General features: G+C 41.6%; 68 protein-coding genes (2 of these 68 only partly in view). 22 read left to right on the forward strand and 46 right to left on the reverse strand.

Annotated features, from left to right (window positions below):
- Positions 1–198, forward strand: partial view of a 30S ribosomal protein S10 gene (gene rpsJ / locus G7092_RS29435; RefSeq protein WP_022830652.1) — the 3' portion only. It extends 108 nt beyond the left edge of the window; only the last 198 of its 306 coding nucleotides appear in the window; its start codon lies beyond the left edge, outside the window; it ends in the stop codon at positions 196–198.
- Between the two features lie 357 nt (positions 199–555).
- Here rpsJ and G7092_RS29440 read toward each other — a convergent pair whose 3' ends face one another.
- Positions 556–966, reverse strand: a complete 411-nt coding sequence (locus G7092_RS29440) for a VOC family protein (RefSeq protein ID WP_166095807.1) — start codon at positions 964–966, stop codon at positions 556–558.
- 134 nt (positions 967–1,100) lie between these two features.
- Positions 1,101–1,835 carry a hypothetical protein gene (locus tag G7092_RS29445; protein ID WP_166095810.1) on the reverse strand — a complete coding sequence of 245 codons (735 nt, stop codon included), beginning with the start codon at positions 1,833–1,835 and terminating at the stop codon, positions 1,101–1,103.
- Between the two features lie 117 nt (positions 1,836–1,952).
- Between G7092_RS29445 and G7092_RS29450 the strand changes: the two genes are divergently transcribed.
- The 5 genes from G7092_RS29450 (at position 1,953) to can (ending at position 6,452) form a co-directional block, all read left to right on the forward strand.
- Complete coding sequence (locus G7092_RS29450; RefSeq protein ID WP_166095812.1) at positions 1,953–2,285, forward strand: hypothetical protein; 333 nt, start codon at positions 1,953–1,955, stop codon at positions 2,283–2,285.
- Positions 2,286–2,427: 142 nt separating this feature from the next.
- Positions 2,428–4,035, forward strand: a complete 1,608-nt coding sequence (locus G7092_RS29455) for a SulP family inorganic anion transporter (RefSeq protein WP_166095814.1) — start codon at positions 2,428–2,430, stop codon at positions 4,033–4,035.
- An 8-nt stretch (positions 4,036–4,043) separates the two neighbouring features.
- A complete protein-coding gene (locus G7092_RS29460) occupies positions 4,044–4,733 on the forward strand; it encodes a carbonic anhydrase (RefSeq protein ID WP_166095817.1) in 690 nt (229 codons plus the stop codon).
- Between the two features lie 282 nt (positions 4,734–5,015).
- Complete coding sequence (locus G7092_RS29465; protein WP_166095818.1) at positions 5,016–5,762, forward strand: YoaK family protein; 747 nt, start codon at positions 5,016–5,018, stop codon at positions 5,760–5,762.
- Positions 5,763–5,789: 27 nt separating this feature from the next.
- Entirely contained in the window at positions 5,790–6,452 is a 663-nt protein-coding gene (gene can, locus G7092_RS29470) for a carbonate dehydratase (RefSeq protein WP_166095821.1), read from the forward strand.
- 140 nt (positions 6,453–6,592) lie between these two features.
- Here can and pruA read toward each other — a convergent pair whose 3' ends face one another.
- Complete coding sequence (gene pruA / locus G7092_RS29475; RefSeq protein ID WP_166095824.1) at positions 6,593–8,230, reverse strand: L-glutamate gamma-semialdehyde dehydrogenase; 1,638 nt, start codon at positions 8,228–8,230, stop codon at positions 6,593–6,595.
- A gap of 164 nt (positions 8,231–8,394) precedes the next feature.
- On the opposite strand from pruA, the gene G7092_RS29480 reads away from it, so the two are divergent.
- The 3 genes from G7092_RS29480 to G7092_RS29490 are packed head-to-tail and all read left to right on the forward strand — an operon-like array spanning position 8,395 to position 10,170.
- Positions 8,395–9,303: an SRPBCC family protein gene (locus G7092_RS29480; protein WP_166095828.1), complete on the forward strand. Its 909-nt coding sequence runs from the start codon at positions 8,395–8,397 to the stop codon at positions 9,301–9,303.
- Between the two features lies 1 nt (position 9,304).
- Positions 9,305–9,745, forward strand: a complete 441-nt coding sequence (locus tag G7092_RS29485; protein WP_166095830.1) for a luciferase domain-containing protein — start codon at positions 9,305–9,307, stop codon at positions 9,743–9,745.
- Entirely contained in the window at positions 9,742–10,170 is a 429-nt protein-coding gene (locus G7092_RS29490; RefSeq protein ID WP_235953970.1) for a GNAT family N-acetyltransferase, read from the forward strand. Before G7092_RS29485 ends, G7092_RS29490 begins: the two co-directional genes overlap by 4 nt.
- On the opposite strand, the gene G7092_RS29495 is transcribed toward G7092_RS29490, so the two are convergent.
- A complete protein-coding gene (locus tag G7092_RS29495) occupies positions 10,160–11,026 on the reverse strand; it encodes a DUF6340 family protein (protein ID WP_166095832.1) in 867 nt (288 codons plus the stop codon). The two genes, G7092_RS29490 and G7092_RS29495, sit on opposite strands and share 11 nt — an antisense overlap.
- A gap of 279 nt (positions 11,027–11,305) precedes the next feature.
- On the opposite strand from G7092_RS29495, the gene G7092_RS29500 reads away from it, so the two are divergent.
- Positions 11,306–12,421 (forward strand): M42 family metallopeptidase, encoded by a 1,116-nt coding sequence (locus tag G7092_RS29500; RefSeq protein ID WP_166095835.1) that lies wholly within the window; start codon positions 11,306–11,308, stop codon positions 12,419–12,421.
- Between the two features lie 99 nt (positions 12,422–12,520).
- Entirely contained in the window at positions 12,521–13,423 is a 903-nt protein-coding gene (locus G7092_RS29505; RefSeq protein ID WP_166095837.1) for a nucleotidyltransferase family protein, read from the forward strand.
- A 219-nt stretch (positions 13,424–13,642) separates the two neighbouring features.
- On the opposite strand, the gene dnaK is transcribed toward G7092_RS29505, so the two are convergent.
- A complete protein-coding gene (dnaK, locus tag G7092_RS29510) occupies positions 13,643–15,553 on the reverse strand; it encodes a molecular chaperone DnaK (RefSeq protein WP_166095840.1) in 1,911 nt (636 codons plus the stop codon).
- Between the two features lie 418 nt (positions 15,554–15,971).
- Here dnaK and G7092_RS29515 point away from each other — a divergent pair, with 418 nt between their 5' ends.
- On the forward strand, positions 15,972–16,430 hold the full coding sequence (locus G7092_RS29515; protein WP_235953971.1) for a GNAT family N-acetyltransferase: 459 nt from the start codon (positions 15,972–15,974) through the stop codon (positions 16,428–16,430).
- 335 nt (positions 16,431–16,765) lie between these two features.
- Here the strand turns inward: G7092_RS29515 and rplQ are convergent, their stop codons facing one another.
- From rplQ to rplC, 29 genes are all read right to left on the reverse strand, one after another.
- Entirely contained in the window at positions 16,766–17,356 is a 591-nt protein-coding gene (gene rplQ / locus G7092_RS29520) for a 50S ribosomal protein L17 (protein ID WP_166095844.1), read from the reverse strand.
- Positions 17,357–17,493: 137 nt separating this feature from the next.
- The gene (locus G7092_RS29525) at positions 17,494–18,486 is read right to left on the reverse strand and encodes a DNA-directed RNA polymerase subunit alpha (RefSeq protein WP_166095847.1); all 993 of its coding nucleotides are present in this window, start codon (positions 18,484–18,486) and stop codon (positions 17,494–17,496) included.
- 95 nt (positions 18,487–18,581) lie between these two features.
- Positions 18,582–19,190 carry a 30S ribosomal protein S4 gene (gene rpsD / locus G7092_RS29530; RefSeq protein WP_076377381.1) on the reverse strand — a complete coding sequence of 203 codons (609 nt, stop codon included), beginning with the start codon at positions 19,188–19,190 and terminating at the stop codon, positions 18,582–18,584.
- Positions 19,191–19,257: 67 nt separating this feature from the next.
- Positions 19,258–19,647 (reverse strand): 30S ribosomal protein S11, encoded by a 390-nt coding sequence (gene rpsK / locus G7092_RS29535; RefSeq protein ID WP_166095849.1) that lies wholly within the window; start codon positions 19,645–19,647, stop codon positions 19,258–19,260.
- Positions 19,648–19,780: 133 nt separating this feature from the next.
- Positions 19,781–20,158 (reverse strand): 30S ribosomal protein S13, encoded by a 378-nt coding sequence (gene rpsM, locus G7092_RS29540; protein ID WP_166095852.1) that lies wholly within the window; start codon positions 20,156–20,158, stop codon positions 19,781–19,783.
- Between the two features lie 73 nt (positions 20,159–20,231).
- Complete coding sequence (gene rpmJ / locus G7092_RS29545) at positions 20,232–20,348, reverse strand: 50S ribosomal protein L36 (protein ID WP_074487407.1); 117 nt, start codon at positions 20,346–20,348, stop codon at positions 20,232–20,234.
- 8 nt (positions 20,349–20,356) lie between these two features.
- The gene (gene infA, locus G7092_RS29550; protein ID WP_022833270.1) at positions 20,357–20,575 is read right to left on the reverse strand and encodes a translation initiation factor IF-1; all 219 of its coding nucleotides are present in this window, start codon (positions 20,573–20,575) and stop codon (positions 20,357–20,359) included.
- 64 nt (positions 20,576–20,639) lie between these two features.
- Positions 20,640–21,431 (reverse strand): type I methionyl aminopeptidase, encoded by a 792-nt coding sequence (map, locus tag G7092_RS29555; protein ID WP_166095854.1) that lies wholly within the window; start codon positions 21,429–21,431, stop codon positions 20,640–20,642.
- Between the two features lie 8 nt (positions 21,432–21,439).
- On the reverse strand, positions 21,440–22,780 hold the full coding sequence (secY, locus tag G7092_RS29560) for a preprotein translocase subunit SecY (protein WP_166095856.1): 1,341 nt from the start codon (positions 22,778–22,780) through the stop codon (positions 21,440–21,442).
- A 6-nt stretch (positions 22,781–22,786) separates the two neighbouring features.
- Positions 22,787–23,233, reverse strand: a complete 447-nt coding sequence (gene rplO / locus G7092_RS29565; RefSeq protein ID WP_166095858.1) for a 50S ribosomal protein L15 — start codon at positions 23,231–23,233, stop codon at positions 22,787–22,789.
- 4 nt (positions 23,234–23,237) lie between these two features.
- Entirely contained in the window at positions 23,238–23,417 is a 180-nt protein-coding gene (gene rpmD / locus G7092_RS29570) for a 50S ribosomal protein L30 (RefSeq protein ID WP_166095860.1), read from the reverse strand.
- A 6-nt stretch (positions 23,418–23,423) separates the two neighbouring features.
- Positions 23,424–23,942: a 30S ribosomal protein S5 gene (gene rpsE / locus G7092_RS29575; RefSeq protein WP_076377395.1), complete on the reverse strand. Its 519-nt coding sequence runs from the start codon at positions 23,940–23,942 to the stop codon at positions 23,424–23,426.
- A gap of 12 nt (positions 23,943–23,954) precedes the next feature.
- Positions 23,955–24,305, reverse strand: coding sequence for a 50S ribosomal protein L18 (rplR, locus tag G7092_RS29580; RefSeq protein ID WP_166095862.1), 351 nt, complete (start codon positions 24,303–24,305; stop codon positions 23,955–23,957).
- 5 nt (positions 24,306–24,310) lie between these two features.
- Positions 24,311–24,868, reverse strand: coding sequence for a 50S ribosomal protein L6 (rplF, locus tag G7092_RS29585; RefSeq protein WP_166095865.1), 558 nt, complete (start codon positions 24,866–24,868; stop codon positions 24,311–24,313).
- Between the two features lie 16 nt (positions 24,869–24,884).
- The gene (gene rpsH / locus G7092_RS29590) at positions 24,885–25,283 is read right to left on the reverse strand and encodes a 30S ribosomal protein S8 (protein ID WP_166095868.1); all 399 of its coding nucleotides are present in this window, start codon (positions 25,281–25,283) and stop codon (positions 24,885–24,887) included.
- A gap of 149 nt (positions 25,284–25,432) precedes the next feature.
- The gene (gene rpsN, locus G7092_RS29595) at positions 25,433–25,702 is read right to left on the reverse strand and encodes a 30S ribosomal protein S14 (protein WP_166095871.1); all 270 of its coding nucleotides are present in this window, start codon (positions 25,700–25,702) and stop codon (positions 25,433–25,435) included.
- On the reverse strand, positions 25,695–26,258 hold the full coding sequence (rplE, locus tag G7092_RS29600) for a 50S ribosomal protein L5 (RefSeq protein WP_090462789.1): 564 nt from the start codon (positions 26,256–26,258) through the stop codon (positions 25,695–25,697). The genes rpsN and rplE overlap by 8 nt, the downstream gene beginning before the upstream one ends.
- The gene (gene rplX, locus G7092_RS29605; RefSeq protein ID WP_166095873.1) at positions 26,258–26,602 is read right to left on the reverse strand and encodes a 50S ribosomal protein L24; all 345 of its coding nucleotides are present in this window, start codon (positions 26,600–26,602) and stop codon (positions 26,258–26,260) included. Before rplX ends, rplE begins: the two co-directional genes overlap by 1 nt.
- 1 nt (position 26,603) lies before the next feature.
- Positions 26,604–26,972, reverse strand: a complete 369-nt coding sequence (gene rplN, locus G7092_RS29610) for a 50S ribosomal protein L14 (RefSeq protein WP_073405786.1) — start codon at positions 26,970–26,972, stop codon at positions 26,604–26,606.
- A gap of 1 nt (position 26,973) precedes the next feature.
- Positions 26,974–27,228 carry a 30S ribosomal protein S17 gene (gene rpsQ / locus G7092_RS29615; protein ID WP_090462782.1) on the reverse strand — a complete coding sequence of 85 codons (255 nt, stop codon included), beginning with the start codon at positions 27,226–27,228 and terminating at the stop codon, positions 26,974–26,976.
- A gap of 20 nt (positions 27,229–27,248) precedes the next feature.
- Positions 27,249–27,458, reverse strand: a complete 210-nt coding sequence (gene rpmC / locus G7092_RS29620; RefSeq protein ID WP_166095875.1) for a 50S ribosomal protein L29 — start codon at positions 27,456–27,458, stop codon at positions 27,249–27,251.
- Between the two features lie 120 nt (positions 27,459–27,578).
- On the reverse strand, positions 27,579–28,001 hold the full coding sequence (gene rplP / locus G7092_RS29625; RefSeq protein WP_076377413.1) for a 50S ribosomal protein L16: 423 nt from the start codon (positions 27,999–28,001) through the stop codon (positions 27,579–27,581).
- A gap of 47 nt (positions 28,002–28,048) precedes the next feature.
- On the reverse strand, positions 28,049–28,924 hold the full coding sequence (gene rpsC / locus G7092_RS29630) for a 30S ribosomal protein S3 (RefSeq protein ID WP_090462776.1): 876 nt from the start codon (positions 28,922–28,924) through the stop codon (positions 28,049–28,051).
- Positions 28,925–28,930: 6 nt separating this feature from the next.
- A complete protein-coding gene (gene rplV / locus G7092_RS29635) occupies positions 28,931–29,359 on the reverse strand; it encodes a 50S ribosomal protein L22 (RefSeq protein ID WP_166095877.1) in 429 nt (142 codons plus the stop codon).
- A gap of 6 nt (positions 29,360–29,365) precedes the next feature.
- Positions 29,366–29,632: a 30S ribosomal protein S19 gene (gene rpsS / locus G7092_RS29640; RefSeq protein ID WP_076377419.1), complete on the reverse strand. Its 267-nt coding sequence runs from the start codon at positions 29,630–29,632 to the stop codon at positions 29,366–29,368.
- Positions 29,632–30,459, reverse strand: a complete 828-nt coding sequence (gene rplB, locus G7092_RS29645; RefSeq protein WP_166095879.1) for a 50S ribosomal protein L2 — start codon at positions 30,457–30,459, stop codon at positions 29,632–29,634. The genes rpsS and rplB overlap by 1 nt, the downstream gene beginning before the upstream one ends.
- Before the next feature lie 7 nt (positions 30,460–30,466).
- The gene (gene rplW / locus G7092_RS29650) at positions 30,467–30,757 is read right to left on the reverse strand and encodes a 50S ribosomal protein L23 (RefSeq protein ID WP_166095882.1); all 291 of its coding nucleotides are present in this window, start codon (positions 30,755–30,757) and stop codon (positions 30,467–30,469) included.
- 2 nt (positions 30,758–30,759) lie between these two features.
- Complete coding sequence (gene rplD, locus G7092_RS29655; protein WP_166095884.1) at positions 30,760–31,392, reverse strand: 50S ribosomal protein L4; 633 nt, start codon at positions 31,390–31,392, stop codon at positions 30,760–30,762.
- Position 31,393: 1 nt separating this feature from the next.
- Positions 31,394–32,011 (reverse strand): 50S ribosomal protein L3, encoded by a 618-nt coding sequence (gene rplC / locus G7092_RS29660; RefSeq protein WP_166095886.1) that lies wholly within the window; start codon positions 32,009–32,011, stop codon positions 31,394–31,396.
- Between the two features lie 963 nt (positions 32,012–32,974).
- Between rplC and G7092_RS29665 the strand changes: the two genes are divergently transcribed.
- On the forward strand, positions 32,975–34,381 hold the full coding sequence (locus G7092_RS29665; RefSeq protein ID WP_166095889.1) for a C45 family autoproteolytic acyltransferase/hydrolase: 1,407 nt from the start codon (positions 32,975–32,977) through the stop codon (positions 34,379–34,381).
- A 661-nt stretch (positions 34,382–35,042) separates the two neighbouring features.
- Positions 35,043–36,350 carry a DUF3472 domain-containing protein gene (locus G7092_RS29670; protein ID WP_166095891.1) on the forward strand — a complete coding sequence of 436 codons (1,308 nt, stop codon included), beginning with the start codon at positions 35,043–35,045 and terminating at the stop codon, positions 36,348–36,350.
- A gap of 141 nt (positions 36,351–36,491) precedes the next feature.
- Here the strand turns inward: G7092_RS29670 and G7092_RS29675 are convergent, their stop codons facing one another.
- From G7092_RS29675 to G7092_RS29685, 3 genes are all read right to left on the reverse strand, one after another.
- Complete coding sequence (locus G7092_RS29675) at positions 36,492–36,887, reverse strand: hypothetical protein (RefSeq protein WP_166095893.1); 396 nt, start codon at positions 36,885–36,887, stop codon at positions 36,492–36,494.
- Between the two features lie 5 nt (positions 36,888–36,892).
- Positions 36,893–37,375: a hypothetical protein gene (locus G7092_RS29680; RefSeq protein ID WP_166095896.1), complete on the reverse strand. Its 483-nt coding sequence runs from the start codon at positions 37,373–37,375 to the stop codon at positions 36,893–36,895.
- A gap of 424 nt (positions 37,376–37,799) precedes the next feature.
- Complete coding sequence (locus tag G7092_RS29685) at positions 37,800–39,059, reverse strand: prephenate dehydrogenase (protein WP_166095898.1); 1,260 nt, start codon at positions 39,057–39,059, stop codon at positions 37,800–37,802.
- Between the two features lie 132 nt (positions 39,060–39,191).
- On the opposite strand from G7092_RS29685, the gene G7092_RS29690 reads away from it, so the two are divergent.
- Both G7092_RS29690 and G7092_RS29695 read left to right on the forward strand, forming a co-directional pair.
- Positions 39,192–39,923 carry a hypothetical protein gene (locus tag G7092_RS29690; protein ID WP_166095900.1) on the forward strand — a complete coding sequence of 244 codons (732 nt, stop codon included), beginning with the start codon at positions 39,192–39,194 and terminating at the stop codon, positions 39,921–39,923.
- Between the two features lie 210 nt (positions 39,924–40,133).
- Positions 40,134–40,757 carry an NUDIX hydrolase gene (locus G7092_RS29695; protein WP_166095903.1) on the forward strand — a complete coding sequence of 208 codons (624 nt, stop codon included), beginning with the start codon at positions 40,134–40,136 and terminating at the stop codon, positions 40,755–40,757.
- Between the two features lie 78 nt (positions 40,758–40,835).
- On the opposite strand, the gene G7092_RS29700 is transcribed toward G7092_RS29695, so the two are convergent.
- From G7092_RS29700 to G7092_RS29715, 4 genes are all read right to left on the reverse strand, one after another.
- Positions 40,836–41,540 (reverse strand): carboxypeptidase-like regulatory domain-containing protein, encoded by a 705-nt coding sequence (locus G7092_RS29700; RefSeq protein ID WP_166095905.1) that lies wholly within the window; start codon positions 41,538–41,540, stop codon positions 40,836–40,838.
- Between the two features lie 626 nt (positions 41,541–42,166).
- A complete protein-coding gene (locus G7092_RS29705; protein ID WP_166095908.1) occupies positions 42,167–43,174 on the reverse strand; it encodes a toast rack family protein in 1,008 nt (335 codons plus the stop codon).
- Between the two features lie 81 nt (positions 43,175–43,255).
- Positions 43,256–43,858 (reverse strand): PspC domain-containing protein, encoded by a 603-nt coding sequence (locus tag G7092_RS29710; RefSeq protein ID WP_166095910.1) that lies wholly within the window; start codon positions 43,856–43,858, stop codon positions 43,256–43,258.
- 308 nt (positions 43,859–44,166) lie between these two features.
- Positions 44,167–44,871: an SDR family oxidoreductase gene (locus tag G7092_RS29715; protein WP_166095912.1), complete on the reverse strand. Its 705-nt coding sequence runs from the start codon at positions 44,869–44,871 to the stop codon at positions 44,167–44,169.
- A 217-nt stretch (positions 44,872–45,088) separates the two neighbouring features.
- Between G7092_RS29715 and G7092_RS29720 the strand changes: the two genes are divergently transcribed.
- From G7092_RS29720 to G7092_RS29745, 6 genes are all read left to right on the forward strand, one after another.
- Complete coding sequence (locus tag G7092_RS29720; RefSeq protein WP_166095914.1) at positions 45,089–45,820, forward strand: MlaE family ABC transporter permease; 732 nt, start codon at positions 45,089–45,091, stop codon at positions 45,818–45,820.
- A complete protein-coding gene (locus tag G7092_RS29725) occupies positions 45,817–46,569 on the forward strand; it encodes an ABC transporter ATP-binding protein (RefSeq protein ID WP_166095916.1) in 753 nt (250 codons plus the stop codon). The genes G7092_RS29720 and G7092_RS29725 overlap by 4 nt, the downstream gene beginning before the upstream one ends.
- Before the next feature lie 195 nt (positions 46,570–46,764).
- The gene (locus G7092_RS29730) at positions 46,765–47,652 is read left to right on the forward strand and encodes a class I SAM-dependent methyltransferase (RefSeq protein WP_166095919.1); all 888 of its coding nucleotides are present in this window, start codon (positions 46,765–46,767) and stop codon (positions 47,650–47,652) included.
- 8 nt (positions 47,653–47,660) lie between these two features.
- Positions 47,661–49,244, forward strand: coding sequence for an N-acyl-D-amino-acid deacylase family protein (locus G7092_RS29735; protein WP_166095921.1), 1,584 nt, complete (start codon positions 47,661–47,663; stop codon positions 49,242–49,244).
- Positions 49,245–49,316: 72 nt separating this feature from the next.
- A complete protein-coding gene (locus G7092_RS29740) occupies positions 49,317–50,375 on the forward strand; it encodes a hypothetical protein (protein WP_166095923.1) in 1,059 nt (352 codons plus the stop codon).
- Between the two features lie 127 nt (positions 50,376–50,502).
- On the forward strand, positions 50,503–51,468 hold the full coding sequence (locus G7092_RS29745; protein ID WP_166095925.1) for a Gfo/Idh/MocA family protein: 966 nt from the start codon (positions 50,503–50,505) through the stop codon (positions 51,466–51,468).
- Between the two features lie 43 nt (positions 51,469–51,511).
- On the opposite strand, the gene G7092_RS29750 is transcribed toward G7092_RS29745, so the two are convergent.
- The 5 genes from G7092_RS29750 to G7092_RS29770 form a co-directional block, all read right to left on the reverse strand.
- Entirely contained in the window at positions 51,512–52,360 is an 849-nt protein-coding gene (locus tag G7092_RS29750) for a metallophosphoesterase family protein (protein ID WP_166095927.1), read from the reverse strand.
- 76 nt (positions 52,361–52,436) lie between these two features.
- On the reverse strand, positions 52,437–53,255 hold the full coding sequence (locus G7092_RS29755) for a glycerophosphodiester phosphodiesterase family protein (RefSeq protein ID WP_166095930.1): 819 nt from the start codon (positions 53,253–53,255) through the stop codon (positions 52,437–52,439).
- A gap of 21 nt (positions 53,256–53,276) precedes the next feature.
- Positions 53,277–54,374 (reverse strand): alkaline phosphatase family protein, encoded by a 1,098-nt coding sequence (locus G7092_RS29760; RefSeq protein ID WP_166095933.1) that lies wholly within the window; start codon positions 54,372–54,374, stop codon positions 53,277–53,279.
- Between the two features lie 74 nt (positions 54,375–54,448).
- The gene (locus G7092_RS29765) at positions 54,449–56,056 is read right to left on the reverse strand and encodes a SusD/RagB family nutrient-binding outer membrane lipoprotein (protein WP_166095935.1); all 1,608 of its coding nucleotides are present in this window, start codon (positions 56,054–56,056) and stop codon (positions 54,449–54,451) included.
- Positions 56,057–56,073: 17 nt separating this feature from the next.
- Positions 56,074–56,770 carry the 3' portion of a carboxypeptidase-like regulatory domain-containing protein gene (locus G7092_RS29770; protein WP_166095937.1) on the reverse strand. Its footprint extends 2,600 nt past the window's final position, so the window shows 697 of its 3,297 coding nt (coding positions 2,601–3,297); the start codon falls outside the window, past its right edge; the stop codon is at positions 56,074–56,076.

Consider the following 56,770-nt stretch of genomic DNA (forward strand, 5'->3'; position numbering starts at 1 on the left):
GGACCACTTCCGTTACCAACCGAAAAGAAAATTTTCACCGTTTTACGTTCACCACACGTAAACAAAAAAGCACGTGAGCAATTTCAATTATGCTCATACAAGCGCTTATTAGACATTTACAGCTCTAACTCAAAAACTGTAGATGCCCTGATGAAGCTTGAATTGCCTAGCGGTGTTGAAGTTGAGATCAAAGTTTGATAGACGACCGGCCCGCTGAAAGGTGCGGGACAACATAAAAAAACACCATCCATAACCGGATGGTGTTTTTTTATGTTGTTTTTTACCATTGTCATCCAGAGGACCGAAGGATCTCCTCGCCAATGTTGGTGTTGTCACCAACATTCTACTGCCTGAGCTGTGATAATAAGTTGTTGGTGACAACACCAACAACGGCGCGAAAAAGCAATAATATAACGCGCTTCTAGACTTACGAAGTTTTTAAAACTTCGTAAGTCTAATCCCCCCTTGTCATCCTGAGGAACGAACGATCTATTTGTACGCCTTGCATATAGGCAATCAGATGCTTCACTCCGTTCAGCATGACAAGAATGTAAATTACTGCTGCTGCGGCATAGCGCTCATATCCATATAGGCAAATTCCCACAGGTGACCGTCAAGATCCTGAAAACCGTGCCCGTACATCCAGCCATAATCCTGCTTTTCGTTAGGTACAGTAGCACCGCCTGCCACGGCCTTGCGCACCATCTCATCAACCGCTTCCCGGCTATCTACCGAAATGCAATGGATGGCCTCGGCTACTTTAGTAGCATCAGCAATTTCTTTTTTAATAAATGATTTAAAGAAGGGCTCAGTCAGCAGCATAAAATATATATTGTCGCTGATAACCAACGATGCACCTTGCTCGTTGGTGAACTGAGGGTTAAAGCTATAACCCAGGCTGGTAAAAAATTCAATTGATCTGTTCAGGTCTTTAACCGGAAGGTTTATAAAAATTTGAGTCGCCATGATGTTTTAATATTTATTATTTTGTTTTGATTGTGTGATACAAACATACAGGCATTAAACAGATGTGATGAGGTGTAAAAACGACAAATTTGAGGTGAATCATGACAATCGAGGAAATATTCTGAGCTGGGTATCTACGAATTTATTTTTGTCTTAACCTCGGCCGTTACCTTATTTAAAGTATCACCAATCCGCTGCTCGATGTTATTTATTTCGCCATGAGCTATCAGATTACGAATCTTGTTCATTTCGCTTAACTCGCGTAACGAATCCCTGCTAATAACCCTTCTTTCATATAACGACCTGATGATCTGTCCCAGGGGCTGAAAGTCTCGAAAACGGCCAAAAGACTCCAACCTGTATTTTTTGGCCAGATCTCTTAGTAAGTTTTCCAGTTCGGCAAAACCTTCCAGAAATTTAGTGCTGGTTAAAGAATTGCCCTGCGCAGGTTCAAAAACACTTTCCTCCTCTTTAATCAATTTTTCGACGGTCTTTTTAACCTTATCGGGGTCAATAATAAAAATAACAAAAGTAATGGCCCATATAACAGTAACTATATTTACCACACCCACAATAATGGCTATTACTAAATTATAGATACCAAAATCATAACCATTTATAAAAACTACACCTAAGCTTAATAATATGGAGAAGCCGGTAAGTATAAATAATGCTTTTAATCTTTTAAAGTATTGGTTTTTGATATCAACATAAATTACTTCAAGAGTCTCATCTTTTTCTACTTGCTTATCCATCAAATCATAAGAAAAGAAGAAACCTGCTGCCAGAAACCCTATAAAGGCAGCAATTGCCTGAGCTGAAGAACTAAATAACCAATATACATTATCGGCTCCCTTATAAGCACTCATTATGTTTCACAATTCAGATTGTTCGTAATAACTTAAAAATAGTAATTAAATTGTAAGAGTTAGACTAAAACCATATTCATCACGTTCTAACATCTGTAATTTTGTATATTTGTAATAATGAGGATCAGGAATTTCAAAACGCTGATAGTAGTAATGTTTATGGGTGTCTTTATGATAAAGATGGCCATATCCCTTGCTCCTGTGTTTTTGCATCTTGATACTAAAACTGTAAGGGCAGTTATCCTTCAGCTTGAACAGGAATCCAAAACCGGAAAAGAAAATCCGGATAAGGATGCTTTTAAGGAGAAAAAAGCCTTTGATGAATATTATCTGTACAGTGTAGCGCATATTACATTTGTTACAGAAAGCAATATACTTCATAACCAGGAAGACCATCTGTACAAGCAGGCATACCATCCTGTTGTCCCCACGCCCCCTCCCAACGTTTAAATGATTAACCGGATACTTCCCTATCCGGATGTTAACGCTTTACAATTCATTTAAATTTTTATCAAAATAATTTATTAACGGTGATGAATTTATCATCCTGATCATATATCAGGACGATGGTTTCATTCAAATTATCGATCTTATGCAAGATAAGCAAGGTGGCTTTGCTGTGGGCAATCTCAACCTGAAAAAATATTTCTTACCCAAAAACTTAAAGAAAGACCTTCCGTCGAGTATTGTTGTATTCCTGGTAGCGTTACCTTTATGTTTAGGCATAGCCCTGGCATCCGGCGCTCCGCTGTTTGCCGGCGTATTAACAGGCATTATTGGCGGTATAGTTGTAGGTACATTCAGTGGCTCGCAACTTAGTGTGGCAGGTCCGGCAGCCGGTTTAACGGTTATTGTATTAAATGCCATCACTAAACTGGGCTCGTACGAAACCTTTTTGCTTGCTATTGTGCTGGCCGGTGTATTCCAGATGCTGTTGGGTATATTAAAAGCAGGTACTATAGCCAACTACTTCCCTTCGGCAGTAATTGAAGGGATGCTTGCAGCTATAGGTATCATCCTTATCATGAAGCAGTTTCCGCACGCTGTTGGATACGACGCCGACTTTGAAGGAGATGAACGCTTTAGCCAGGTAGACGAGCACAATACTTTTTCAGGTATACTGCGAGCTGTAGCCCGGATTAATTATGGTGCAGTAATCATTGCAGTTGTTTCCATCCTATTGCTTATTTATTGGCCCAGGTTTAAAAAACTGGCTATCATTCCGGCTCCCTTACTGGTTGTTTTAACAGGTATTGGACTTAGTGCCGCATTTGCCGGAACCGGATTTGCCTTGTTGAACAAGCAATTTGTACACATACCTATTGTAAACAGCAGCACCGAGTTTTTTGGTTTATTTAAATCGCCCAACTTTAGCGCCATTGGTAATAAAGAGGTTTGGATAACAGCCTTCACCATAGCCGTAGTAGCCAGTTTAGAAACCTTGCTTAGCCTGGAAGCCGTTGATAAGATCGACCCGATAAAACGTATATCACCCACTAACCGCGAGCTGGTTGCCCAGGGAATTGGCAACATCACCAGCGGTTTATTAGGCGGTATGCCCATGACAGCCGTAATCGTTCGCTCATCGGCCAACGTAAATGCCGGTGCACGTACCAAAATGAGCAGTATAACCCATGGTTTACTCCTGCTGGTATCGTTGCTTTGCATTCCGTTCCTGATCAATTTGATACCGTTATCGTGCCTGGCAGCTATACTGCTCATGACCGGTTATAAATTAACCCGCATCGGCCTGTTTAAGCATATGTGGCAGTTAGGGTTGAACCAATTTATCCCGTTTGTAGTCACTATAGTAGCAGTAGTATTAACCGATTTGCTCATAGGTGTAGGCATTGGTATGCTGGTGGGTGTATTTTATATCCTGCGTACCAATTTACGCAACCCATATTTTTACCAGATTGATCGCAATGGCGATAAAAAAGTGATCAGGATAAAACTTGCAGAGGAAGTATCCTTTTTAAATAAAGCTGCCATACAGGTAACCTTAACCAGTTTACCAAAAGGCACAGATGTGATCATCGACGGATCAAACTCCAGGTATATCGACCCGGATGTGATCGAAATCATCCACAATTACAAGCACAACGCCTATACCAAGGGCATCGTTGTGCAATTACATGACATAAAGGACAAGTACGATGTACCGCCTTTGAAAGAATTAATGTATAACCCCACTAACTAAGAAAAATCATGACCTCAATAGATAATAATTTCAAATTGGTTAACGACAACAGTTATAACGCTTTAATACGTGGCAACAGCCAATGGGTTGACCTGAAACTACAGGAAGATTCGGACTATTTTAAAAAACTGGCTAAAGGCCAAAGCCCGGAAGTATTATGGATAGGCTGTGCCGATAGCCGTGTACCAGCCAATGAAGTAACCGGCACCAAACCAGGCGAAGTATTTGTACACCGCAACATTGCCAACGTGGTAGTACATACCGATATGAATATGTTAAGCGTATTGGATTATGCCGTAAACGTGTTGAAAGTAAAACACGTTATTGTAGCCGGCCATTACGGCTGCGGCGGTGTAGCTGCTGCCATGAGCAACAAACAGTTTGGTGTTATTGATAACTGGTTACGCCATATAAAAGATGTTTACCGCTTACATGCCAAAGAACTGGATGCCATTGAAGATGTACAGGAACGCACCAACCGCCTGGTTGAACTTAACGTGAGCGAACAGGTATATAATGTGTGCAAAACATCCATCATTCAAAATGCCTGGATGGAACGTCACGATCTGGAAGTTCATGGTTGGGTAATTGACCTGGGTTCGGGCCTGATCAAGGACCTTAAAGTTTCCAGCAGCAGTCCGCATAACTTAGGTTATGTGTATGAGTTTGACAACGCTAATGCCGTTGCTCAACACTAAATAAGGCTGCTGCCCTTAAGCCTTCAAAGATTCTCCCCACGACCTGCAAAGGGAGAGGTTTATGTTTGGTTTGCCCCGGTTCATGGAAATGGCCGGGGTTCTTTTTTTACCATCACCGGTCATGCTGAACTTGTTTCAGCATCCCACAGGACAATTAAACCTGCATGATGTAAATTCATACATGTGGGATCCCGAAATAAATTCGGGATGACTCAGATTTTCATACCCAATCCTTCAATTTTTATCCTATTTTTATACTGAAGCAACAAGCAAGGATATTTTATGCTGAGGCAATCAAAAGAAACACGCACCTTAAAAGAAAATTTATTGCTGGCATCATCAACCGCTTTTGTATCGGGGGTAACCAATGTGGCGGGGATGATCGCTTTTTTAGCATTCACCTCCAACATTACCGGACATGTGGCCAACCTGGCCAAGCATGTAGTTGAACAAAACTGGAGCGAGATTGTGGTGTTTGTGATATGGCTGATGATGTTTTTTGCAGGTGCCTTTATATCTAACTTCATTGTACACTCACTGGAACATAAAAGCCGCTACCGGGCTCACTCTATCCCCATAGTTATCGAAATTATACTGCTGTTGTTTGTGGCTATTTATGGTCATAACTTTTACCGCGAAACAGAAACCGAGCGCGAAATAGTCATTGGGGTGATCATTTTTTGTATGGGTTTACAAAACAGCCTGGTGTCTACCATATCCGGTGGGCTAATCAAATCGACCCATTTAACCGGCCTGTTTACAGATCTTGGTGGCGATGTATCAGAATGGTTTCATCCCAATACTGCCAAAACTGAAACTACCCGGAATAAGATCTATATACGGCTTACCGTACTGGGCTTCTATTTTTTCGGGGGCATCATGGGCGGCTTCTTTTTTAATTTGTATGATTTTGCGATATTCTATTTCATTCCACTAATTTTGCTTACCATTTTATATTACGATCTTTCGCCGGTAGCTTTACATAAAATAAGCCGGGTATTCCGGATAGATAAAAGCAAATCGGTTTAGATCATTCACTTTTTAACATTTACATCTATGTGCGCCCAAACAAGTATTCACGACACCAGCCACATCACTTATGAAGGTTTGCTGGAAGGTAACAAGCAATTTATCGCCAACGCGTTAGATTCAGATCCAGACTTTTTCACCAAACTGGCCAACGGTCAAAATCCACCGGTACTCTGGATTGGCTGCGCTGATAGTCGGGTACCCGCTAATCAGATCACCAATACGGCCCCCGGCGAAATATTTGTACACCGTAATATCGCCAACATGGTTATCCACTCCGATATGAATATGCTGAGTGTGCTGGATTATGCGGTGAACGTATTGAAAGTAAAACATGTAATTGTAACCGGTCACTATGGTTGCGGCGGTGTGCTTGCCGCTATGAGCAATAAAGCCTTCGGATTGATTGATAACTGGCTGCGCCATATTAAGGATGTTTATCGCCTGCATGCCGACGAGCTTGATGCTATTACCGATGATACCGAACGCGGCAATCGCCTGGTAGAGCTTAACGTGAAAGAGAATGTATATAATCTTTGCAAAACCACCATCGTACAAAATGCATGGAAAAGCGGCCAGGAACTGAGCGTACACGGCTGGGTTTACAGCCTGAGCACCGGCCAGATAGCCGACATGAAGGTGAGCACCCACAACAACGATAATATGGAGAACGTGTTTAAGTTTAAGTAACAGATGTGCGGATGTGCAAATTTTAGATGATATCTATATAAAACACATCGTAAACCAAAACAAAGAAGCCGGGCAATAAGTCCGGCTTCTTTGTTTTTTATCATCTGCACATTTGCACATCCGCATATCTGCACATCTAACTACACTTCTTTTTCCAAAAACGGATATCTGTAATCCTTTGGCGGGTCAAAAGTTTCCTTAATGGTGCGTGGAGATACCCAGCGCAGCAGGTTGATCATGGAACCAGCTTTATCGTTAGTACCAGAACCTCTGGCACCACCGAACGGTTGCTGACCAACAACGGCACCTGTAGGTTTATCATTGATGTAAAAGTTACCCGCAGCATTGCGTAAATGATAGGTAGCCTTTTCAATGGCATACCTGTCCTGCGATATAATAGAGCCCGTAAGCGCGTAGATAGATGTTTTATCTACAATGTTAAGCACTTCATCAAATTTAGCGTCCTCGTACACGTAAATGGTCAATACGGGACCAAATAGCTCCTCGCACATGGTTACATAGTACGGATCATCTACTTTTAATACAGTAGGCTCTATAAACCAACCTGCGGTTTTGTCATAATTACCGCCGGCAACTACTTCAACACCTTTATCAGCTTTAGCCGCATCAATATATTTAGCCAGTTTATCAAACGATACTTCGGTGATTACGGCGTTGATGAAGTTTTCAAAATCCTCAACCGGACCCATTTTAAACGAAGTGATATCGCGCTGCATATTAGCTTTTACCGCCGGCCATAGCGAAGCTGGGATATAAGCACGTGAAGCGGCAGAACATTTTTGTCCCTGGTATTCAAACGCACCACGAACCAGGGCAGTACTTACTACATCGGCATTGGCGCTTGGATGGGCTAGTACAAAATCTTTACCACCGGTTTCACCTACAATGCGTGGGTAGGTTTTATATTTATGAATATTGGTACCGATAGTCTGCCAGATGTTCTGGAACACTTTGGTTGATCCTGTAAAGTGGATACCGGCAAAATCAGGATGGTTAAATATAACTTCACCTGCAACCGGGCCATCAACATAAATCAGGTTAATAACGCCGGCAGGTACGCCTGCTTCTTTAAACACCTTCATGATCACGTTGGCAGCATATATCTGAGTGTAGGCCGGTTTCCATACTACTACGTTCCCCATCATGGCCGCAGATGCAGGCAGGTTACCTGCGATAGCCGTAAAGTTAAATGGCGTTAAGGCAAACACAAAACCTTCCAGCGGACGTTGCTCCACACGGTTCCAAACACCTTTACCTGATACCGGTGGCTGTTGCTCGTAGATCTCGGTCATATATTCTACGTTAAAGCGCAGAAAGTCGATCAGCTCACAGGCCGAATCAATTTCAGCCTGGTAGGCATTTTTAGACTGACCCAACATCGTTGCCGCATTAATTTCGGCACGGTACGGACCGGCTATTAATTCAGCAGCTTTTAAAAATATAGCGGCACGTTGCTCCCAGGCTAAATTTTCCCAGTTGGCTTTGGCAGCCAGGGCTGCATCAATAGCAGCGGTAACGTGTTTGGCATCACCTTCAGAAAAAGTAGCCAGTAAATGTTTATGATCATGCGGCGGACGGATCTCGAGCTTAGTGCCCGTACGTACTTCTTTGTCGCCGATGTACATAGGTATATCCAGTTGTTGAGCGCGGGCTTCCTCTAAGGCGGCTTTAAGCGCTACACGTTCCAAACTGCGCGGGCCATAGTTTAAAACAGGCTCGTTTTGCGGCGGCGGAACATTAAAAAATCCTTTAAGCATAGATGGGTTATTTATGTTGCCGCAAAGATACGGATTTTGAGGTGAAGGGGGAATGTCAAAAATATCAGGAAACGGATGAATGCCTACAGCATTATAGTTGGCTTAACATTTAAAAAAAGAATATATTTAAAGCGGAGTTATATGATTTATCCCAGACCATCACAATGAATAAAATACAATCTGCCAAAGCCTGGGGTTATGCCGCCTCAAACCTGTTAGGCATGATCTTGATTGGATTAAATAAGCTGTTATTAGTTGGCAGCGGGTTGCTTGTTTTTTCGGAATTTGTGATCATACCTATTCTTATGGGTATTATCAATGCCTATTTTTTACGTAATCTTTATACATTAAAGACCCGCAAACTTATCGGGATCTCTTGTATAAATGGGATGATCGCTATTGTTTTAAGCTATATCTTTTTGAAAGAAGGAACCATCTGTCTTATTATAGTATCACCACTGCTGTTTTGCTTTATTTTCCTGGGGATATTAATGGGCCGGGGCATGTTTCATAGGGATAACGATACGCTTAACGTGAGCATTATTTCCTTACTCCTGCTCATATTTGTAGCCGATTCGGTTTCCATGCATCATTATGAAAATATGGTGAGTGATAAGATAGTAATCAATGCCCCTGTAACCGAAGTGTGGAAACATGTGGTGGCCTATAAACGGATAAAAGCCCCTGAAAAATTTTGGCTTTTTAAAATTGGGATGCCAAGCCCCGTTGAATCTACCGCCGACGGTTACTACTTAGGCGCCAAACGCAAATGTATCTTTAGCAATGGTTATGTGTTTGACGAAAAGATAGTAACCTATGATAAGGATAAAAATCTCACTTTCGATATTACCCATCAACCCCGTGATCCGGAAATAATGGGTCATATCGATATTTTGCGAGGACAGTTTTTATTGAAAGATAATGGCAACAACACCACTACCCTGGTGGGTAACAGTTGGTACAAGCTATATGTGTTTCCGGCCTGGTATTATGATATCTGGGCGCAAAGCATTACCCGGAATGTACATATGCGTGTTATGGAGCACATCAAACAACTCAGCGAGGAAAAGTAATATGTTTACCTTTATTATAAAATACTTTGGTTTCTTAAAGTTCATTCCAGGGCTGGCTATTGTATTTGATTGCCTGCTTAAAGTATTAACTTTTATAACAAAACCAACATTGCTTGATTGGATGGATGAAATTGAGACCGAAGTTTTAAACTGGGATGGTACATTTGTCAGTATGCATAAATACGGAGGGTTACAACTTAACTACTCCGGGAAAGAAATAGGTCACATACATGGGAACGGATTGTTAGATATGCTACTGAGCCGCGATCAAAAAAAGAGTCTTTTACAACATAACCGCATTATGGATCATCATTCTTTTAAAAATACCGGTTGGATCAGTTTCTACATTTGCACAAAAGACGATGCCCAATATGCACTGGAGCTATTAAAACTATCTTACAAAAAAATGAGTAGTGGCAATCATCTGCTAATTACACCATGACACAAACATCCATGATCCATATAGAACAAATACGCCCCGAACTCACCTGGCGCCTGCGCCGGCAGGTGCTTTATCCCGAACAAAAACTGCACGAAATGGAAATGGAAGAGGATAATCATGGCCTGCATTTTGCCGCTTTTCAAGATAATAACGTGGTGGGTGTTATATCTCTGTTTACTAAAGGCGATGATTACCAGTTCCGTAAATTCGCGGTCGACGGGGCTGTACAGGGTAAAGGTATCGGTACCCAAATGCTGGCATATATTACAGATTTTGCCCGCACCAACGGTGCTAAAAGATTATGGTGCAATGCACGGGTAACCGCCATCAGCTTTTACATCAACGCCGGGTTTCAGCACACCGGACAGTTGTTTGCCCGGCAAGGCTTTGAATACGAAATACTGGAAAAATATCTTACTCCTTAATCAGCGCTGCAATCAATGTGGTAGCATAATCATTTTGCTGTTTCTGGTTAGATAGCTTGGCCAGGTCAAGCGCCTCGTCAATATCACCTTGTGCCTCGTAAACTACAGCCAGGTTATAAGCGGCCCTGCTGGCTTGTTTAAGGTCGGATCCGTCAATAATGGGGTTAAGTATCTTAAAGGCCAAATCAAACCGTCCTGCCAGGATATAGCGTACAGACAGGGCCATCTGATCGCCCTGGTTATAAAGCGGCCGGTAGTTGGTAATGGTATAAGGCAAATAATCTTTTAATGCATCAAGCGCTGCATTTCGGGCCGCACCGTCAATAGAATAGCCAAACCTGCCGTCCTGTGGCTCCGTGGCTATACCCTTGAGCTTTTTAAAGAAAATACCATTACTTTCATGTAAAGTAAAAGTCACTGTAGCCTTGGTGCTGTAATAAGCTATCTGGGCATTGCCGTCATACTGTACATTATCCAGTATCAGGCCTGCATTAAAAGCATCAAGCGTTAAAACATAGTTGGCCTTGTATTTGGCCGCCAGGTGTTTTACAGAATCTTTATTAGCGCTAAATGATACAGAGTCTACAATACTGGAAATTTTAATACCTGGTAACAATTTCAGTTCTTTCTCGGCCCCGGTTACAGCGCTGTAGGCCGCGGCTTTGAGGGCCATGATCTTTCGCTTGTTGATGCGGGTTGAATCAAAAACAACATGGTTAACCACCAGGATGCGGGCAGTATCGGTTCTAAATACCAGCTTGGGGGCATAATCAACAGGCACAGTGGCATATTGCACCACATTACAAGAGGTTAGCCCTACTATAAATAATATACAAATTAGCTTAATCAGTTTCACGGCGTGGGGTAAATTATAGATGGATGTAAAATTAAGAAACTACAATGAATTTGAAATGAATATTAATGTGGCATTAATGTAAAACCTACAGTTAATCACAACTAATTAATCAAGTGGCTTAAATTTTACATATTTCAAAAAAAAACGCTAATGCTCTAACATTAGTATTAAATTAATAATAAAAACGTGTTTTTATTTCCATTGTGGCAGGCTATTTTAGGGCTTTAACATCTACTTTGCTATATTTGCTTATTACTAAAAAATAGTTTGCTAAAAAATATGGCTAAAAAAAAATCTGATGCCTCAACGCATACTCCCATCGTAAACGAAACCTCTCTTTCATTTTTTGAAAAATATATAAACAACCCTTCTCCTACCGGTTTTGAATGGAAAGGCCAGGAATTATGGCTCGATTATCTCAAACCGTATATCGATACCCATTATGTAGATAATTACGGTACCGCGGTAGGTGTTATCAATCCAAAGGCCGATTATAAAGTAGTTATAGAAGCCCATGCTGATGAAATATCCTGGTTTGTAAATTATATTACCAATGACGGATTAATCTATGTGATCCGCAACGGTGGTTCAGACCATCAGATAGCTCCTTCCAAAAGGGTGAACATACATACCGATAAAGGTGTAGTAAAAGCTGTTTTCGGCTGGCCGGCAATTCATACCCGTTTGGGCGGCGATAAAGAAGAAGCGCCAACCTTAAAAAACATTTTTCTTGATTGTGGATGCACATCGAAAGAAGAAGTAGAAAACCTGGGCATCCATGTAGGTTGCGTAATTACCTACGAGGATGAGTTTATGATCCTGAATGATCGTTATTATGTTGGTCGGGCCTTGGATAACCGAGCAGGCGGCTTTATGATAGCAGAGGTTGCCCGTTTATTAAAAGAAAATAAAGTAAAACTACCTTTCGGTTTATATATCGTAAATGCGGTACAGGAAGAAATAGGTTTACGCGGTGCTGAAATGATAGCCAGTAAAATAGAACCTGATGTAGCCATTGTAACCGATGTTACACATGATACACAAACGCCCATGATCAACAAAATAACCCAGGGTGATTTGGCTTGCGGTAAAGGTCCGGTGGTATCATATGCGCCTGCGATTCAAAACAATTTTAACAAGCTGCTCATTGAAACAGCCCAAAAAGCTAATATCCCTTTTCAGCGCCAGGCCTCATCACGTTCAACCGGCACCGATACCGATGCATTCGCTTATTCAAATGAAGGTGTACCTTCGGTATTAATATCTTTACCGCTAAGATACATGCATACCACTGTTGAAATGATCCATAAAGAAGACGTAGATAATGTGATACGCCTCATTTATGAATTATTATTGAATATCAAAGCCGGTCAGGATTTCAGATATATCAAATAATTAATGCTTTTTTTAAAACAATTTCATTAATAGATTGATTTCACTATAAAAATTTATGCAAGGGCATATAGTTATTTCAAAATACCCCAAAGTATATTTATGAAACCAACACTCCTTATTTTGGCCGCGGGAATGGCCAGCCGTTATGGCAGTATGAAACAAGTTGACGGCTTTGGCCCCAACGGAGAAACAATTATCGACTATTCCATCTATGATGCTATAAAAGCGGGTTTTGGGAAAGTTAGTTTCATTATCCGTGAAGAATTCGCCGATAATTTTAAGGCTATTTTTGAGCCCAAACTTAAAGGACGTATCGAAACTGATTATGTTTACCAAAGTTTTGATTTAACCCCTTTTGGTATCGATAAAACCATCGAACGCGCCAAACCATGGGGTACAGCCCACGCCGTACTTGCCGCACGTGATCAGATTCATGAGCCTTTTTGCGTGATCAATGCTGATGATTTTTATGGTTATGATTCATTTGAAAAAATGGCCAAATTTTTAACCACCGAAGTTTCTGATGATACCTATTCATTGATCGGTTACCAGATTGACCGGACCTTGTCTGACTATGGCTCGGTATCTCGCGGTGTTTGTAAGGTTGATGACGAAGGCAACATGGTGGAGATTAACGAGCGCACCGAGGTTTATTTTAAAGAAGACGGCAGCGTAGCTTACAAAGACACTACCGGAGAACACGCCTTATCAAACGACACCCGTGTATCTATGAACTTCTGGGGCTTTACACCAGCCATATTTAAGCAAAGCCTGCACATGTTTCAGGAGTTTGTGGAGGCTAATGAAAATAATCCCAAATCAGAATTCTTTATACCACTGGCAGCTGATGGATTGATCAAAAGCGGTGAGGCTTCATTCAAAGTTATCCCTACCGGTTCAAAATGGTTCGGTGTAACTTATAAAGAGGACAAACCTATTGTACAAAAAAGCATATCAGAACTGGTGAATAACGGTACCTATCCATCAACTCTTTGGGATTAATTACCCCTTTACCATATTTAAAAATCCCGCCCCGTGCGGGATTTTTTGTTTTTATATATGCCAATTTTTGTCATCCTGAACGCAGTGAAGGATCTGTTATGCAATAAGCAGGGCTGATTAGTAGATTCTTCGTTCCTCAGAATGACAAATAATAAATAGCAGAAAAGCCCGGTTCAGGAAAATCCTGACCGGGCTTTTTATTATTCAACAACACTTATTTTATTTAGTATCGTCTTTTACTTCTTCAAAGTCAACATCGGTTACGGTATCGCCTTGATCCTGTGGGCCTGCGCCTGGAGCACCTTCGGCACCTGGCTGGCCTGCTTCGGCAGAGGCTTTGTACATCTCTTCAGATGCAGTAGCCCATGCAGCATTCAGTTCGGTTTGAGCAGCTTCGATAGCGTCAAAGTTTTTAGAAGCATAAGCCTCTTTTAACTTGGTTAAACCAGCTTCGATAGGACCTTTTTTGTCGGCTGAAATTTTGTCACCGTATTCTTTCAGTTGTTTTTCTGTCGAGAAGATCAGGGCATCAGCAGCGTTCAGTTTTTCAACTTCTTCTTTTGCTTTTTTGTCAGCATCAGCGTTAGCTTCAGCTTCGTCCTTCATCTTTTTGATCTCGGCATCAGTTAAACCAGAAGAAGCTTCGATACGGATCTTTTGTTCTTTACCGGTTGCTTTATCTTTAGCAGATACGTGTAATATACCATTGGCGTCGATATCAAAAGTTACTTCGATCTGAGGCACACCGCGAGGTGCTGGTGGTATACCATCCAGGTGGAAACGACCTATAGTACGGTTACCCGCAGCCATTGGGCGCTCACCTTGTAATATGTGGATCTCAACAGATGGCTGGCTATCAGACGCAGTTGAGAATGTTTCAGATTTTTTAGTTGGGATAGTTGTGTTTGACTCAATCAATTTGGTCATTACACCACCCATAGTTTCAATACCTAATGAAAGCGGGGTAACATCTAACAGCAACACATCTTTAACCTCACCGGTTAATACACCACCTTGAATAGCAGCACCAATAGCTACAACCTCATCAGGGTTAACACCTTTTGAAGGTGCTTTGCCAAAGAATTTTTCAACAGCTTCCTGTATAGCAGGGATACGGGTTGAACCACCTACCAGGATAACTTCGTCGATATCTGAAGTACTTAAGCCAGCATTTTTCAAAGCTGATTTACATGGGTCGATAGTACGTTTGATCAGGCTATCTGCCAGTTGTTCAAATTTAGCACGGGTTAAAGTTTTAACTAAGTGCTTTGGCATACCATCAACAGCAGTGATGTATGGTAAGTTAATTTCTGTTTGTGCAGAGCTTGATAACTCAATTTTAGCTTTCTCGGCAGATTCTTTTAAACGTTGTAAAGCCATTGGATCTTTACGCAGATCAATACCTTCGTCGCTTTTAAATTCATCAGCCAACCAGTCGATAATTACCTGGTCAAAGTCATCACCACCTAAGTGAGTATCACCATCGGTTGATTTTACTTCGAATACACCGTCACCTAATTCCAGGATAGATACGTCATGTGTACCACCACCGCAGTCAAATACCGCGATTTTCATATCCTTGTGTGCTTTATCAAAGCCATAAGCTAAGGCAGCAGCAGTAGGTTCGTTAATGATACGACGTACTTTTAAACCTGCAATTTCGCCGGCTTCTTTAGTAGCCTGACGCTGAGCATCGTTAAAGTAAGCTGGTACGGTAATAACCGCTTCAGTTACTTCGGTACCCAAAAAGTCTTCAGCAGTTTTCTTCATTTTTTGAAGGATCATCGCTGAGATCTCTTGCGGAGTGTATTTACGGTCGCCAATTTCAACACGCGGAGTGTTGTTATCGCCTTTTACTACCTTGTAAGGTACGCGGGCTGCTTCACTTGTAACTTCGTTAAACTGGTTACCCATAAAGCGTTTGATTGACGATATGGTTTTTGTAGGGTTGGTGATGGCCTGACGTTTTGCAGGGTCGCCAACTTTACGCTCGCCGTTGTCAATAAAAGCTACTACGGACGGCGTAGTACGTTTTCCCTCGCTGTTAGCAATAACTACAGGCTCATTACCTTCCATTACAGCTACGCAGGAGTTTGTTGTTCCTAAGTCGATTCCAATTATTTTAGACATATGATTGTTTTACTTGATTTAATATTTTACTAACTACTGCTATTTATCAACGTTTGTGCCAATAGCTATTTGGCAGTATATATAGTCAGGATGACAAATATTGCGTCAGAAATGCTATACACATTGGTGACAGGTTGGCAGAAATTATAGCTAAAGGCAGAAGGTCCGAAGCCTAAAGCTGTTTTGAAATTAAATCCTATCTTTGTATCATTAAATAAACGCCTCTGTTACTTAACACATTCAACACGCACATTACGCTGCCTGGAATTGCATAACAAAAGCCTGGTATACCAGGTTTAGCCTTCACTTTAAAAAAGAGAACAGTTTTTCTATTGTTATTTAATTCCATCATTACATGTTTTTTATCGAATCTGAACGGTTACGATTGATACCGTTAACACACCATCAATTGCAATTAATGCATACTGACAGGCCGGCTATGGAACTATCCTTGGGCTTAAATCCATCTGCCATGTTGATAGATCCGCTTTATCAGCACGAAATAGATGACGCTATGATCAATTTCTGGCTCCCTAAAACGCTGGAATACCCGGAACAATATAAATGGTACACCAATTGGGAGATAGTGCTGAAGAATACGAATACTTCCATCGGTGGAATGGGATTTGGCGGCGAGCCCAACGAAAAAGGAGAAGTAGAAACTGGCTATATGATAGATGGCAACCATCACAACAAAGGTTACGCTACCGAGGCGTTGAGAACGATGATACAATGGGCTTTCGGTCATGACGCAGTGCAAGCAATAGTTATACGCACCTTTGCTGATAACCTGCCATCAAGAAAAATGATGGACAAATGTGGGTTTAAACAGGTCGATGATATAGATGGGTTGTTGACCTATAGGTTGAGGAGATAAGTAGGGTGTGATGCTATGCGTTATAAAGTCCAAGCTCTCTAAGGATAAAACAGCCTGCTATACTTTATACTGAATATTCGCTCAATCATCCATAAAGGATATGTCATTGCGAGCGTAGCGTGGCAATCTCCTCACTTGCATTGAATGCGAGGAGATTGCTTCGTCGTTCCTCCTCGCAATGACATGACGCGATAGATACTCTCCGAGCCTCATTCTTTCGTGCCTCGCAATGACGCGTTTCTATTATATTAGACCAAGGTTAAGACAAAATACTTTAAAACAAAAAAAGGCCTTGCTCAAATGAGCAAGGCCTTTTAGTATTAAGGGATTTAAAATTATTCTCCTTTTTCAGCGTTCTCCTCGTTTTCTGGAGTTGCAGTAGCTTCAGCAGCCGGAGTTTCAGTAGCTTCAGCAACTGGTGCTTCTGCTTTAACTTCTTCTTCAACAACTTTTGCTTCTTCAACAGGAGCAGTTTCTTTAGCAGGCGCTGCTTTTGCTTTAGCACCAGAACCACCACGACGACGGGTTGATTTTTTAGCTGCAGCTGCAGTATCAACACCATAAACAGTGTTGTAGTCTACTAATTCGATGATAGCCATTTCAGCGTTATCGCCTAAACGGTTCTCTAACTTCACGATACGGGTGTAACCACCTGGGCGGGTAGCAATTTTCTCAGCAATTTCGCGGAATAAAATAGTAACCGCGTCTTTGTCTTGTAAATAGCTAAACACCGTACGACGAGAGTGAGTAGTATCGTTTTTTGATTTTGTTAAAAGTGGCTCAACATAACCGCGTAAAACTTTTGCTTTTGCTAATGTTGTAGTGATACGCTTGTGTAAAATAAGCGAAGTTGCCATGTTAGCCAGCATCGCTTTGCGGTGGCTGGTAGTACGGCCTAAGTGATTGTTTTTGTTTCCGTGTCTCATTGTTATTAAATTATTTCACGTGCATACCGTCCGGCGATAAAATCAAGCCTTCGGAATTATGCCTTCGCTAATTGTTTATTATTATATAAATAAAAAAGTGAGGTTTGAACAGATGCTCAGCCTCACTTTTTAAATTCTTATTCTTCGTCTAACTTAAATTTAGACAAGTTCATACCAAAAGATAAACCTTTTGATTTAACCAGGTCCTGAATTTCAGTTAATGACTTTTTACCAAAGTTTCTGAATTTTAACATATCAGCAACATCGTATGATACTAAGTCGGCCAGGCTGCGGATGTCAGCAGCTTTCAAGCAGTTCAATGCGCGTACAGAAAGGTCAAGATCAACCAGTTCAGTTTTCAGGATCTTGCGCATGTGCAGGATCTCTTCGTCAACTTCTTTAGTTTCTTCTTTAGCTTGTGCTTCCAGCATCATGTTCTCATCGCTGAACAGCATAAAGTGCTGGATCAGGATTTTGGCTGCTTCTTTTAACGCGTCTTCCGGGTGAATTGATCCATCGGTAGCAATATCCAGAACTAATTTTTCATAGTCGGTTTTTTGCTCAACACGATAGTTTTCGATAGTATATTTTACGTTTTTAATAGGCGTAAAGATGGAATCGATAGCTATAACACCAACGTTGGCATCCGGATTTTTATTTTCTTCGCTTGCTACGTAACCACGGCCTTTACCTACAGTAAGCTCAATTTCAAGCGTTACTGATGAGTCCATGTTACAGATAACCAGATCAGGATTTAAAACAGTAAAGTTATTAGAGAATTTAGTAACATCTCCGGCTTTAAAAGCGTCCTGGCCATTTATGATAACAAATATCTTTTCAGAATCACCAGACTCACCTGTTTTTTTGAAACGAACTTGTTTCAGGTTCAGAATGATCTCGGTTACGTCTTCAACAACACCTTTGATGGTTGAAAACTCATGCGTAACTCCCGAAAAACGAACAGAAGTGATGGCATAACCTTCGAGTGATGAAAGTAAGATACGACGCAGAGCATTACCAATGGTCACACCGAAGCCTGGTTCTAACGGACGAAACTCAAACGTACCATCGAAATCATTTGCTTTCTGCATGATAACCTTGTCTGGTTTTTGAAATGCTAAAATTGCCATTTATATCCTTTATTTATTGTTTACTAATTGAATTGATTTAAACCACGAAAATGATTGACATAAAATGCCAACCATCCCATGGATAATTATCGTTATTATTTTGAGTACAACTCGACGATTAGGTTTTCTTTGATATTTTCAGGTATCTCGTCGCGGTTAGGATAGTTTAGGAATTTACCTGTTAAGGCGTTAGCATCCCATTCTAACCAGCTGTATTTATTGATTCTTCTTCCGGCTACTGATGTAGTGATGGCTTCTAATGATTTAGATTTTTCACGTACAGAGATCACATCACCTGCTTTTAAAGCGTATGAAGCGATGTTTACCACAGCACCATTAACATTAATGTGTTTGTGATTAACCAACTGACGGGCTGCAGAACGTGTAGGAGCAATACCTAAACGGTAAACAGCATTATCTAAACGTGCTTCTAAGAATTTCAACAGGTTTTCACCAGTGATACCCTCTTTAGCAGATGCGCGGTGAAACAAGTTTTCGAACTGACGCTCTAATACACCGTAAGTGTATTTTACTTTTTGTTTCTCCTGTAACTGAGTTGAATACTCAGATTGTTTTCCTCTTCTTTTTGAGGCACCGTGCATTCCCGGTGGATAGTTTTTACGTTCTAACGCTTTATCCGGACCGAAGATCGGCTCACGGAAACGACGTGCAATTTTGGATTTTGGTCCTGTATATCTAGCCATTTTTGTGTGTTCTTAAAGTATCAAGCAACCTGCAGCTGCCGAATCTTAGCTTTAAAAAAATTGTTAATTAAACTCTTCTTCTTTTTGAAGGACGGCAACCGTTGTGCGGTAGCGGTGTGATATCTTTGATGGTTGTAACCTCAATACCTGCAGTTTGCAAAGTACGGATAGCCGACTCACGACCTGCACCCGGACCTTTTACAAACACTTCAACTTTACGTAAGCCCAGGTCATAAGCTACTTTACCGCAATCGGCAGCTGCTTGTGAAGCGGCATAAGGGGTGTTCTTTTTTGAACCTTTAAAACCCATTTTACCAGCTGATGACCATGATACAGCCTGACCGGTTTTGTTGGTAAGGGTGATGATGATATTGTTAAAAGTAGCATTGATGTGTGCTTCGCCCACAGGCTCAACAATTACAACGCGCTTTTTGGTTACTTTTTTGCTCTTAGCCATTTTTTTAATTTTTGAATTAATGAATTACTGAATTATCGAATAACCCGGACCCATTAATTATATTTTCAAATGAGGTAATCCTAATGAATTGTAAAGCGGTAATTACTTAGCGCTTCACAATCACTATTCAATATTATTTAGTAGCTTTTTTCTTGTTAGCAACTGTTTTACGTTTTCCTTTACGGGTACGTGAGTTATTTTTAGTACGCTGACCACGTAATGGTAAACCTTTACGGTGACGTGTACCACGGTAACAACCTATATCCATCAAACGTTTAATGTTAAGCTGCACTTCTGAACGTAATGCACCTTCCACTTTGATCTGATCGTTGATAATTCCACGAATTGAGGCTAATTGCTCATCGGTCCAGTCTTGTACTTTTGTATTAAAATCAATACCAGCCTCAGTCAAAATTCTTTGAGCTGTTGAGCGGCCTATACCGAAAATGTAAGTAAGTCCGATTTCTCCTCTTTTGTTTTTCGGTAAATCTATACCTGAAATCCTTGCCATATTTATTGTTTGTTTTTTAAATGATAACCGAACGGCGGGCCACCGTTGTACGAATTATCACAGTTTTTTTTAATTATCCCTGACGCTGTTTGTATTTAGGATTCTTTTTGTTAATAACATAAAGTTTCCCGTTACGGCGAATGATCTTGCAATCAGCGCTGCGTTTTTTTATGGATGCTCTAACTTTCATCTCTTTGTTTATTTATATCTATAAGTTATTCTACCCTTTGTTAAATCATACGGACTCATTTCCAATTTCACCCTGTCGCCAGGTAGAATCTTGATGTAGTGCATACGCATTTTGCCGGAAATGTGTGCAATAATCTCATGACCATTTTCCAGTTCAACCCTAAACATTGCATTTGACAATGCTTCCCTAATTGTACCGTCTTGCTCAATCGAAGATTGTTTAGCCATATTTTGTTGATTATTACTTAATTATCCGCCCTAAAACCGGGATGCAAAATTAATAAAAAATTATTTAATTATTATGCTTTTCTTTCAAAACATTTTCAACATACTCAAACGTTGATAAAATGTCTGGTTTACCTTTACCAATAGCTACTGTATGCTCATAATGGGCCGATGGCTTTTTATCGACAGTTGAAACTGTCCATCCATCATCCCAAAACTTAACACCGGCACGGCCCGCGTTGATCATGGGCTCGATAGCAATCACCATTCCTTCTTCCAGTTTGATGCCTGCACCGCGCTTGCCATAGTTAGGAACCTCGGGTTTTTCGTGCAGCTTAACGCCCACACCATGCCCTACCAGTTCTTTTACTACGCCAAAGCCATTCTTCTCGGCATGTTCTTGTATGGCATAGCCGATATCGCCTATGCGCATACCAACTACGGCTTTTGCAACTCCTAAGTCAAGACACTCTTTGGTTACCCGCATGAGTTTCTTAACCGTATCGCTTACCTCGCCGATAGCAAAGGTATAAGCCGAATCGCCTACAAAGCCGTTTAAGGTAGCTCCGCAGTCAACAGATACCAGATCTCCTTCCTGCAGGGTATAGCTTCCGGGGAAACCGTGTACTACCTGGTCATTCAGCGATATGCAAAGTGAATATGGAAAGCCGCCGTAGTTTAAAAAAGTAGGAATTCCGCCGTTGTCGCGTATAAAGGTTTCAGCAAGTCTGTCGAGTTCAATAGTCGTAACACCAGGTCCAATCACTTTGGCCACCTCCGCGTGTGTGCGGGATACCAGTAAGGCGCTTTCTCTGATGAGTTCTATTTCTTCGGCAGACTTGTAAAGAATTTTTGACATGCTTAAAATTAGATAGCTGTCGGAGTTGTTCCGGCAGCAGCAGGCATTGCTGTACGACCTTTAATTCTTCCGGTTTTCATCAAACCATCATAATGACGCATCAACAGGTGACTTTCTATTTGTTGCAGGGTATCTAAAACTACACCTACCAGGATGATCAGTGAAGTACCACCAAAGAATCTTGCGAAGATCGGAGATACGCCAACCAAGCTGGCAATGGCCGGGATAATGGCTATAATAGCCAGGAAAATTGATCCCGGTAAAGTTATTTTTGATATTACACCGTCAATAAAATCAGCAGTTGATTTGCCTGGTTTAATGCCTGGTATAAAGCCACCGTTCTTTTTCATATCATCAGCCATCTGGTTAGGATTAACGGTAATGGCTGTATAGAAATAAGTGAACAGGATAATCAGGATACCAAACAACAGGTTATGCTGCCATGAGTTATAGTTTGACAATGCGATCAGGATACCGTTTGATGCAGCATTCGGGAAAAACTGTTGTACAGTTTGCGGAATGAACATCAGGGCCTGGGCAAATATGATAGGCATTACACCGGCAGCATTAACCTTTAAAGGTATATACTGACGCACGCCACCATATTGTTTGTTACCTACTATACGCTTAGCATATTGTACCGCAATTTTGCGTGTACCTTGTACTATCAGTATAGTAAACATTACCACACCTATCAGTGCAACAATTTCAACAATGAAAGTTACCAAGCCGCCTGTACCACTGGTACGGGAGCTAAACTCTGTTATAAACGCGCCTGGCAATTGGGCAATGATACCCACCATGATAATTAACGAGATACCGTTACCTATACCTTTATCGGTAATTTTTTCACCCAGCCACATTACAAATAATGTACCTGCGGTTAAAACCACTGTAGTTAATAAGGTAAACAACGGATCGCCGATTAAACGTGCATCAGGACCAATTTGTGAACGTACATAACCGATAGCCTGCAAAGCAGTAATACCGATGGTTAGGTAGCGTGTCCACTGGTTAAGCTTGTTACGCCCGCTTTCACCTTCTTTTTGCAATTTGGTAAAATAAGGCACAGCAATACCCAGCAGTTGCACCACAATTGAAGCCGAAATGTAAGGCATTACACCCAAGGCGAAAATAGAGGCACGTGAAAACGAACCTCCTGCAAACATATTCAACAATCCTACTAATCCTTCTGCTTTTTGGTTTGCGAATGACGCACCGTTTACGCCAGGCAACACTACGAATGAGCCTACGCGATATATTAAAAGAAATAAGAGTGTGTTTATAATACGCACTCTCAAATCTTCGATTTTCCAGATATTGGATAATGTGGTGAAAAATTTCTTCATTGAAACTTACAACTTAACTATGGTACCACCAACTGCTTCAATAGCTTTTTGAGCTGTAGCAGTAAATGCATGTGCTTTAACTTCCAATTTGGCTTTCAGTTCGCCACGGCCCAGGATTTTAACCAGGTCGTTACGTGAAACCAAACCATGTTCTTTCAGGGTATCGAAATCAACTGATGCCAGAGAGAATTTCTCTACTAAGCCTTGCAGTACATCCAAATTAACACCTGTGTATTCCACACGGTTAGGGTTTTTGAAACCAACCTTTGGTACACGACGTTGTAAAGGCATTTGACCGCCTTCAAAACCTACCTTAGTGCTGGTACCTGAACGTGAACCGGCGCCTTTGTGGCCACGGGTTGACGTGCCGCCACGGCCAGAACCTGTACCACGGCCAATTCTTTTTCTATTTTTAGTAGAACCTTCTGCAGGTTTTAGATTACTTAAATTCATGATATTAAATGTTTTCTACCGCTACCAGGTGATTAACTTTTCTAACCATACCAATGATAGCAGGTGTAGCCTCAACTTCCACACTGTGGTTAATTTTACGTAAGCCTAAAGCTTCGATTGTCTTTTTTTGGCGTTCACTTCTGTCGATCACGCTCTTAATCTGAGTTATTTTGATTTTGGCCATGACTGATTATCCGTTAAATACTTTACCTAAACTAACGCCACGTTGCTGAGCTACAGTATGTGCATCGCGCAATTGTGCTAATGCCGATACAGTTGCTTTTACCACGTTGTGCGGATTTGATGAACCTTTTGATTTTGCCAATACGTTGTGGATACCTGCCGACTCTAATACGGCACGCATTGCACCACCCGCAATAACACCGGTACCATTTGCTGCTGGTTTAATGAAAACAAAACCGCCAGAAAATTTACCAATTTGCTCATGAGGTATAGTTCCGTTTAAGATAGGAACTTTTACCAGGTTCTTTTTAGCATCATCAATGCCTTTTGCAATGGCTTCGGTAACCTCTTTGGCTTTACCTAAGCCGTAACCTACAACACCGTTCTCGTCACCTACTACCACAATGGCAGAGAAACTGAATGTACGGCCACCTTTGGTTACTTTGGCAACGCGTTGTATGCTTACCAAGCGGTCTTTTAATTCGATCTCGCTTGTTTTTACTCTTTTTATGTTGATTGTTGACATTTCTCTTTTCGATTAAAAGTTTAAACCACCTTCACGTGCACCTTCGGCCAGTGATTTAACACGACCATGGTACAAATAACCGTTCCTGTCGAAAACCACATCTTTGATACCTGCTGCAATAGCTTTTTGAGCTACCAGTTTGCCTACGGCTACTGATTGATCAGATTTAGTACCATTTGCTGCAAAATCTTTTGATAAAGATGAAGCCGATACGATAGTTTTACCGGTTAAATCGTCAATGATCTGCGCGTAAATTCCTTTATTACTTCTGTAAACTGACAGGCGAGGACGCTCTGTTGATCCTGAAAGGCGTTTTCTGATGCCTTTTTTAATCCTGTCTCTTCTTGATAATTTAGCTCCCATGACGATTATTTTTTAGATGCTGATTTACCTGCTTTTCTTCTCAATACTTCGCCAACAAACTTGATACCTTTACCTTTGTATGGCTCTGGTGCACGTAACGAACGTATTTTCGCAGCTACCTGACCGATCAGTTGTTTGTCGATAGATTCCAGGATGATGGTAGGGTTTTTACCCTTATCAGCAGTGGTTGTAACTTTAATTTCTTTTGGTAATTCAAATACATAGTGGTGAGAGTAACCCAGCACTAAATCTAAAGTATTACCTGTATTGGTAGCACGGTAACCTACACCTACTAATTCCTGCTCCACTTTGTAACCAGTGGTTACACCTACTACCATGTTATTTAAAAGCGCACGGTATAAACCATGTAATGCTTTATGACGTTTTTGATCAGACGGGCGTTGAACTAACAACTGGCCATCTTCCTGTGCAATGGTGATATCGCTATCAACCGCTTGCTGCAACTCACCTTTAGGGCCTTTTACGGTAACAACATTATCTGCTGATACGGTAACGGCAACTCCCTGTGGTAGTGCTATCGGTGCTTTTCCTACTCTTGACATTGCTTAATTTCTCCTATTAATAAACGTAGCATAATACTTCGCCACCTACATTTTGCTGACGGGCTTCTTTATCGGTCATTACACCTTTTGAAGTTGACAGGATGGCGATACCTAAACCATTTAATACTCTTGGCATGTTTGATGTGCCTGCGTATTTCCTCAAACCTGGTTTACTGATGCGCTGAATGCTACGGATAGCAGAAATTTTAGTTATCGGGTGGTATTTTAAAGCAACTTTAATGCTGCCTTGCGGACCAACTTCTTCAAACTTGTAATTGGCAATGTAACCTTTGTCGAAAAGCACTTTCGTGATTTCCTTTTTCAGATTTGATGCAGGAATTTCAACAACCCTATGGTTGGCTTTAATAGCATTCCTTACTCTTGTAAGATAATCTGCGATTGGATCTGTATTCATTTTATTGTGTTATGACGGTGGTTTCCTTCCGGTAACATCCCGGGCGACCTTCCATCGGTTAAATTCTCTTTTTAATTCAAAAGTAAAAATTCAAAATTCAAAAACGCCTATAAGGCACTTTTGAATTTTGACTTTTGAATTTTAACTTTTTACCAGCTTGCTTTCTTTACTCCCGGTATTTTGCCAGCTAATGCCATATCACGGAATGTTACACGTGAAATGCCAAACTGACGCATATAACCACGAGGGCGGCCGGTTAATTTACAACGGTTGTGTAATTTTACCGGTGACGAAGCTTTAGGCAATTTATCTAAGGCTGCATAATCGCCGGCCTCTTTAAGGGCTGCTCTTTTCTCTGCGTATTTAGCAACCAATTTAGCGCGTTTTAATTCACGTGCTTTTACACCTTCTTTAGCCATTGTTATTTTGATTTTTAAATGGTAATCCAAATTGTTTCAACAACTCCAATGCTTCAACATCGTTTGTTGCGGAGGTTACAAAGGTAATATCCATACCTTGAATTTTATTGATTTTGTCAATATTTATCTCAGGGAAGATAATTTGCTCTGTAATACCTAATGTATAGTTACCTCTTCCGTCAAAACCTTTGTCGTTGATACCTTTAAAGTCACGGATACGTGGCAGGGCAACAGCGATTAAACGATCCAAAAACTCATACATTGTGTTGTCACGCAGGGTAACACGTACGCCAACCGGCATATTTTTACGCAATTTAAAGTTTGAGATATCTTTTTTAGATTTTGAAGCAACTGCCTGCTGACCGGTGATGGTAGTTAACTCAGTGATGGTGTTTTCGATCAATTTCTTGTCGGTTGTGGCAGCGCCAACACCCTGGTTAATGGCAATTTTTTCCAGTTTAGGAACCTGCATTACGCTTTTATACTGAAATTTATCTTTCAGAGCGGTACGGATCTCCTCTTTGTATTTTGTTTTGAGTCTTGGTATGTAAGTCATTACTTAATTTCCTCCCCTGATTTTTTTGCTACCCTTACTAATTTGCCGGCATCGTTTTTCTTACGGCCAACACGGGTTGGGTTACCTGTTTTAGGATCAACCAGCATTAGGTTTGAAATATGTATAGCAGCTTCCTGTTTAACAATACCACCGTTAGGGTTGGCAGCGTTAGGTTTGGTATGTTTTGATACCATATTGGCACCTTCAACAATAGCGCGGCCTTTGTCTAACAAAACCTCAACAATTTTGCCTTGTGTTCCTTTGGAATCACCGGCTATAACTTTAACCAGGTCACCTTTACGGATCTTTAATTTAGCTGGTTGCTCGTGTTTTTTCTTTTCCATGTTACAATACCTCCGGTGCTAATGATACAATTTTCATAAATTGTTTCTCACGCAGTTCCCTTGCAACAGGGCCAAAGATACGGGTACCTCTCGGCTCGTCCTGGTTATTTAACAATACAGCTGCGTTATCGTCGAAACGGATGTATGAACCATCTTTTCTGCGGATCTCTTTTTTGGTGCGTACTACTACGGCTTTTGATACAGTACCTTTTTTCACGTTACCTGAAGGCAAAGCGCTTTTTACAGTTACTACTATCTTATCGCCGATTGATGCGTACCTTTTACCAGTACCGCCCAATACACGGATCACTAAAACTTCTTTAGCTCCGCTGTTATCGGCTACGTTTAATCTTGATTCCTGTTGTACCATCTTATTTAGCCCTTTCTATAATTTGAACTAATCTCCAGTTTTTGCTTTTGCTCAACGGACGTGTTTCCATAATCAATACGGTATCACCAATACCACAGGTATTTGTCTCATCATGAGCCATGAATTTGGTAGTTTTCTTTACGAATTTACCGTAGATAGGGTGTTTCACTTTACGTTCCACAGCTACTACGATTGATTTTTGCATTTTATTGCTAACTACCAAACCGGTACGTGTTTTTCTTAAATTTCTTTCCATTTTTCTGAACGCTTAAAAAATTAATTGTTTTCAGAAGTTGACGCAGCTTGACGCTTTGTTAATTCAGTATTTAACCGAGCAATGTCCTTGCGTACTTTTGTTATACGTGTTGGATTCTCAATAGCTGATACTGCATGGGCAAATTTAAGTTTGGTAAGGTTTGTTCTCTCCTCGCCTATTCTTGCAACCAATTCTTCAGTTGATAGCTCCAAAATTTCTGAGTTCTTCATTTTCTTTTGTTATTTGTTGTTGTTCGCAGTTTCAACGCTGTATTGTTTTTTTGATGGGTGAATGTTCGGCATCTAACATCACAACATGAAAACTTTACAACTTTTCAACTAACTTTCCGTTTATGCTTCTACGTAATCCCTACGTACTATAAATCTGGTTTGTACCGGAAGTTTTTGTGCTGCAAGGCGTAAGGCCTCTTTAGCAACGTCCAATGGTACACCTTCGGCTTCAAAAATGATCCTTCCGGGGCGTACTACCGCAACCCAGTATTCTGGAGCACCTTTACCTTTACCCATACGTACCTCTGCTGGTTTTTTAGTTACCGGTTTGTCAGGGAAAATCCTGATCCACACCTGGCCTTCACGTTTCATAAAACGTGTTACAGCGATACGCGCAGCCTCGATCTGGCGGCTGGTAATCCAGGCCGCTTCGAGTGATTTTATACCGAAAGATCCGAATGAAAGTTCTGCACCACGGGTGGCTAAACCTTTCATCCTGCCTTTTTGCATCTTTCTGAACTTCGTTCTTTTTGGCTGTAGCATTTTCTTAAGCTTTTATATCGTTACGATATCTTTCTCTACTTTAATTATTATCTCTTTCCTGGGCCACCCGGACGGTTGCCGCCTTGGCCACCTGGACGGTTACCACCTTGACCACCACCACGGTTGTTGTTTCCACCACCACGGCGGTCACCACCTGGTTTTCTGTCGCCTCTGCGCTCGCCGCCACGTTCGCCACCGCGTTGGTTGTCACGTCCGCCGAATGCCGGAGCACCGTCTGGACGACCACCTTTACCGCTGCTGCTGCTTGTGCCGCCGATGTTTGGAGACAAGTCACGTTTTCCGTAAACTTCGCCTTTGCAGATCCATACTTTAACACCTATTTTACCATAAGTAGTTAAGGCTTCTGCCAGTGCGTAGTCAATATCAGCACGGAAAGTGTGCAAAGGAATTCTTCCTTCTTTGTATTGTTCGCTACGTGCCATCTCGGCACCGCCTAACCGGCCTGATGTCATGATCTTGATACCTTCAGCACCCATTCTCATGGTTGAAGCGATGGTAGTTTTCATGGCACGGCGGAAAGAGATACGTGCTTCCAGTTGTTTTGCGATACCTTCTGCCACTAATTGTGCATCAAGCTCAGGGCGTTTGATCTCGAAAATGTTGATCTGAACTTCCTTTTTGGTAAGTTTTTTCAACTCTTCTTTGATCTTGTCAACTTCCTGACCACCTTTACCAATCACGATACCCGGACGGGCAGTGTGAATAGTTACAGTGATGCGTTTTAATGTACGTTCGATAACCACTTTGGATACCCCACCTTTAGCAATACGAGCTGAAAGGTATTTGCGGATTTTTTCGTCTTCAACTAATTTGTCGGAGTAGTTGTTGCCACCGAACCAATTAGAATCCCATCCTCTGATGATTCCTAATCTGTTACCTATTGGATGTGCTTTCTGTCCCATTTCAAATTAATTATTATCGTTTTTACTATCCACTATAAGGGTTACATGGTTTGAGCGTTTGCGGATACGGTATCCTCTTCCTTGCGGAGCAGGGCGTAACCTTTTCAGTTGACGGCCACCGCCTACTGAAACTTCTTTTACATAAAGAGCGCTATCTTCAACACGTTTGCCTTCGTTTTTTGCTTCCCAGTTTTTGATGGCTGATAACAAAAGTTTCTCTACACGAATAGCAGCTTCTTTGTTTGTATATTTTAATATGTACAACGCTTTTTCAACGTTCTCGCCACGGATAAGATCAACTACCAAGCGCATTTTGCGTGGTGAAGTTGGACAGTCCTGTAGTTTAGCAACCGAAGCACCGCCAACTATAGCTTTTGCTGCTTCTTTTTGTTGCCTGATCAATACAGACTTTTTAATTTTTGTTGTTGCTTCCATTGCCTGTTATTTTTTCTTTTCTGCGTGACCGCGGAATGTACGGGTTGGAGCAAATTCTCCCAACTTGTGACCAACCATGTTTTCTGTTACGTACACCGGTATAAATTTATTACCGTTGTGTACTGCGAATGTATGACCAACGAAATCAGGAGAGATCATGGAACGACGTGACCATGTTTTTACAACTGATTTTTTGCTTGATTCATTCAAGGTAAGAACTTTTCTTTCCAGGTTATGATCAATATAAGGTCCTTTTTTAATTGAACGTGCCATTATTTTTTCCTTCTTTCAATGATATAACGATCCGACCCTTTTTTCTTATCACGGGTTTTGTAGCCTTTAGCTAATAAACCTTTACGTGAGCGTGGATGACCACCTGAGGCTCTACCCTCACCACCACCCATAGGGTGATCTACCGGGTTCATGGCTACACCACGAACTCTTGGTCTGCGGCCCAACCAACGGTTACGGCCAGCTTTACCCAACACTGCATTTGCTTTCTCGCCGTTTGAAACGGTACCGATAGTTGCCAAACAAGTTGACAGTATCATACGTGTTTCGCCTGAAGGCAATTTGATGATAGCATATTTACCATCGCGAGCTGAAAGCTGAGCATAAGTACCGGCGCTGCGGGCAATAACACCACCCTGGCCTGGGTTTAACTCAATGTTGTGAATGATAGAACCTAACGGGATGTTTTTCAAAGGCATGGTATTACCAACCTCTGGAGCAGCGCCCTCGCCAGATACAACTACCGTACCAACTGTTAAGCCTTCCGGAGCGATCATATATCGTTTCTCGCCATCTGCAAAGTGTAGCAGAGCTATACGTGCAGAACGGTTTGGATCATATTCAATAGTGGCAACTTTTGCCGGGATATCAAACTTATTACGTTTGAAATCAATTAACCTGTATGCTTGTTTATGGCCACCACCCAGGTAGCGCATAGTCATTTTACCGCTTTTATTACGGCCACCCGATCTTTTGTTAGCTCCTACAACCAACGATTTTTCAGGAACGTTTGTTGTAATATCTGAGTTAGATACGTCAACTCGGAAGCGGGTACCCGGAGTAACCGGTTTAAATCTCTTTACTGCCATGTCTTAATTATATATTGCTGTAAAAATCAATTGTTTCACCGTCCTTCAACGTAATGATCGCTTTCTTATAAGTAGCTGAGCGGCCTTGTACGGCGCCTGCCTTAGTGTTGCGAGTTTTAAGTTTGCCGACGTATTTCATGGTGTTTACCGCCGTAACGTTTACACCATACATTGCCTCAATGGCGCCTTTAATCTGAATTTTGTTTGCTCTGTGATCAACTTTGAAAGCATAACGGTTAAGTTTCTCGGTTAATTGAGTTACTTTTTCAGTAAGTAGGGGTTTCTTTAAAATTTCCATAATTACTTAGCTAATGCTTCCTCCAAAGTTTTAACAGCACCTGTAGTTAATAACAGTTTGCCAGCATTTAACACATCATAAGTGTTTAACTGCTCAACCGAAATAACTTTTGATTTTTTCAGGTTTCTGCTTGATAAATACACATTGTTATTATCAGCGGCTGCAATTACCAATAATGTTTTATCGTTGGTAACATTCAGATCAGCCTCCAGTTTAAGGTAGTTTTTAGTTTTGATGCTATCAAAGCTAAAATCTTCTAAAACCAGGATATTGTTATCTTTTGCTTTGTATGATAAAGCCGATTTACGTGCCAGTGATTTCAGTTTCTTGTTTAATTTGAAGCTGTAATCGCGTGGTTGCGGACCGAATACGCGGCCACCACCGTTAAACAACGGAGATTTTACGCTACCTGCACGGGCACCACCTGTACCTTTTTGTTTATATAATTTGCGGGTTGAACCTGCAATTTCGTTACGCTGTTTTGCTTTGTGTGTACCCTGACGCTGGTTAGCTAAAAACTGCTTAACATCAAGATAGATCGCGTGATCGTTGGGTTCAATGCCGAATACCGACTCAGGAAGCTGCACCTTGGCACCTGTTTCTTTACCTGATACGTTTAATACGTTAACTTCCATCTTATTTATCAACTATTACGAATGAACCCTTAGCTCCTGGGATGGAACCTTTAACAACTAACAGATTCTGCTCCGCATAAACTTTCACAACTTGTAAGTTCTGAACTTTAACACGGCCGTTTCCGGTTTGACCCGCCATACGCATACCTTTAAATACGCGAGATGGCCATGATGACGCACCCAAAGAACCCGGCGCACGTAAACGATTGTGCTGACCGTGAGTTTGCATACCCACACCACCAAAACCGTGACGTTTTACCACACCCTGAAAACCTTTACCTTTGGAGGTACCAACCACATCCACAAAATCTCCCGCAGCGAAAATCTCTACAGTAACAGTGTCACCTAAGTTTTTTTCGTCTTCGAAAGTTTTGAATTCAACAAGTTTACGCTTTGGAGCAGTACCTGCTTTTTGGAAGTGACCTTTTAAAGGCGCAGAAGTGTTTTTTTCCTTTTTGTCGCCATATGCCAGCTGTACAGCAGCATACCCGTCTGTATCTACAGACCTAACTTGTGTTACCACGCAAGGGCCAGCTTCGATTACTGTGCAGGGAATATTCTTCCCTGTTTCGTCGAAAATGCTGGTCATTCCTACTTTTTTACCAATAATTCCTGACATTTCTTTAATTTGTTTGTGCCCATCGAAGCAGTAGGGCTTCGTTCAAGGCATATTATTTTCCCCTTAAGGGACGGCAAAGATAGGAATTTTGTATTAACTCTCAAATAGTTAGTGAATTATTTTTTAATATTTTTCCACAAACCTTTTTAACAAGAGCTTTGCAGGTATTTGACTGGCGTCTAAGGTATTTAATAAACGGTGCGAAAATATGATTTCTAACGCTTACACAGAAATGATAAAAAACATATCTCAAAAGATTCCTAAAATCGAAATTCTCCCATTTCAATTTTTTAAAATCAGGCTTTATAATAATCAATTGTAAAGCTAAGATTAACTATAAATACCTCATTCAGCTCAACCAGCAGGCATTTTGCGCTATATATTATATATTGATACCGGGAAACTGCTTTTAAATAGGTGTAGATTATTTGGCTAAAGCCATCTTTGCTTTCATCCTTGTCCGTCTCATAAATATTTACGTTAGCCCACACTTAATCCTTCAACAGGAGGCACCTATGGAGCCAAAAAACGTACGCTTTTAGAACTATAAACACGTGGCCCGCTGGGGCCGGCAATGCTTTATTCCATAATCAGTATACCTGAAATGTCATTCGGCCTCAGAGAGGCCTCCTGTTTATAGATAAAATTAAAGAAATTTGGACTCCAGCGGAGTCTCCTAACCATGAACTTGCTTTCTGAATGCTGTTTAGCTTACATTTTGTGCGTTAATTTAAACCTGAATGATACGGGAATGAATGTTAACCATTGATACTATTTGCCATAAAAATTGTTTCATTGCCGTTTGGCTTCAGCCAACGGTTAAATTCAAATACTAAAAAGGCTTTAGCCAAAATCTTTTCAGGAAAAACACCTTAAAACATTTTCCCGCCTAATAACACGCTAACTTCCTGCAATTCAACATTCTTTTGTTAAATTGAGCTTTCCTTAAAAACTATACTGATCATGAAAGCTTTTACCACCATTATTGCTATCGCGCTCTTCAGCTCCCTCCTTTTTAGCTGTAAACCGGAATCCAAACCACATAATCGTATAGACAAAGCGAGCCGCGCCGATAAAAACGGTTGGATATACCTGCACCTGGAAGGCTCGCCGGCCAATATGGGTTATCAGCACGGATACCTATTATATAAGGAGATAGATACCATGCTTAAAGTAATGGCCTACTACCTGCCCTACAGCAGTAAAAAAGACTGGGCCTTTTACCGTAGTGCGTCGGCCAGGTTTTTATGGAAAAAGATAGATAAGGAATACCAGGACGAAATACGCGGTATAGCCGAAGGCCTGCAAGCCCACGGCCTTAAATATGATACGTTAGACATTACCGCCCTGAACGCCAACATTGAATTGGCTCAATATTATGTACCCGGCCTCATGAACAAGATAAAACCCGGCAGCGGCGATAACAAAGCCCCCGGCAATTGCAGCGCCTTCATCGCTACCGGCCGGTATACTAAAGATGGTAAGATTGTGATTGGTCATAATAACTGGACCGACTATATTATAGGAGAACGCTGGAACGTGATAGCCGATGTGGTACCCGAAAAAGGCAACCATATATTAATGGACTGTGCGCCGGGCTATATTCACAGCGGCGATGACTTTGTGATCACCAGCAACGGCATACTCATTACCGAAACCACCATTACCGGCTTTAAGGGATTTGATACCACACGCACACCCGAGTTTGTACGCGCCCGCAAAGCCGCGCAATACAGCAAAAATATTGATGACGTGATCAGGATTATGAGTACGGATAATAATGGCGGCTATGCCAACGACTGGCTCATCGGCGATACCAAAACCAACGAGGTAGCTAAACTCGAACTCGGCTTAAAAACGGTAAAAGTATGGCGATCGAAAGATACAGCGATGATCGGCTCCAATTTTCCGAGTGATCCGGCGCTCATCAAAACAGAAACCACTTTTGATGTGAACGACAAAACCACTTCGCCAAATGCCCGCAAGCTGCGGATGGAAAAACTGGTATGCCTGGATTATAAAGGCAAGCTCGATGCCGAAACAGGCAAGACTATTGAGGGCGATACCTTTGACGCCCTGCAAAGTAAAAATGCCTATAATCGCTGTATTATAGACGGTCACATAGATCAGGACCCTAAAGGCTGTCCCGAGTGGAGCGAAGGCCCCTACTTCCCGATGGGCGCGGTACAGGGTAAAGTAACTACTGCTGCCCTGGCCGGCAAAATGCAGTTATGGGCACACATGGGTCACCCTGGAGGAACGGACTTCCTGGCTGCTCCTTTCTTTAAACAACATCCCGAATATAATTACCAGGCCAAATATCTGCGGGATATGAAAGCTTACCCATGGACATTGTTTGCGGCAAAGTAAGCGACTGTCACGCTGAGACATACTCCCGCAGTCGCTCGGCTCCAGCCGAGTGACAACTATTTGCAGGCCTCTGGCCTGCGAGTTTAAGGCTTCCGTTTTCAACATCGGCCGGAGGCCGGGTGATATCCGTCACTCGGCTGGAGCCGAGCGACGGCGGAGAAATCTTCTGCGACATACAATGAGGCTCTGTCAACAGAAGAAGATTTCTCCTCGTACCTCGTTCGAAATGACATGTCTCTGCTGATACTATAAAAAAAGTGACCATTTAACGAAAGAAAATATCCGATAACCATCTGAAATACAATTTCAAACGTTTGTGTTGTGATTTACTTCCGGAAACGAGATTTTATAAAACTTTATGGACAAAATCACGAAGACTGACATTACTCAGCCATCACCTAAGTATTTGAAAATTATTCGATTATCGATCATTCCTGCTCCGGATACCTACATGGCTTTATTGAAATACGTTTTAGCACCGTTTTAAGCGATGTACCTGCTTGTAAAATATTATTCTGCCGATACCGTATATCATCATATAAAATTACCTACCGGTTAAATTTTTAACAAACGTTTGCGTAACCTTTAAATAGTTGATTAACTACCCATTTCATAATTTAAGTTAAAATTAACCGACAAAATTTTAACAAACCTTTACATTATGAAAAAAAACCAATTACACTACCTGGTGTGCCTGATGCTGCTTGTATTATTTTCCTGTAAAAAGGATGCACAAAAGAATTTAGCCGCCAACGGAGCCACCGGCGCTAAAACACAATCGCTTGGCGGCACATCGCTCCGGGTTTCTATGGGCGGTAATGCTTTCGTTACTACCCTGGCCTCGGGCGGTGTGGAAACCGTAACCTCTACCACATTAGCTAACTGGACTAACCCTAACAGTATTTTCTCGGCCTATTTCCGTTTAGGCAACACTGGCTCCTTAACCGTACAGGTAAAAGCCAAAGTTGCATCGGGCAGCAGCGTCATTAAACTTACTGTTAACGGGGTACCCTTTAACGTATCTATGACAGGCTCGGCCTTTACCACCTATAATGTAGGTACGGTAAATATTACAAGTCCGGGTTATGTAAAAGTAGATTTTCAGGGGGTGAGCAAAACCGGCGGCTATTATGCCGATGTATCCGACCTCATCATCAGCGGACCTGTGGTTGCCTCCAATGTGCAGTATGCCAATGATTCTACCAACTTCTACTGGTCGCGCAGAGGACCTTCGGTTCACTTAGGCTATACCGCCCCGGCCAATTCACAATGGTTTTATAATGAAGTTACTGTACCTGTTGGTCAGGATCCGGTTGGTTCTTATTTTATGGCCAATGGCTTTAGCCAGGGATATTTTGGCATGCAGGTAAATTCCTCATCAGAGCGCCGCATCTTATTTTCGGTATGGAACCCCACCGGCGGTACCACAACCAGCACCAGGGCGGGTACCGGTGTTGTAGTACAAACCTTTAGTGGTGAAGGCGAAGGCGGCCAGGCTTACCTTGATTATAACTGGGTTGCCGGTACTACCTATAAATTTTTAACCGAAGCCGTGCCCGATGCATCGGGCAATACTACCTTTTCATCCTGGTTTTATGCGCCCGAGGTTGGCTCGTGGAAATTCATTACATCGTGGTTAAGGCCATCTACCAATACTTACCTAACCGGTCTGTACTCTTTTGTAGAGAACTTTACAGATACCAACGGTTACCTGGGCCGTAAAGGAAATTTTGGGAACCAATGGGTAATGAGCTCAACCGGAACCTGGACCGAATTAACCAGCGCTTATTTTGATGGCGACGCTACTGCCAACAACCAGCAAAGAATGGATTATGGCGGTGGTCTTTCCGGCAGCAGCTTCTATTTACAAAATGGGGGGTTCTTTGCTAATTACGTAACACTTAATCAAACATTTACCCGCACAGCAACGGGCACGCCACCAAGCATCAATTTTACCACATTACCATAGTTTGTAACCTCAGGGACCTCCGCAAGAAGCTCTGAAGGGACATTCATTTAATAAGATAAAGGCCGCGCTGTTTTGCAGCGTGGCCTTTATCTTACATAAAAGTCAGCCTTAAGCTTTGAGCCTTCTGTTTTCAGCTTTCAACTAAACCTCTTTCCAGTCCTCTTCGTTACTGGTACTCCAGGATTTCAAATCGTTAACGGGTTGGGGTAAGCGGCCAAAAAGCCAATCTTTCAGATCATCGGGCGTAAAATCGGCATCTTCACTTTCAATGATCCAGGAAAGAAATTCATCCGGTCCGCCGTTGATATAAGGGGGCGGCGAAACAGGGTAAAACACGGTAGGCAGCCGCTCCTCCAGGGATACATAGTTAACCACATGGCCAATTTCCTGTACCACCTGCCAGGCATAGCTGTGTTTAATGTCGATGTTAAACTTAATCCACCACAAGCCGTTTTCAAATATACCGCTGCCAAAAACATTAACAGCAGGAACCTCCTGCAGGTAATTAACCAAAGCCGAAAATTTCTCGCCCTTCATCAGCTTTATTTTTTGATGACGATGACGTTACCAGTAGCGTAAGCAACAGGCGCATTCTTGTTTATCTGTACCTTATCTAAATAGGAAGTGGTACTACATGGCGTTGTAGTAGTAGCAAATATGCTGATCAGGGTATCTGTTTTCAGACTTTTTATTTTAATATAACAGGTATCCGGCCTCATGGGATTAGAAACAACATAAACAAAATGCGATCCGGTGGGCAGGTCTTCTTTCAGCGGTGGAGAAATAGAATCTAATTGACCCGTACTGTTTCTGAATACAATTTTAATATCCGTTAAAGCATACGGGGGATTCTGTGAGAAAAAGAGATCTTTCCCGCTGGTTTTATCAACCAATTGAAATTTAATAGCCTGCACTGGCAATATAAGTGGCACAGGAGGGCAAATGACTTTTGCCTTATTCTTTGAACAGGACACGACGGTCAATAAAACAAATAAACCGACGACGTAACGGCACAGGTTTTTCATAAAAAAATTGGTTATGATAGAGGTATTATATATTAGGATTATATAACATTACGTAGTCTATCTATCCATACGCTACAGGCGGATAATTTATTTTATAGAAATATATGCCGGGGAATAGATTTTGTAAAAAGGTATTGCGCCGGATATTGCGTATATTTGTATAAAACAGCCCGGTTTTTCTGATGCATCAGAAAAACCGGGCTGTTTAGTTAAGAGCAAACAAGGCCAAAAACCGACCGATTTCTTAGTAGTTATTTGACAATCAGAAAATTAATACTTTTTAAACCTTTCAAAACACATCTAAAATTTGTTAAAAAATGTTAAAACAGATGGTTTTGAATGAATTTTGAGCAATTTCTGAGCGGTTTTCACCCTGTTTTTGCGTCGAAAAGTGTTAAAATAAAACTTTAAAAAGTTTTTATGTTTACTCCATCATCAATCTTCTGATGAGTTCGGCACTTTGCTTTTTGCCTTCTTCCAGCCGGCCGACAAAAAAGGATTGCACATCGTTAAAATGCTTTTTATAGCCTTCCATATCACCATAACCTATGATGGACGACCACTCCCGTACCGCCGAGTGAAATTCCAGATCGTCGCCGCGGATAGTTTTATCGTATAAGGCCGTTTCGATAGATTCTTCCAGTAATTCTTCGTTCTTGAACAGGTATTCGGCAATACCCAAACGCAGGCGGAAAGGTGGGGTTTGGCAAATAAGATTGTCATAAGGGTTTACACCCAGGTGGTACCAGGCATCAACCATACTCAATATACTTAAATGTGAGTTTGGTTTCTGCTGCTCGGGCTTTTGGGATAGGGAAAATTCCTTCATCACGGTATCATTCAGCATGATAGGCTTGCGGCTTTCATGAAAAACAAAGTCGCGGGCGCGGTACAATCGATCTCTGAAAGCTTGAGCTTCTTCCTTGATCATCAACTTAAACAGCTCCGATTCAGACTCGGCATAACGTTTAACCTGCTGCTTGGCGTAAGGGTTTAAAATGGCTAATCCGGCGTATACGTGGGCTTTATAACTAAATATGCGCAGAGTAGTGAGTATTTTTACATTGTCGATCCCGCCTATATAGGAGGCGTTTTCCCAGGGAAAGAACCCAGCTGATTTCCATGCGGTACCCATGCTTTCAAAGCCTACATGTGTTACAGCCTGCGTATCGGCTACAATTTTATCATGCTCGTGGTAGTCTGTAATTTCCACAATCTGACTGCCGATGGCATTAAAAAGATCATACATCCGTTGGTAAGCCTCCGGTGTGGTACGGTGTGGTATCAGGATCAATGTTTGACCTGCCGGTTCAAATCCGGGGCCATGCATACCATGAAAGGTAATTATCTGCACATCGGCAGGCAGGTATTTTTCAAAAAGAGCTATCTCCGGATGCTTCACAGATGTTTGGCCGGCCACAATAGCCCCATACTTGGTTAGCGGACCGCACTCTGCCACAACCTGCTCCATCTTATCGGCCTCAACCGAGTAAATGATCAGGTCGTTGGTACGTGCCACATCTTTACCGCTATCCATTATGTTTATTTTATATGGCGCCAGTTCAGCTTCCAATCTGTCGCGATTTTCGGGTAAATCGCATCCACAAACTGTGTAGCCCGCTTTTGCAAAAGCTTTGGCATATAAGCGTCCCATGTCGCCTAAACCAATAATACCTATATTCATGCCGCTAATATAACCATGAGTAGCAAAATTACGTATGAAACCTTACATTAGCCCCTACAAACCTTCAGGATATCACAATAAAAAAAATAAATATCCTAATTTGTTAACATAGGATTTCTAATTTTACATCTAATGAGCAAGCATTTTTTATTTAGTATCTGTGTTTTAATCGTCGTTTTTTTAAGCCATATTAACCCGGGATTCGCCCAGGATTCCCTTAAAAAAACAAGCGTACCAAAGCCTGTTGTACCGAAGCCGGCCTTTGCAAAACCGGCCGGTGTAAAACCTGCAGTGCCTGCTAATCCTTCGGCCTACAGATATGCTCAGCCAAAAGCAACTGCAGCCGATTCGGCATTGGAAAAAGACAAATCACTTAACGGTCAGTATAAATATCTGATCAGTAAACTATATCATTATCAGGAGCCACTGGCATCGGCTCTTTGGAAAAACATGCGCGATACCCTGAATATCGAAAGACGTAAACTGGCCGAGGCTCAATCAAAACTTGCCGCACAAACTAAAGACATCAACAGTCTTAAAACTGATGTAACCACCAAAGACCAGACACTTTCTGAATCAAACGCCAAGCGCGATGAAATAAGCCTGCTGGGCATCTCGCTCACTAAATCTTCTTATAATTTATTAATGTGGGGTTTGGTTATTGCCTTTGGTGTTATTGCTACTATTGTTATTGCCCGCTCGGGTGCGCATAGCCGCGAGGCCAAATACCGTATAAAACTATATGAAGAGCTTGATGAGGAGTACAAAACCTACAAATCAAAAGCTAACGAAAAAGAAAAGAAACTGGCCCGTGAACTACAAACAGAACGCAATAAGCTGGATGAATTGTTAGGCCGGGGATAGTCTTATTTCGGAATCCGGATGTTCGATTTTTCACCATTACTTGTTTTTAATGGTGTTCAAGAGGTCTTCGACGTTTCGGATTTAATAATTCATCTTAACCTTTTATTTTGTCATCCTGAGAAACGAAGGATCTATTTATCGTTAGGCGAGATAGATGCAGAATAGATACTTCGCTGCGCTCAGTATGACAATTAGTATCAAATTGCTCTAATGAATAACAACACCCTTTTATCCCTCATTACCCAGTTAAGATCTGTTGCCGATACAGGCTTGCTTTACGCCAAAAACGAGTATGATATAGAGCGGTACACCGAATTACGGCACATTAGTACGCAGATGCTCGATCAGGTTTCGGGTTATGGAGAAGAAACCATCAATATACATTTTCCGCAAGCTACTGATTATCCTACAGCTAAAGTTGATGTGAGAGGTATCCTGCTCTCTCCTGATAATAAAATACTGCTGGCCCGCGAAAGCACCGACGGTAAATGGTCGTTACCCGGTGGTTGGGGCGATATAGGCTACAGCCCGAAAGAAGTGATCATTAAAGAATTCCAGGAAGAAACCGGACTCGATATTATACCTGAAAGATTGCTGGCCGTATTTGACAAAAAAATGCATCCTCATCCGCCCCAGCCATTCTATGTATATAAGATGGTTTTCTATTGCAAAGCCCTGTCATCTACTCTCAATAAAGGATTTGATGTACTCGATGTACAATATTTTGACATTGACCAACTGCCTGAACTATCGGAAGATCGTATACTTAAAAGCCAGATAGAGCTATTATACCAAAACATCGTATCGGGCAATATGACTGTTTACGTAGATTGATATTTTTATCAACTGAAAGCTGCCTGGCATGGAATAAGACTTACGAAGTTTTAAAAACTTCGTAAGTCTGCATACTGCTTACTGCAGCGTTTTACCGGTATTGGGTAAACTTGGCAATGAGCGTTTATCTGCAGGCAAGGCCATAAATTTCTTATAAGAGTCGTTTATATATACTGTAAGCGATTCGCCATTGTTGTTTTTCAGAAAGGCGTAAGTTGGGCGATACAGGGTCATAAAATTTTCCAGATCCTGGCCGCGTAATGGCACCAGGCTTTCTACATAAGTAACATTGAATACTTCGTCAACATGACGTTCTTCCTCTTCATGCTTAAAGTATTTTTTCAGGCGGCGTGCATCACGGGCATCCTTACTAAACCAGGATGATGGCGACAGCGGATACACCTTACTGCGGGTATAAACCTCCGGATATTCTTTATGCGCATCAAACGATTGCCGGGTTGAGGTAACATTAACCTGGTGCAGGCTGATTGTTTTGGTCACCATCTCTACTCTTTTTGGAGCATGATTGGTTACATACAAAGTATCGGATATATAACCTGGCGAATCAAATATCAGGGTATGACCCGTTTCGGTATTTATTTCGAAATTACCTTTATCATCGGTAATGGTTATTTGTCTTTTGTTATTATCGTCCCTTATGAAAACATTTGGCATCCGGTTGTTTTTACCGGCTTCATAAACAGTGCCTTTCAAAACACTTTGAGCGTTCACGGTACCCGCAATAAAAAGGGCTGAAAATATTATAAAGTATTTAGGTTTCATATGTAGATCAATTAAGCTGTAAATTAAACCTATTTTTTCCAATAATGGTTTTGGATTTAACACTTTTAGGCATGTTTTAACAATTAATGACAAAATAGTGAGTTCAGGTTGACCGAAATTCGCTTTAAGCCATCGCTCGTTTATCCGATACAAAAAAAGCATGGGATATGTGTGATTCCCTCCCTGGCGAGGGTAATAGCCCATGATTAGACATAGTACGTCAATAATATCACAAAAAGGGGGCTGTCACCCTGAGCACCGTCGAAGGGTAGAGCGCAGAGGCCTGCCCACCATGCTTCGACGGTGCTCAGCATGACAGCCTTTTTTGGCAAATGTCTATTGATCGGCTATTACTATCCCAGGGGAGGGAGTTTTAAGCTACAAATAGATATCTGTCATCTCAGGGCCCTTTTACTCTCAAAAAGTGGGTTTACATGTAAACCCACTTTTTGACACCAAATTAATTTAATAACCTTATTATCAATAATATAAATCAATGTTAACCCTAAAAAGTGTAAACCATGTAAACCCACTTTTAAGGGTATATAAAAAAGCCGCTTCATGATGGTCATGAAGCGGCTCGTAAAATTTATTGTAGATATACTGTCCCGGTATCGGTTGGGTAATTAATACCTCCTTACTTTGAAATCAGATACACCACCAGTCATGTGGATGTATATTTTGCTTTTAGCGGCATCAAAACCAGGGGTTTCGTACCGGTTATCGTCCTTTTTATCAAAACCATCAAAATCACTTGATGACAGCCCCGAATTAGTGCGGATGCTGCAAGCTGCGCCCTTCGGCACACTGATAATTACTTCTGACACCCCGGTTGATACCTCAACATTGGTAGTTGCCAATGGGTTGCCCAGCTTTACATCAAATGATGCGGCGCCTCCCTTTAAAGTTAAGTTTTTTATTTTGAATTTACTAAGGTCGAAGTTAAGTTTTGTGGCACCGGTTTCTACATTAATTTCCCACACTGGGTTAGGGTTTAATTTTATATCGGCCTTGTTGGCTTTGTCTTTATCCTCATCGCTATCAATGTGCCATCCTTTGTCGTTCCGCAAATGTAGGTTTACTACATACATCGAATCGTCTTTGCTGGAGGTAAACTCATATTTGCTACCATAAAACTCTTTGGTTTCGGCTTTGAACAGCTGATTAGTGGTATCATTTAAAGTATAGGTAGTACCTCCCCCGCTGATATTAAGGCGGGCCAATTTAGCATCGGCTGTATAGTCTTTATTAAAAACACTACTGCCAGATACCTTCACAACACCATGCCCTACACCTGTGCTGTCGCTGTCATCATCGTCATCATCATTGTCACTACTGTCATTGTTTCTATCATTATAATGAAAATTATAACGACCTGGCCAGAAGCTGTAACGGTCAAAGTGCCCAAATATCAGTAATCCAAAGCCCAAGATAACTACCCCCAATTTTAATATAGTGGCCCATGCTGAGCGGTTACCTGCAAACACCAGGTTAACACCACCCATAATTAAAAATATAGGCCAAAGATGGATGATATTCATCCAGTGAAAATCTATGTACCCAAAGTTGTTGAGCAGGAATATGGCTCCTATACAAACCAGGATAGCACCCGGAACTAATCTATCGTTTCTCATTTCAATATTCTTTTATAGTGATGAAAAGCTGCTATCAACCGCATTGATCTTTAATCCTCGCGGCTAAATAGTCAAATCATGTTATACAGTTGGTGGATTATCTTTTAAGTTGTCACTTTCCGGGGCGGCTTGATCACCTTTATTTAAGGTATCATCTTTTACCTCTTCCTGGGTTCCGGCATTGGTGGGGTTATAATCTTCTTCCCAGGGTTTCCTTTTATTGCCCGATGCCATCAAAGCTAAACCAGCTCCTACCAAAACCACCGGCCATAATTTACCAAAATGCCAAAACCTGAATAAATGTAATTCATGCAGCAGGAACGATGCGCCTATGAATATTAAAACGACACCAATAACAAGTGCCGGAGTTGATGATCCCCCCTTTTTAGGAGGTACACCAAACGGCATATCCTGTTGTGGTGGTACGCCTGCGGCAAAAGGATTATATGGATCATCCTGCGGAGGTACACGGTAATCAACGCCTGGATTAAAGTATTGCTGATATTTTTTGGGCAGAACTATCCATAAAACAACGTAAACCATTAAACCAGTGCCCATGAATATAAAGGTGAGCAGAAACAAGGCACGTATTATAGCTATATCGATATCAAAGTATTCTGCCAAACCCGCGCAAACACCGCCTATGACCTTTCGGCGTTCATCGCGATAAAGTTTCTTTTCCATAATGTATTAATAATAGTGATTTTATAATTCAAATGTGCAAACAACAAATGTTTTACCGTAATACTATTAGGTGAAAGTGATCAAACTCTCGGTAAAGCACCCAAAAATGCCGATGAAATTAGTTGATCGGTAGTTGATAGTTGATGGTTCATAGATCATGGTTCATGGGGGGACAGTTCATGGATCATAGTTCATGGAAATAGATTATGGAAAAACAGTTAACGTTTATCTATGCGCAAAAAATCATGAACCAAGAGCTATAGCCCCCTTCAACTATGATCCATGAACCATGAACTACTAACTAAAACTTACAACTGACCCGGTGCTGGTTTAATGATCATTTCATCAACGTTAGCGCCGTGGCTCATTCGGTATATATTAATAATGGCCGATGCGATATCCTCAGGTAATACCATCGTATCTTTATCAACCACTGCATCTTTCCATGAATCAGTTAGTGTTGATCCGGGAATTATCGCGGTTACTTTTACACCATGCTCCTGCATCTCCAACCGCATTACTTTGGTGAGGCCAAGCAGGGCATATTTTGTTACGCCATACGTACCGGCCTGCGGGAAAGGATTTAACGAGGCTACAGAACATATATTAAAAAAGTGACCTGTGCGCGCTGCTATCATCGCTTTACCAAAATAACGGTATAACTCATAGGTAGGCATCAGGTTGGTATTTAATTGTTTTTCAAAGTCACTTTCGCTTTCGTCAAGGATACTGCCTGGTGCAAACATACCCAGACTGTTTACCACCACATCAATAAATCCCAGCTCTTGTTGTGCACCTGCGGCAAATTTTAGCAATTCGTTCTTTTTACTACCATCAGCAACCTGTGCAAAAACTTTGATAGATGGGTTGATGGATTGCAGTTCATCTTTAAATTTTAATAATTCTTGCTCATTGCGAGAACAAATTGCCACGTTTAATCCTTCATTAGCAAATGAAATAGAAATAGCGCGGCCCATGCCTTTTGTTGAACCGGTGATAAGAGCGTTCTTCATGACGATAATAATGTGTGTTTAAATAATTGTTCTTTTTAAAATAACCCCTAATGCACGAGGCTAATTTTTTTGATTAGGATTGAAGCTTTAAGGGCCGAATTTACGTAAGGAATAGTTGATAGCTCATTAAATTGCATATTTAAATTTAATTCCGTGGGCACAAGCGGTAAAGCTTAATGGTAAAAAACGTATTTTTAACCGATTTTTATAAAAACAAATGTTCCATAGTTTAGGAAAATACATTCTTCTGCTGCGTTTAAGTTTCAGGAAGCCCGAAAAGTTTAGTGTTTATTGGAGCGAGGTGATGCGTGAAATGGTTTCGGTGGGTATAGGCTCACTGGGTATTATCGCTATCATTTCGGTATTTATTGGCGCGGTGGCTACCATCCAAACCGCGTTCCAGTTGGTAAGTGATTTTATCCCAAAAACAATTGTTGGTGGTATCACCCGCGATTCGACCATCCTGGAATTTAGTCCGACTATCTCGGCACTGGTATTAGCAGGGCGTGTAGGTTCCAGCATGGCCTCACAAATTGGCACCATGAGGGTAACCGAACAGATAGATGCCCTGGAGATTATGGGTGTAAACGCGCCGGGCTATTTGATATCACCCAAAATCATAGCCGGTATATCCATGATTCCATTACTGGTTATTGTATCGGTAATTTTAGGTTTAGCTGGTGGTTACATTGCCTGTGCCGCATCAAATGATGTATCCACTGCCGATTATGTGACCGGTTTAACTGATGGTTTTAATCCGCTTATTGTTACCGTGTGTGCCGTTAAAGCTATATTTTTCGGATTTATTATTACATCCATCTGCTCCTACCAGGGTTTTTATACCGATGGCGGCTCGCTTGAAGTTGGTCAGTCGGCCACCCGCGGCGTTGTTTGGAGCTGTATCATGATATTATTTGTGGATCTCATTATTTCACGCCTGCTACTATGATCGAAATTAAAGACATCTACAAAACATTTGGCGATAACGAAGTACTAAAAGGTATAAGTGCAAATTTCAAACCAGGTAAAAACAATCTCATCATCGGTGGTTCCGGATCGGGAAAAACTACCTTGCTAAAGTGTATCGTTGGCTTGCATGACCCTACCAAAGGCGATGTGATATTTGACGGCGAGAACTTTACCGATATGGATTTTGAACAACGCGTACCTATCCGTACAAAAATAGGGATGCTTTTTCAAAACTCGGCCCTGTTTGACTCCATGACGGTGGAAGAGAACATCATGTTCCCGCTTAACCTTTTCACCAATCAAACCAAGGCGGAGAAACTCGATCGAGCCAATTTTTGCCTCGAAAGGGTTAATCTGACCGGCAAAAACAAACTATATCCATCTGAGCTTTCGGGCGGGATGAAAAAACGTGTGGGTATTGCACGTGCCATCTCCATGCAACCCAAATATTTGTTTGTGGACGAACCCAACTCGGGCCTCGATCCTAAAACATCCATCCTGATAGATGAACTGATCAACGAACTGACTGAGGAATATGAAATAACAACAGTGATTGTTACCCACGATATGAACTCGGTAATGGGGATAGGTGATCACATCATATTTTTACATCAGGGCAAAAAGTGGTGGGAAGGCAGCAACAAAGAGATAGCCCACACTGATAACCAGGAACTGAACGATTTTGTATTCGCCAGTAAATTCATGCAGGCAGCTAAGGCGAAACTGTAGATTTAGTATCAAGTAGTTAGTATCAAGCCATTTTGTTTGATGTCTACGATGTACAGCTGTCTGGAATGGCGTTGCTTCAGGCCTTGTTATAAGATACTTGATACTCGATACTAAAAAGAATATTAAATTTGCAGCCGTATCATAGGCGCAGTTAGTCTTGATACTTGATACTAACTACTTGATACTTCTAAAGAAATGATCCAACTATTAACCCCAACGCACTGGAAAGATTACGAGCTGATTGATTGCGGCGATTTTGAAAAGCTGGAACGCTTTGGGAATATTGTACTGATACGCCCCGAACCACAGGCGGTTTGGAGCAAACAACTGCCCGCTTCTGAATGGCAGCGCTTACACAACATCAAATTTAAAGGCCGCTCGGCAACTGCGGGCGATTGGATCAAGAAAGACCCCAAAACACCCGATCGCTGGCATATCGAATACAAAAATAAAGATGCAGCTATCAAATTCCGTTTGGGTTTAACCTCCTTTAAACACCTGGGTATTTTTCCTGAGCAAGCAGTAAACTGGGATTATATCACCCAAAACATCAAAAAGTTTAAAACACCGCAACCTAAAGTGCTTAACTTGTTTGCCTATACAGGCGGTGCATCCTTAATTGCGCAGGCAGCCGGTGCTGATACCACACACGTGGATTCCATTAAACAAGTGGTTACCTGGGCAAATGAAAACCAGGAGATCTCGGGCTTGAACAATATCCGCTGGGTGGTTGAGGATGCTTTAAAATTTGTAAAACGCGAACTAAAACGCGGCAAAAAATATAATGGTATCATTCTGGATCCTCCGGCATATGGCAATGGCCCCAACGGCGAAAAATGGAAACTGGAAGATAACATCAACGAGATGATGGCCGATGTGATACAACTACTCGACCCCGAAGAGCATTTCCTGATTCTGAACACCTACTCCTTAGGCTTTTCATCTGTAATTATCGAAAACCTCATCAAAAGCGCGTTCCCCAAAGTGCAGAATCTGGAAATCGGCGAACTCTACTTACAGGCCACAGCCGGATCGAAACTACCACTCGGGGTTTTTGGGAAATTCTTTAAAACACGTTCTTAGCTCGGCTTATGATCAAAAAACTGCTGTACACGATATACCTGATATTGATATCCACAGGTTGTTTTGCACAGCAGCATTTTGACATCATCCTTAAAAACGGGAAAATAATTGACGGCGCCGGTAATCCCTGGTTTTATGGGGATGTAGGTATTGTTAAAGATAAGATCGTGAGTATAGGCGATCTATCCAAAAGTAAGGCAGACAAAACCATCGATGCTACCGGCCTCATCATTGCCCCTGGTTTTATTGATGTACATACCCATATTGAAGGCGACGAAAAGAAAACCCCTACTGCCGATAATTTTATATATGATGGCGTAACTACCGTGATCACGGGGAATTGCGGTACTTCCAATATTGATATTAAAAAGTATTTTCAGTTTTTAGATCACCTGAAATTATCGGTCAATGTAGCCACATTGATAGGGCATAATGATGTACGCGAAGCCGTTTTAGGCAAACGCGCCATAACACCTAACGATGCACAACTACAAAAAATGCAAGCGATTGTAGAACAAGCCATGCGGGATGGTGCTGTTGGTTTTTCTACCGGTTTAATTTACACACCCGGTTTATATTCCAAAACACCCGAAGTTGTAGCCCTGGCAAAAGCGGCGGCCAAATATCACGGGGTGTATACTTCGCACATGCGCAATGAATCGGACAAAATATTTGATGCCATTGCCGAAGCCATTGATATTGGCCGGCAAGCCAATATGCCCTTAGAGATCTCGCATTTTAAAGTAGGCTTACCCAACTGGAACCGCTCCAACGAAATGATAGCCATGGTCGAAAAAGCACGCCAGGAAGGTTTGGATGTTACTGTCGATCAATATCCATACACGGCCAGCAGCACCACACTGAATGTATTACTGCCCGATTGGCTGCAGGATGGCGGCCACGATTCGATATTAAAAAGGCTGAATAGTCCGCTGATACATCAAAAGGTGGTTGCCGAAATGATAACGGATATGAAAAGGCGTACCCGTGAACATTTTGATTACGCGGTGGTTGCCCATTGCGACGGAGATCCATCTATCAACGGCAAAAATATTATGCAGATCAATATCGCCAAAGGCCGCCCCTCAACTATACCTGATGAAATTGAAACCATTTTAGATATCACTAAAATTGGCAGTGCCTCCATGGTATTTCACGGTTTGAATGAAGCCGATGTGGAAAATATACTTCGTTACCCGCTCACCATGGTGGCGTCCGATTCGGGTATCCGCTTATTTGGTTCGGGCGTACCACATCCGCGCGGTTACGGCAGCAATGCCCGGGTACTAGCCTATTACGTACGCGAAAAAAATGTAATCCGATTGGAAGATGCTATACGTAAAATGACCTCTTTACCTGCGCAAAAATTCCATTTAACCAATCGGGGACTACTACAGCCCGGTATGTTTGCAGATATTGTTATCTTTGACGCCGGTACGGTCAAAGACCAATCAACGTTTGAACATCCCCACGCCTATTCAACTGGTTTTAAGTATGTTTTAGTGAATGGAAATATAACTGTTGATAATTTTAAGCACACAGGCACCAGAAAAGGTGTTATTTTGCACGGTCCCGGATATCAACAGAAATAATTAATAATTAACCAGTTAAAAGAGTTTAAAACTCGGCACATCAAAAACGCAAAAATCTCACCTTTATAAATAATGAAACATTTTTTCCTTTACGCCTCGGCGCTTTTATTAACAATTACCCTGCTAACCAATTGCAAACAAAGCGGCAGTACCAGCAAGCCGGGCGCTAAACCAACAACCAAGGCAGATTCGGCCAAAGGCGAAGCGGCAGACACGCTAAGCGTGTTAAAGTCAAGCTATCCTCCTTTGGATAAAAAGCTGTATGACTCGCTGTTAAAATTCAATGCCCATGGCGATACCACCGGCAGATGGCCCGTTAAAAACACGCCTTATCCTTTAAACGGGGCTATTTTACCATTTAAACGTGTGGTAGCTTTTTATGGTAACCTTTACTCTAAAAAAATGGGGATCCTTGGCGAATTACCTCCTAACGAAATGCTGGCCAAATTAAAAAGCGAAGTAAAACACTGGGAAAAGGCCGATCCAAAAACACCCGTACAACCAGCCCTTCACTATATTGCCGTAGTAGCACAAGGCGACGGTGGTAAAGACGGTAAATTCCGTTACCGCATGCCGTTTAAACAAATAGACAGTGTTTTATCATTAGCCAAAAAAGCACACGCCATTGTGTTTTTAGATGTGCAGGTAGCTTTAAGCAACATACACGCAGAATTACCTTTACTTGAAAAATACCTGGCTATGCCACAAGTTCACTTCGGTATGGATCCAGAGTTTTCTATGAAAGACGGTACCCATCCGGGTAGAAAAATTGGCACCTATGATGCCGAGGATGTAAACTATGTATCTGGCTATTTGGCTAACCTGGTTAAAAAGTACAATCTTCCTCCAAAAATCCTGGTAGTGCACCGCTTCACTAAAAAAATGGTTACCAACTATAAAAACATTAAACTGCACAAAGAAGTTCAGTTGGTGATGGATATGGACGGCTGGGGCGAACCTGATCTTAAAACCGGAACTTACCGTTACTTTATTAACCAGGAACCGGTACAGTTTACAGGCTTTAAGTTGTTTTACAAAAACGATATCAAAAAAGCTCCTCACCACATGTTAACACCTGAGGAAGTTTTATCAAGATACAAACCATATCCTATTTACATTCAGTACCAATAAGGTAGTGAATTGAGAGTGGTGAACGGTGAGTTTAAAGGGTGCATATAATGCGACTGAAAACTCACCGCTCACCACTTTTCAATTTAAGAATATTTACAACTCATTATTCACCACTCACCAATAGACTATGATTAAATGGGGAATAATAGGTTGCGGGCGTATTGCACACCGGTTTATGCAGGGACTTCGGGAAGTACCGGATACAAAACTGATGGCTTCCTGGTCAAGAACCCAATCCTCGGTTAATGCTTTCACAGAACAATACGGGGGTATTGCCTGCACCAATATTGATGAATTACTGGCCAGCGATATCGACGCGGTTTATATTGCCACATTACCTGATAGTCATGCAGTTTACAGCATAGCTGCATTAAAAGCAGGCAAACATGTGCTTTGCGAAAAGCCGGTCACCGTTAACCTGGCCGAACTTGAACAGGTACTTGCTGTAGCAAAAGATTGCGACTTACTTTTCATGGAAGGCATGAAACCTGCCTTCTATCCTTTATACCTGCGCTTAAAAGAGCATCTTACCCTCGATCCTATTGGCCCCGCGGGTTATGTTCGCGCAGGATCATCAGTCGCTGATCTTTCTGCTGATCATCCTAATTTCAACCTGGAGCTTGCTGGTGGTGGCTTGATGCAGATAGGCGTATATGAAGCTTTTTTGGCGATAGATTGGTTGGGTGAATTGCAGGATGTACAAGCCATGGGCCGCTTTGGCAGCACCGGCATAGATATGTTCACTATATTTCAAACGCAGCACGCGGGTGGATATTCGCAACTATACGCCGGGTTTGATCTGCATGGCAAAGGCGACACGCTGATTGCCGGGCCGCTAGGCCATATTACCATCCACAAAAACTGGTGGAACCCCGCCCAAGCTACTATTGATTACCTGGATGGCCGGATTATTGAACTACATGAGCCTTTTACCGCAGGTGGTCTTAATTACGAAATAGCTCACTTTTGTGATCTGATCAAAGCGGGTAAAACAGAAAGCCCTGTCATCAGCCACCAAATGTCTAAACAAATGATCAGCCTGATTGACAGAGCCCGTGCACAGATCGGGTTAAAATTCCCGTCTGAGAAATAGTTTTTTTGCTTTAGAGACGCAATTATGCGTCTCTACAAAAGCTTTACAATTTATTAGAATTCAAAACCGGATTTTGGCTGGCATTTACCTGGTAGGTATAAATAGCATTTTCATTGTCAACTTCTACTATGCGATACCCTTTATAATCGGTACCCCAGTTACCTCCAATATGCGAATCAAAAAAGTGTGGGAGCTTATTACCCGTGTAACGTACCCCATCAAGCAAATGGTCATGTCCATGAAAAATTGCCTTTACATTCGGGTAACCGTGAAGCAGCTCCATGGTTTCGGGACAATCCACAAAAACATCATCTTTTTGCCATTTAAATGGAGGGATATGCAGTATCACAAACACAATCTTCTTGTCTTTGAATTTCTCTAACGAAGCCTTGATAAAAACATTATCCGGGCAAATATAAGTGCCTTTTGTATCGGCAGTGTTGGCCAATACAAAAGCAATATCACCAAACTCTACAGTGTACTTATCTTCATAACCAAAATTCTTTTGCCATATGGCAGCGTCAGCAAAATCATGATTACCCGGAATAGTATGGTATGGCATATTGAACTTATCCAAATATTTGCTTTTTATCTCGGGCAACAAGTCGGGGCGGTTATGCACCAGATCGCCATTAACAATTACCATATCCAGATGATTTTTAGCATGATCGGCATTGATCCACTTAACCATATTTCCGGTACTCAAGGCATAATCGGTATCGGGTTGACCGTAATGGATATCAGAAGCCAGGACAAAGCGTAATTTAAGCCTGCCTTTATTTTGGCGGTTATATTCGTTATTAACGTTTGCAAAAGTATTAACAGCAGGCAGTAAGGTTAAAGCTGCTATACCGGTCAATCCGGTACCAATAAAATCTCTGCGGGTACTCATGTTTGTTTTTTTAGTAAAAATACAATGTAGGTATTAAGTTAAAATTAAGGATTGGAGGTAGTAGAGTTACACAAGTCTACCTCAAACCCTTCCCTTTTAAATATTTCACCAGCGCAGCGGGATGATCAGTCTGCAAGCCGGACAATCCTACAGCCAGAGCCTTATCCCAATCTGCCGGGCCTTCGCCGGCGCTTTGAATATCCGGCCAAACAGGTATATGTTTCTCTCCGGCCAGTTTTATCATATCGGCATTATACTGGTTGTAGCTGCCATCCAGTATATCCGGCTGATACTTCGTGATAAAATCATTCATTCCTGCAACAGTTTTAACGCTATCAGGCAAACTCAGCATCAGTGGCATTTTGGGGGCAGCTTTACGCCAGCCGGTAAACTGAGGAGCGCTGTTGATATAAACCAATACCTGTTTTTCCATACCATATTGTTTGATCATTTGGTAGGCCAATACCGGATCGGCAGCTTTAAAATCAAGATAGATATTGATCTTGTTTTTGCACAATTGCAATATCTGCTTAAATGTTGGAATGCGATAAATCACTGCTGATGTGCTATCCTTACCTTTTACCTGGAGCTGCTCTAAATCTGCCAGAGTTAAGTCTTTAACCTGCCCTTGCCCATTGGTCATCCGGTTTACGCTGCCATCATGCATGCTTACCAATTCACCATCTTTGGTTGTCCGCAAATCTATTTCTATATAATCTGCCTCATTTTTGATGGCTTCCTGATAAGCAGCTAATGTATTTTCAGGATAGATCACATGATCGCCCCGGTGTGCAGAAATGATGAATTTATGTTTTGAAACCGGTGCCGGGTTAGGCCGCCAGTTATCACTTACCGCTAATGACAATAATGCTGTTGTTAATATAACTAAGCGCATTTATTTTTTGTTGATGATGAATTATTTTTTAACAAAAACACTCTCTACAGCATCACCAACTTCATGGCCGGCCGACGCTTTAAAATCAAATCCTAACAATTTGGCTATGGTTTGAGCCAATTGTTTGTGATAGGTTGTTGCGGGTAACTTCATTTCGCCACCGGCTGGAGTATCCGGGCCCAAAACGGCAAACCAGGTTTGTTCTGAATGAGGAGTCTCTGTACCATGATCGCGCCATTTGGTTAAAGGAACGTCCCCCCTGCCATGATCACAGGTGATGATCAGCGTAGTTTTGTTTTTATATGCAGGATCTGATTGTACATATTGCCACAACTGTTTTATATAATCATCCTCCTGACGGATACGATCCAGATAAAACTTGTAGTTACCGGCATGTGCCAGGTCGTCTGGTTCATCAAAAGCTACATACAAGGCACGTGGCTTATATTGTTGCATGTAGGTTTTGGCAAATTCAAAAGTTAAAAAGTCAATACGGGTGGAGTCGCCCAGAAAATGTGGAACCTCATCAAGCATCTCATTCAGCTGTTTTAAACGGTCATTCATACCCGGAACGTTCACAGGCATGTAACCCGAATTATTCAGGATACCCGAGCGTGGGGTATTCAATATCTGCGTAAATCTCTCCCATGACGAAAAAGCGGCAACTTTATGCTGAAAGCCTTTTTGCTTGTTTAAAAATTCCAGCACATTCATATTCGGGTTGGTAATGGCCTCGTTGGTATTCATCCTTGGGTCAGGGAAACCGGTAAATATTTCGTTATAGCCCGGGTACGAAAAATGATATGGGTTAGCTACCTCATCCTTGCTGCCTATATCGCGGTTCCCGTATAGCTGGCCTTGCTGTACAACAGTCGACCAAAAAAACGGCATCAACAATTTGCGGCGATCATTGGTGTTGGCTTTCCAAAAGTTTTTACGAACAGCGTCTTTCTCATTAGTTTCGTTTGAATTGATCAGGGCCGAATCGGCACCGCGATAAACCTCCTGCCAGCGTAAACCATCAATGGTTACAATGATCACATTTTCGGTTTTGTGTTGCTGAGCAAATAGTGCAGAGAGTGAGCCGGCAAGTAATAATGATAAAATTATTTTTTTCATTTTTTTCATTTATTCAACAAAGGCCTCCTGGTATACCGGAAGGCCTTTGTTATTCATTATTTAATATTCATGGTTTATTTCAATATCCACATAGTAGCGTTGATATCGTCGCTGCCACCATATTGGCTGCTTAATGCTTTGTTGTAATTAACTGCATTAACCGTTCTTTCTGAAGTTGGATATTCAAAACGTAGTGGTATACGTGTACCGTTACCTGTACCTGGGCCTACTGTAAATGTCGGCACACCTGTACGGCGATAAGTAAAGTACGACTCCAAACCTGAATGACGGAACAAGGCCAGGTATTTTTGCTGTAATATTTGATTGTGACCTGTTACTCCGCCAGCGTATTTAACCGCAGGTTGTGCGTAATAAGTATCCCAATTTACATTAACCTGATAAGTGTTATAGCTGGTTCCGTCGGTTGGCCCTTTGGAGGTAGCTGTTGGATGGTAAAAATAGGCAGTAAATGCACCGGTACCAGTTGGTATGCTATAAGAATCAAACGAAGCTTGTATACCTTTTTTATAATAAGCTTCAGCATCGCCTGATGCCCAACCCAGGTTAATACCTTCGGCAATATTAAACATCAGTTCAGGATAACCTATCTGAATGCTTGGTTCACCGGTATAGGTTGAGTAGAAATGTTTACGGTTCAAAAATGAGTAACGCTGCAGGGTAGCATTATTATACATCACCCCAAGATCAAGACCTGCATCAGCGCCAACAAATGAAGCAAAATCAGTTGGGCTTTGTTTTAGCGTATCAACCAGGTAACGCGAAGGCTCTGCAGTAACAAATACCCTTGGATCTTTAAACTGTGTAAGCAAACTAACATAAGTTGCCGACATGTTTTGTCTTGAACCATTTTGCCCAAAGTTATTTGGGTTTTGCGGATAATAATTACTTGGTGAAACAAAGGTATATTGCAGGTTATCAGATAGATTTTCCATTAGCGGATATGTGGTAGGGTTTCCCACGATAGCGGCAAACTGTCCTTTAACATCAATATCGGCTGTTTTTTTACTTAAAGCTAATAACAATCTTATATGAAATGCATTAACTGTTTTTTGCCATTTGGAAAGATCATTATTAAAATAAATGTCATTGGTTAATGTTGAACCAACACCTGAACCAGCAATACCAGGATTATTGATCAATTGAGTAAGATCAGCATTAGCGCTCTCTAACCAGGCCAATGACTGAACCATTACCGCTTTTTGAGTATCATAAGTTGGGGTAAGATTACCCAGGCCTTTTAATGCGTCGGTCATCGGAATATCGCCTTCCTCTAAACTCATTTTGCTGAAAAAATAAGCTCTGAAAAATTTGCCTAATGCTTCGTAAGGATTAACCGCAGCACCACCGGTTGCTGTAGCCTGTGCTTCCATAGCTAACACATTTTTAAGGGAGCTATAGTAATTATCGCCTCCATTGGCAAAGCCATCATAACGGTTATTGCCATAATAATCATAGTTATATAAATAGTATTGGCAATATATTTCGTTACTGGTTTGCGGCAAATCGGCCATTTGATTTAATATGCCGTTAAATAACAGCGATGCGGGTACTGTACTCGGTACGTTGTTATTCTTGGTCAAATCTTCAAAGCTCTTTTTACAGCCCGTTACTGCCAATACCATAAATACCGGCAATAAATAATTGATAAATATCTTTTTCATAATAATTTGATTTTTAATTAGAATGATACATTTAAGTTGACACCATAGCTACGTACTGTTGGCGACTGTAAAACAGTGGTTGAAGTAGCATAGTTATATTGATCTAAATCCACATCCTTAAAGCGTTTGTCACCATAGAAGTACAATAAGTTACGGCCATATACCGATACTGATGCTTTCCTGATGAATGATTTATCCAGCCATGCTTTCGGGAAATCATAACCCAGCGTTACCTCGCGCAGTTTGGAGAATGTTTTGCTCATGAGGTTTGACTCATCAACATTGTAGTATTTACTCACATAATCCTGCACCAAAGCGGTTTGTTTGTTTGGCGAATATTGCAGCGCGCCATAATTTGTAATTCTGCCGGTTACTGGATCATAGTTGATAGATGTTCCGTTTGATACAGTTACGCCTTCGCCTATGTAGCTGCCATTGTAACCTTTTTTACCAAAGTTTTGCCAGTCTTTATAACGGGCATCGCCAAGGGCGCCGGTAGCAGTTTCAATATTTGAACCACCACGCATGGTTTTGTTGTGCATATAATCAATAATTACACCACCAACAGATCCGTCAAACTGGAAACCCAGGTTAAAGTTTTTGTAACGAACTTTATTGGAAATGCTCCATTGGTATTTAGCGTTTTCGTTACCCAGATATTGGGCAACAGGTAACACCAGTGGTTTACCGGCAGCGTCATTAATGATTTGGCCT

Origin of the sequence: Mucilaginibacter inviolabilis, from assembly GCF_011089895.1 — a bacterium.
Taxonomy (GTDB): domain Bacteria; phylum Bacteroidota; class Bacteroidia; order Sphingobacteriales; family Sphingobacteriaceae; genus Mucilaginibacter; species Mucilaginibacter inviolabilis.

Coding starts and splice junctions, on each gene's coding strand:
- rpsH (WP_166095868.1), bottom strand. CDS start 25,283: ATGAATACAGATCCAATCGCAGATTATCTTACAAGAGTAAGGAATGCT.
- G7092_RS29525 (WP_166095847.1), bottom strand. CDS start 18,486: ATGGCAATTTTAGCATTTCAAAAACCAGACAAGGTTATCATGCAGAAA.
- G7092_RS29695 (WP_166095903.1), top strand. CDS start 40,134: ATGAATAACAACACCCTTTTATCCCTCATTACCCAGTTAAGATCTGTT.
- rplX (WP_166095873.1), bottom strand. CDS start 26,602: ATGGAAAAGAAAAAACACGAGCAACCAGCTAAATTAAAGATCCGTAAA.
- G7092_RS29760 (WP_166095933.1), bottom strand. CDS start 54,374: ATGAAAAAAATAATTTTATCATTATTACTTGCCGGCTCACTCTCTGCA.
- G7092_RS29755 (WP_166095930.1), bottom strand. CDS start 53,255: ATGCGCTTAGTTATATTAACAACAGCATTATTGTCATTAGCGGTAAGT.
- G7092_RS29490 (WP_235953970.1), top strand. CDS start 9,742: ATGACACAAACATCCATGATCCATATAGAACAAATACGCCCCGAACTC.
- rpmC (WP_166095875.1), bottom strand. CDS start 27,458: ATGAAGAACTCAGAAATTTTGGAGCTATCAACTGAAGAATTGGTTGCA.
- G7092_RS29680 (WP_166095896.1), bottom strand. CDS start 37,375: ATGAAAAACCTGTGCCGTTACGTCGTCGGTTTATTTGTTTTATTGACC.
- rplP (WP_076377413.1), bottom strand. CDS start 28,001: ATGCTACAGCCAAAAAGAACGAAGTTCAGAAAGATGCAAAAAGGCAGG.
- rpmD (WP_166095860.1), bottom strand. CDS start 23,417: ATGGCCAAAATCAAAATAACTCAGATTAAGAGCGTGATCGACAGAAGT.
- secY (WP_166095856.1), bottom strand. CDS start 22,780: ATGAAGAAATTTTTCACCACATTATCCAATATCTGGAAAATCGAAGAT.
- rplR (WP_166095862.1), bottom strand. CDS start 24,305: ATGGGAGCTAAATTATCAAGAAGAGACAGGATTAAAAAAGGCATCAGA.
- G7092_RS29720 (WP_166095914.1), top strand. CDS start 45,089: ATGTTCCATAGTTTAGGAAAATACATTCTTCTGCTGCGTTTAAGTTTC.
- G7092_RS29740 (WP_166095923.1), top strand. CDS start 49,317: ATGAAACATTTTTTCCTTTACGCCTCGGCGCTTTTATTAACAATTACC.
- G7092_RS29725 (WP_166095916.1), top strand. CDS start 45,817: ATGATCGAAATTAAAGACATCTACAAAACATTTGGCGATAACGAAGTA.
- G7092_RS29690 (WP_166095900.1), top strand. CDS start 39,192: ATGAGCAAGCATTTTTTATTTAGTATCTGTGTTTTAATCGTCGTTTTT.
- rpsS (WP_076377419.1), bottom strand. CDS start 29,632: ATGGCACGTTCAATTAAAAAAGGACCTTATATTGATCATAACCTGGAA.
- G7092_RS29670 (WP_166095891.1), top strand. CDS start 35,043: ATGAAAAAAAACCAATTACACTACCTGGTGTGCCTGATGCTGCTTGTA.
- rplB (WP_166095879.1), bottom strand. CDS start 30,459: ATGGCAGTAAAGAGATTTAAACCGGTTACTCCGGGTACCCGCTTCCGA.
- G7092_RS29515 (WP_235953971.1), top strand. CDS start 15,972: ATGCATACTGACAGGCCGGCTATGGAACTATCCTTGGGCTTAAATCCA.
- rpsK (WP_166095849.1), bottom strand. CDS start 19,647: ATGGCTAAGAGCAAAAAAGTAACCAAAAAGCGCGTTGTAATTGTTGAG.
- rplO (WP_166095858.1), bottom strand. CDS start 23,233: ATGAATTTAAGTAATCTAAAACCTGCAGAAGGTTCTACTAAAAATAGA.
- G7092_RS29480 (WP_166095828.1), top strand. CDS start 8,395: ATGAATAAAATACAATCTGCCAAAGCCTGGGGTTATGCCGCCTCAAAC.
- rpsD (WP_076377381.1), bottom strand. CDS start 19,190: ATGGCTAGATATACAGGACCAAAATCCAAAATTGCACGTCGTTTCCGT.
- rpsM (WP_166095852.1), bottom strand. CDS start 20,158: ATGGCAAGGATTTCAGGTATAGATTTACCGAAAAACAAAAGAGGAGAA.
- rplE (WP_090462789.1), bottom strand. CDS start 26,258: ATGACTTACATACCAAGACTCAAAACAAAATACAAAGAGGAGATCCGT.
- dnaK (WP_166095840.1), bottom strand. CDS start 15,553: ATGTCTAAAATAATTGGAATCGACTTAGGAACAACAAACTCCTGCGTA.
- G7092_RS29460 (WP_166095817.1), top strand. CDS start 4,044: ATGACCTCAATAGATAATAATTTCAAATTGGTTAACGACAACAGTTAT.
- G7092_RS29765 (WP_166095935.1), bottom strand. CDS start 56,056: ATGAAAAAGATATTTATCAATTATTTATTGCCGGTATTTATGGTATTG.
- G7092_RS29705 (WP_166095908.1), bottom strand. CDS start 43,174: ATGAGAAACGATAGATTAGTTCCGGGTGCTATCCTGGTTTGTATAGGA.
- G7092_RS29700 (WP_166095905.1), bottom strand. CDS start 41,540: ATGAAACCTAAATACTTTATAATATTTTCAGCCCTTTTTATTGCGGGT.
- G7092_RS29455 (WP_166095814.1), top strand. CDS start 2,428: ATGCAAGATAAGCAAGGTGGCTTTGCTGTGGGCAATCTCAACCTGAAA.
- G7092_RS29750 (WP_166095927.1), bottom strand. CDS start 52,360: ATGAGTACCCGCAGAGATTTTATTGGTACCGGATTGACCGGTATAGCA.
- G7092_RS29485 (WP_166095830.1), top strand. CDS start 9,305: ATGTTTACCTTTATTATAAAATACTTTGGTTTCTTAAAGTTCATTCCA.
- rplD (WP_166095884.1), bottom strand. CDS start 31,392: ATGGAAGTTAACGTATTAAACGTATCAGGTAAAGAAACAGGTGCCAAG.
- G7092_RS29445 (WP_166095810.1), bottom strand. CDS start 1,835: ATGAGTGCTTATAAGGGAGCCGATAATGTATATTGGTTATTTAGTTCT.
- rpsC (WP_090462776.1), bottom strand. CDS start 28,924: ATGGGACAGAAAGCACATCCAATAGGTAACAGATTAGGAATCATCAGA.
- G7092_RS29665 (WP_166095889.1), top strand. CDS start 32,975: ATGAAAGCTTTTACCACCATTATTGCTATCGCGCTCTTCAGCTCCCTC.
- rpsQ (WP_090462782.1), bottom strand. CDS start 27,228: ATGGAAAGAAATTTAAGAAAAACACGTACCGGTTTGGTAGTTAGCAAT.
- G7092_RS29465 (WP_166095818.1), top strand. CDS start 5,016: ATGCTGAGGCAATCAAAAGAAACACGCACCTTAAAAGAAAATTTATTG.
- rplQ (WP_166095844.1), bottom strand. CDS start 17,356: ATGAGACACGGAAACAAAAACAATCACTTAGGCCGTACTACCAGCCAC.
- G7092_RS29685 (WP_166095898.1), bottom strand. CDS start 39,059: ATGAATATAGGTATTATTGGTTTAGGCGACATGGGACGCTTATATGCC.
- rplF (WP_166095865.1), bottom strand. CDS start 24,868: ATGTCAAGAGTAGGAAAAGCACCGATAGCACTACCACAGGGAGTTGCC.
- G7092_RS29715 (WP_166095912.1), bottom strand. CDS start 44,871: ATGAAGAACGCTCTTATCACCGGTTCAACAAAAGGCATGGGCCGCGCT.
- map (WP_166095854.1), bottom strand. CDS start 21,431: ATGTCAAAAATTCTTTACAAGTCTGCCGAAGAAATAGAACTCATCAGA.
- rplN (WP_073405786.1), bottom strand. CDS start 26,972: ATGGTACAACAGGAATCAAGATTAAACGTAGCCGATAACAGCGGAGCT.
- G7092_RS29730 (WP_166095919.1), top strand. CDS start 46,765: ATGATCCAACTATTAACCCCAACGCACTGGAAAGATTACGAGCTGATT.
- G7092_RS29450 (WP_166095812.1), top strand. CDS start 1,953: ATGAGGATCAGGAATTTCAAAACGCTGATAGTAGTAATGTTTATGGGT.
- G7092_RS29500 (WP_166095835.1), top strand. CDS start 11,306: ATGGCTAAAAAAAAATCTGATGCCTCAACGCATACTCCCATCGTAAAC.
- rplV (WP_166095877.1), bottom strand. CDS start 29,359: ATGGAAGCAACAACAAAAATTAAAAAGTCTGTATTGATCAGGCAACAA.
- rpsN (WP_166095871.1), bottom strand. CDS start 25,702: ATGGCTAAAGAAGGTGTAAAAGCACGTGAATTAAAACGCGCTAAATTG.
- G7092_RS29745 (WP_166095925.1), top strand. CDS start 50,503: ATGATTAAATGGGGAATAATAGGTTGCGGGCGTATTGCACACCGGTTT.
- infA (WP_022833270.1), bottom strand. CDS start 20,575: ATGGCTAAACAATCTTCGATTGAGCAAGACGGTACAATTAGGGAAGCA.
- rpsE (WP_076377395.1), bottom strand. CDS start 23,942: ATGTCAACAATCAACATAAAAAGAGTAAAAACAAGCGAGATCGAATTA.
- G7092_RS29735 (WP_166095921.1), top strand. CDS start 47,661: ATGATCAAAAAACTGCTGTACACGATATACCTGATATTGATATCCACA.
- G7092_RS29675 (WP_166095893.1), bottom strand. CDS start 36,887: ATGAAGGGCGAGAAATTTTCGGCTTTGGTTAATTACCTGCAGGAGGTT.
- G7092_RS29710 (WP_166095910.1), bottom strand. CDS start 43,858: ATGGAAAAGAAACTTTATCGCGATGAACGCCGAAAGGTCATAGGCGGT.
- rpmJ (WP_074487407.1), bottom strand. CDS start 20,348: ATGAAAGTTAGAGCATCCATAAAAAAACGCAGCGCTGATTGCAAGATC.
- can (WP_166095821.1), top strand. CDS start 5,790: ATGTGCGCCCAAACAAGTATTCACGACACCAGCCACATCACTTATGAA.
- rplW (WP_166095882.1), bottom strand. CDS start 30,757: ATGGAAATTTTAAAGAAACCCCTACTTACTGAAAAAGTAACTCAATTA.
- pruA (WP_166095824.1), bottom strand. CDS start 8,230: ATGCTTAAAGGATTTTTTAATGTTCCGCCGCCGCAAAACGAGCCTGTT.
- rplC (WP_166095886.1), bottom strand. CDS start 32,011: ATGTCAGGAATTATTGGTAAAAAAGTAGGAATGACCAGCATTTTCGAC.
- G7092_RS29505 (WP_166095837.1), top strand. CDS start 12,521: ATGAAACCAACACTCCTTATTTTGGCCGCGGGAATGGCCAGCCGTTAT.
- G7092_RS29440 (WP_166095807.1), bottom strand. CDS start 966: ATGGCGACTCAAATTTTTATAAACCTTCCGGTTAAAGACCTGAACAGA.